Source organism: Paraburkholderia sp. SECH2, assembly GCF_030464795.1.
Lineage (GTDB): Bacteria > Pseudomonadota > Gammaproteobacteria > Burkholderiales > Burkholderiaceae > Paraburkholderia > Paraburkholderia aspalathi.
On the sequence record NZ_JALPRH010000008.1, the window covers coordinates 57,672 to 112,191 of the forward strand.

The following is a 54,520-nucleotide window of genomic DNA, read 5'->3' on the forward strand; positions in this document are numbered from 1 at the left end:
GGAACCGCCGTTTCTGGTGGTGGCGGGCGGCGTCGCCGCGCCGCCGGAACTGGTGCTGCGCTGCACGCGCTCGTCCACGCCGCTTTTCACCACGCCGATGTCCGCCGCCGCGGTGATCGACAGCCTGCGCCTCTACATGTCGCGCATTCTGGCGCCGCGCGCCACGTTGCATGGCGTGTTTCTCGACATTCTCGGTATGGGTGTGCTGCTCACCGGCGATTCCGGCCTCGGCAAAAGCGAACTCGGGCTGGAGCTGATCAGCCGCGGCCACGGCCTCGTTGCCGACGACGCAGTGGATTTCGTGCGCCTCGGGCCGGATTTCGTCGAAGGGCGCTGCCCGCCGCTGCTGCAAAACCTGCTTGAAGTGCGCGGTCTGGGCCTGCTCGACATCAAGACGATCTTCGGTGAAACCGCGGTGCGCCGCAAAATGAAGCTGAAACTGATCGTGCAACTGGTGCGCCGTCCGGACGGTGAATTCCAGCGGCTGCCGCTGGAAAGCCAAACCGTCGACGTGCTCGGTCTGCCGATCAGCAAAGTCACGATTCAGGTGGCGGCCGGCCGCAACCTCGCGGTTCTGGTCGAAGCGGCCGTGCGCAACACGATCCTGCAACTGCGCGGCATCGATACGCTGCGCGACTTCATGGATCGCCAGCGTCTGGCCATGCAGGACCCGGACAGCCAGTTTCCCGGCAAATTGATCTGAATCCGCGCGCCGCGGCACCGTGTGACGTCCGCAGCCAACGGCAGGCTGCGACGGCGCGCGCACTGGGACCAGATGCTATGATGAACTGTACGGATTTCACGACTCCATGCGCATAATCCTGATCACCGGTATTTCCGGCTCCGGCAAATCAGTTGCCCTGAACGCGCTTGAAGACGCAGGCTATTACTGCGTCGACAACCTGCCGCCGCGTTTTTTGCCGCAACTGGCCAACTATCTCGCCGACGACGGCCAGGAACGCCTCGCGGTCGCCATCGACGCGCGCTCGAGCGCTTCGCTCGACGAAATGCCCGCGATGATCCGCGACCTGTCGCGCGCCCACGATGTGCGTGTACTCTTCCTGAACGCAAGCACGCAGTCGCTGATTCAACGCTTTTCCGAAACACGCCGCCGCCACCCGCTGTCCGGTTCCACGGCGCATGATGCAGACGTCGGCTTGCTGACGTCGCTCGCCGAAGCGATCGAACGCGAACGCGAACTCGTGGCGGGCCTCGCCGAATTCGGCCATCAGATCGACACCAGCAATCTGCGCGCAAACGTGCTGCGCGCATGGGTCAAACGCTTCATCGAACAGGAAGATGCGGGGCTCGTGCTGATGTTCGAGTCCTTCGGTTTCAAACGCGGCGTGCCGCTCGACGCCGATTATGTTTTCGACGTACGCACGCTGCCGAACCCGTACTACGATCATGAATTGCGGCCGCTCACGGGCCTCGACCAGCCGGTGCGGGATTTTCTCGATGCGCTGCCGGTCGTGCATGAAATGATCGACGACATCGAAAAATTTCTCGCCAAATGGTTGCCGCATTTCCGTGACGACAACCGCAGTTATCTGACGGTCGCGATCGGTTGCACGGGCGGCCAGCACCGCTCGGTATTCATTGCTGAGACGCTCGCCGCGCGTCTCGCAACGTCAGCGAATGTCATTGTGCGGCACCGCGATGCGCCGGTTCATGCCGGCGAATCATCGAAGTTAGTGGCTTAACCGGCCGCATCGCGCGGCCTTAACTCGAAGCGTTGCGCCATGTCTTCTTCTACTGTGCTTGCCGATGTGCCGCTGTTTCCGCTGCATACGGTGCTGTTTCCCGATGGACTGCTGCCGCTGAAAATCTTCGAAGCGCGCTACCTCGATATGGCGCGCGAGTGTCTGCGTGAAAAAACGCCGTTCGGTGTGTGTCTGCTGAAAAGCGGCGCGGAAGTGGCGCGCGAAGAAGAGCCTTCGGTGCCCGAAGCAATTGGCTGTCTCGCCGAGATCGAAGAGTGCGATGTTGAAGCCTTCGGCATGTTGCTGATTCGGGCACGTGGCACACGGCGCTTTCGCCTGCTCTCGCATCGCGTGGAAAGCAGTGGCTTGCTGGTCGGCATGGCGGAGCCGCTCGGAGAAGACATCCCGCTCGAGGGCAATGAGCAACTGGCCAAATTCGGTGCATGCGCGGAAGTGCTCGAACGGATCATCGCCACGATCCGCGAACGCGACCCGGACAGCTTGCCGTTCGCGGAACCGTTCAGGCTGGAAGATCCGTCATGGGTGTCGAACCGGCTTGCGGAAGTGTTGCCCATCGCCCTTCGTGCAAGGCAAAAGTTGATGGAACTGCAGGACGCCGGCGCGCGAATCGACGTGGTTCATCACTATATGCAGCAGCATCAGCTGCTTTGATTTGATGTGCTTTCGGCTTTTTCGGCTCGCGGCTGGCTAGATCAGCGAGCCGTGCAAACTATCCAGTAGTTTGCGCACCGGCGCGGGTACACCGAACGAATCGAGATCGCTTAACGCGACCCATGCGGTGTCCGCGTCGTTAAGCGCAGCCAATGCGCCCACACCACGATCCAGTTCAGCGAGCCGCGGCTCGATATCCAGCTTGAAATGCGTGAAGACGTGCGTGAGCGGCGCGAGCGGTGAGACCGCTCCGTCGCCACCAAAGGCACGTGCACGCTCGGCAAGCGTGGCTTCGTCGGCGGCTTCGGGCAGGCTCCACAAGCCACCCCAGATGCCCGAGGGCGGGCGCTTTTCCAGCATCACGGCGTTACCGTCGCGCAGCACCAGCATCCATGTGCGGCGCGTCGGCACGGCTTTCTTCGGTCGTGCCGTGGGCAGTTCACGCTGACGTCCGGTCACGTTGGCCACGCAGTCGGCAGCGAACGGGCAGCGCAGGCAGTCCGGCTTGCCGCGTACGCACAAGGTTGCCCCGAGGTCCATCAGGCCTTGCGTATAGGCACTGACATCGTCGTCCGATGCGTTGGACGGCAGAAGCGATTCCGCCAGCGTCCACATCGCGTTCTCGACTTTCTTTTCGCCGGGAAAACCTTCGACGCCAAATACCCGCGCCAGCACGCGCTTCACGTTGCCGTCGAGAATCGTGGCACGCGCGCCAAACGCGAAAGAGGCGATCGCCGCTGCCGTCGAGCGGCCAATGCCCGGCAATTCCGCGAGCTCGTCGGCCGACTCGGGAAACGCACCGCCATGCTGCTCGACGACCACCTGAGCGCAGCGATGCAGATTGCGTGCACGCGAGTAATAACCAAGGCCGGCCCACAGCGCCATCACATCATCTGCCGGCGCGGCGGCGAGCGAGGCGACATCCGGACAACGCGCAAGAAACTTGGCGTAGTACGGAATTACCGTCGATACCTGCGTCTGCTGCAGCATGATTTCCGACAGCCAGATGCGATACGGATCGCGCGTGTTCTGCCAGGGCAGATCATGACGGCCATGCTGGCGCTGCCACGCAATCAGCCGCGCGGAAAAATCAGACATGACAGGAAAAGCGGGCGTAGCGGACGCGGCGGACGGGCTTATACGAGAAGGCATCGAAAATTTAGCGCTGGCAGGTGGGACAGAAATACGTAGAACGCTGCCCCTGCACGATCTGTTTGATCGGCGTTCCACACACGCGGCATGGCAGCCCCGCGCGATCATAGACGAAATAGTCGAGCTGAAAGTAACCGCTTTCGCCATCGCTGCCGACGAAATCACGCAGCGTGCTGCCACCCTTCTCGATCGCTGCGGCGAGCGTGACGCGCACCGCGTCGGCCAGCAGATCGTAGCGCACGAGCGAGACGCGGCCCGCCGCGGTGGTAGGCCGGATACCGGCGCGAAAGAGACTTTCGGACGCGTAGATATTACCCACGCCGACCACGATTTCCCCTGCCAGCAAGGCCTGCTTCACCGACACCTTGCGCCCGCGCGTGAGCCGGTGCATCAACGCGCCGGAGAACGCCGGCGAAAACGGCTCGACACCGAGGCTCGCGAGCAGCGGATGCTCGAGCACGCCACCGGCTTCGCGCGGGTGCCACAACACCGCGCCGAAGCGCCGCGGATCGCGATAGCGCAAAATGAATTCGTCGAAAATCCAGTCGATGTGATCGTGTTTCGCCGCAGCGGGTGGACGCGGCACATGGCGCAGCACGCGCAGCGTGCCTGTCATGCCGAGATGCACAATGAACCAGCCGGCGTCGATCTCGAATAGCAGATACTTGCCGCGCCGTTCGACCTTGCGCACCACGCTGCCACGCAAGGTTTTCGCAAGGTCCGCCGGAATCGGCCAACGCAGCGCGGGCGTACGCACATCGACGCGTTCAACCTTGCGCCCGGACACATACGGTTCGATTCCCCTTCGGGTAACCTCAACTTCTGGCAACTCTGGCATGTCTAACTGGTCTGCAACTTGCGTGAGTGGTTGTGCGCTTATTGTAGCGAGCGCGTTACAATCGTCCGAAACATTGAACGGATTTCCATGAACTTGTCCTTCGTGAAGCTGTTTTCGAAGCGCCCGGCTAGCGCATCCCGCGTGCCGCACGCCGTGTCCGCTCGCCGCATGCTCGGTGCCGCCGCGCTCGCCGTCTGGGCGCTGGCTGCCGTGCCCGCGCACGCGCAGGACCCGTCGCCAGACTCGGATGACACGTCCGTCACGCTGCCAGACCCGCTCGGCCCGGCAACGGCAGAAGACCAGAAGTCTCTGCCGGGTGTGCCGCTGTCCAGCCAGATCGTATTCCAGGTGCTCGCCGCTGAAGTCGCACTGCAACGCGATCAGCCCGCGCCCGCCTACCAGACCTACCTCGCGCTCGCGCGCGACACGCACGATCCACGCATGGCGCAACGCGCCACGGAAATCGCGCTGGCCGCGCAAAGCCCGTCAGACGCATTGGCCGCCGCGCAATTGTGGCAGCAGTATGCGCCGGATTCGGAACGCGCCGCGCAACTCGATGCATCGCTACTCGTGCTGTCCGGCAAGCCTGACGACGCCGCACCGATCCTCGCCCGTGAACTCGCGAGAGTGCCGGCCGACAATCGCGGCAGCGCGATTCTGGCGCTGCAGTTGCTGCTCTCGCGCGGCCCGAACCGGATCGGCGGCTTGCATGTGCTGCAGGATCTGCTGAAGAACGACCTGAACCGGCCCGAGGCGCAGTTGGCCATCGCGCGCCAGCAGCTCGTTTCCGACGACGCACCGGGCGCGCGCAAGTCGCTCGAGCAGGCGCTCACGCTCAAGCCGGACTATTTGCCGGCCGCGCTGATGCTGTCGCAGATGGGCCCGGAGGAGCGCAAGGAAGGCATCGCGTCGCTCGAAAAGTACGTGCAGCAGAATCCGAAATCGCATGACGCGCGTCTCGCGCTCGCGCAGATGTATCTCGCGAGCGACCGTCTGGACGACGCGCAGAAGCAGTTCGAGATCATGCACAAGAACAACGCGACCGACCTCACGCCGCTGATGGCGCTCGCGCTGATCAAGATCCAGCAGAAGAATTTCCCCGAGGCGCAGACCTATCTGACCCAGTACGCGCAGCAAGCCGAGAAAACGCCAGGCGCCGATCCGGGCCAGGCGTATATCTATCTTGCGCAACTGTCGCTGGAACAGAAGAACGAAGCGGCCGCGAGCGACTGGCTGAACAAGGTTTCGCCAGCGAGCCAGCAGTTCGTGCCGGCGCAGATCACTCGGGCGCAATTGCTCGCCAAGCAGGGCAAGACTGAAGACGCGCGCAAGCTGCTGGCCAACCTGCAGGCACCCGATCCGCGCGACCAGGCGTTGATTGCGCGCACCGACGCGGCCATTCTGTTCGACGCGAAGCGCTACCCGGAAGCGGAAACACGCCTGCAGCAGGCCACCGCGAATTTCCCGGACGACCCCGATCTGACCTACGACTACGCGATGGCCGCCGAAAAAACCGGCCATTACGACGTCATGGAAGCGCAGTTGCGCAAGCTGATCCAGACGCAGCCGGACAATCCGCAGGCTTATAACGCGCTCGGCTATTCGCTGGCCGATCGCAATCAGCGGCTGCCGGAAGCGGACAAGCTGGTCGAGAGGGCCTCGGCGCTGGCGCCGAACGACGCGTTCATCATGGACAGCGTCGGCTGGGTCAAGTACCGGATGGGCGATACGTCGGATGCCATCAAGCTGCTGCGCAAAGCGTACGACCTCCAGCCGAACGCCGAAATCGGCGCGCATCTCGGCGAAGTGCTGTGGAAAACCGGCGCGCAGGATCAGGCTCGTGCCGCTTTCCGCGACGCACGCAAGCTCGAACCGGACAACGACACCCTGGTCAAAACGCTTCAACGTCTTCAGGTGAACGATCTTTGATGCGTCTTTCCCGCTTGATCTCCTATCCCCGGGCGCCGCGTGGCGCGGCGCTCGGATTCGTAGCGGCAGCGGTTGTCGCGTTGGCTGGTTGTGCATCGGTTAAGCCGCAGGGGCCGTCCACGTCGAATGCGGCAACGTCCGTCACTGCCCAGACCTCGCGTGCCTATCAAGGCCGTTTCGCGGTCCAGTACAACGATCAGAACGGCCAGCAGCGCAATGCCTATGGCAATTTCACCTGGCAGGAAACGGGTGACACGGTCACCCTGCAATTGCGCAATCCGCTCGGGCAGACGCTTGCCATCGTGACTTCGTCGCCTGCTTCGGCCACGCTCGAACTGCCGAATCGCCAACCGCTCACCGCCGACAACGTCTCCACGCTGATGCAGAACGCGCTCGGCTTCGCGCTGCCGGTCGAAGGGCTGCGCTACTGGCTGCAACCGTCGCCTGCGCCGACGTCGCGCGCGAAAACCGAGAAGGATCCTGAGCAGCCTTCGCGTCTGAAGCAGATCACGCAGGACGGCTGGACGATCGATTACCTGGCGTATGCGGACGCACCGGCCACCGGCGTGAAGCGCGTGAATCTGAGCCGCTCGGAACCGCCGCTCGACATCAAGCTCGTGCTGGATCAGTAGTTCAGTAGCCGCGCCCGTTCGCGCAACCTTTGCCGCTTCTTCGGCGCCGCTATGGCGCATGTAGCCCTGACTCATGATTGAAACGACCGACTCGCTGCGCGATTGCCTCGCGCCAGCGAAACTGAACCTCTTCCTGCACATCACCGGCCGCCGGCCGGACGGATATCACACGCTGCAAACCGTCTTCCAGTTGCTCGACTGGGGCGACATCCTGCACTTCAAGCGGCGTGACGACGGCCTCATCACGCGCAGCACTGAGATCGCCGACGTGCCGCCGGAACACGATCTCACCGTGCGCGCAGCAACGCTCCTGAAAGCGCATACCGGCTCGCCCGCAGGTGTCGATATCGAAATCGACAAGCGCCTGCCAATGGGCGCGGGTCTGGGCGGCGGCAGCTCCGATGCGGCCACCACGTTACTCGCGCTGAACCGCCTCTGGAAACTCGATTTGCCGCGACTGGAGTTGCAAGCGCTGGCGTTGAAGCTCGGTGCGGACGTGCCATTTTTTGTTTTTGGGAAAAATGCGTTCGCACAGGGTGTCGGAGAGGCTTTAGACGTTGTACAATTGCCGCCGCGCCATTTCCTGGTGGTGACACCGAGGGTTCACGTTCCAACTGCAGCGATTTTTTCCGAAAAAGCGTTGACAAGAGATTCGAAACCCCTCATAATTACGGACTTTCCTGCAGAACTTAGCTGCAACACTGACTGGCCAGAAAGTTTTGGCCGCAATGACATGCAGCAGGTTGTCGTGGGAAAATACGCGGAAGTAGCGCAAGTGCTGCGATGGTTTGAAGACATCGCACCAGCGCGGATGTCTGGATCAGGTGCAAGTGTATTTGCAGCGTTCCGTAGCAAAGCTGAAGCAGAAGCGGCGCAAGCCAAACTGCCTCGCGAATGGAACAGCGCAGTAACTGCAAGTCTCGATCAGCATCCACTCTTTACTTTCGCGTCATAAGTTTTGCATCGTCGAACGTTCCCTCGTTCGGTGAAGCTCAAAGTTAGTGTAGGGGAGTCGCCAAGTTGGTTAAGGCACCGGATTTTGATTCCGGCATTCGAAGGTTCGACTCCTTCCTCCCCTGCCAAAAATTCTCGCATTTCCCTCGCCCCCAGCCTGAAGTAGGTGCACGATGAGCAGCCATGACGGCCTGATGGTTTTTACTGGCAACGCAAATCCCGCGCTTGCACAGGAAGTCGTCAAAATCCTCGGTATTCCCCTCGGCAAAGCAATGGTCAGCCGTTTCTCGGACGGCGAAATCCAGGTCGAGATTCAGGAAAACGTGCGTGGCAAGGATGTCTTCGTCCTGCAATCCACGTGCGCGCCGGCGAATGACAATCTGATGGAACTGATGATCATGGTCGATGCGCTCAAGCGCGCATCCGCAGGCCGGATCACCGCAGCTATCCCCTACTTCGGTTATGCCCGTCAAGATCGACGCCCGCGTTCGGCGCGCGTCGCCATCTCGGCGAAGATCGTGGCGAATATGCTGGAAATCGCCGGCGTCGAGCGGATCATTACGATGGATCTGCACGCCGACCAGATTCAAGGCTTCTTCGACATCCCGGTCGACAATATCTACGCTACGCCCGTGCTGCTCGGCGATCTGCGCAAGCAGAACTACGAGAACCTGCTGGTCGTTTCGCCAGACGTCGGCGGAGTGGTGCGTGCCCGTGCATTGGCCAAGCAACTGAATTGCGATCTCGCGATCATCGACAAACGCCGCCCGAAGGCGAACGTTGCCGAAGTGATGAACATCATCGGTGAAGTCGAAGGCCGCACCTGCGTGATCATGGACGACATGGTCGACACCGCAGGCACGCTCTGCAAGGCAGCTCAGGTTTTGAAGGAACGCGGTGCGAAGCAGGTGTTCGCTTACGCTACCCACCCGGTTCTGTCGGGCGGTGCAGGCGAGCGAATTGCAGCTTCGGCACTCGACGAACTCGTTGTTACCGATACGATCCCGCTCGGCGAAGAAGCCCGCTCGTGCGCCAAGATCCGTTCGCTGACCAGCGCCGGCCTGCTCGCCGAAACGTTCTCGCGGATTCGCCGCGGCGATTCGGTGATGTCGCTGTTCGCTGAAAGTTAAGTATTTGCGAAGGCGCGGCGCGCATAGCAGTACCGCACGCCGCACTTTTGCACAATTGGCATGAACGAACGAAGGTTCGTGCCATCGCTCTGGGGCCTCAGCCGTAATGGCTTGGAGGCCCCGTTTTTACTGCCTGGTCGCGGGCAGTGCATTGGAGATTCAACATGAAAGTAGTCGCTTTCGAGCGTTCCTTGCAAGGTACGGGTGCGAGCCGCCGCCTGCGTATCTCGGGTAAGACCCCGGGCATCGTATATGGCGCTGGTGCTGAAACGCAATTGGTCGAACTGGACCACAACGCACTCTGGCACGCGCTGAAGAAAGAAGTTTTCCACTCGTCGATCCTCGAACTGGAAGTGGCAGGCAAGTCGCAACAGGTTCTGCTGCGCGACGTGCAATACCACCCGTTCCGTCAGCTCGTGCTGCACGTGGACTTCCAACGTGTCGACGCGAAGAAGAAGCTGCACACCAAGGTGCCGCTGCACTTCATGAACCAGGAAACCAACCCGGCAGTGAAGCTGTCGAGCGCGGTGATCTCGCACGTCCTCAACGAAATCGAAATCGAGTGCCTGCCGTCGGCACTGCCGGAATTCCTCGAAGTTGACCTGGCGACGATCGAAGCTGGTCACTCGCTGCACGCCAAGGACATCGTCCTGCCGGCAGGTGTGGCACTGGTTGCTCACGTTGACGCAGAAAACCCGGTCGTCGCATCGGCAACGATCCCGGCTGGCGCAATCGCCGAAGGCGACGCCGCTGCTGCTGAAGGCGAAGGCGAAACGCCGGCTGCCTAAGTGCCTTTTTGGCGCTGAGCAAGCAATCCTCTCGATCCGTTTCAATGAAACGGTCGATGTGACCCGCCGAGGTTCGCCCCGGCGGGTTTTTTTTCGGTTTTTTTCGGCTCGGTCGCGTTCGGCGCCGAGGCCAGATGGACCTATGCAATCATGATCAAGCTGATCGTCGGGCTCGGCAATCCGGGCGCTGAATACACCGCGACGCGCCACAATGCCGGCTTCTGGCTGGTCGATCAACTGGCGCGCGAAGCAGGCACAACACTACGCGACGAGCGGCGCTTTCACGGTTTCTATGCGAAGGCCCGGCTTCACGGCGAAGAAGTGCATCTGCTGCAACCGCAAACATATATGAACCGCTCGGGGCAGTCGGTCGTGGCGGTTGCGCAGTTCTTCAAGATTCTTCCGGACGAAATTCTGGTCGCGCATGACGAGCTCGACATGCCGCCGGGCAGCGTCAAGCTGAAGCTCGGTGGTGGCAGCGGCGGTCATAACGGGCTGAAGGACATCACCGCGCATCTGTCATCGCAACAGTACTGGCGGCTGCGGATCGGCATCGGCCATCCGCGTGACCTGATTCCCGAAAGCGCGCGAGCCGGCGCCAAACCGGACGTCGCCAATTACGTGCTGAAGCCGCCGCGGCGGGAAGAGCAGGACGTGATCGATGCGTCGATCGAACGTGCGTTGGCCGTGATGCCGCAGATCATCAAAGGCGAACTCGAGCGGGCGATGATGCAGCTCCACCGCAATCCCTGAGCGGACCCTGCCCGCATCCGCTTCGCCCGTATCGCCATCGACAGGAGAAATCGCTTGAGCCGCTACTGGAGTGACATCGTCCACCGTCTGACGCCGTATGTGCCGGGCGAGCAGCCCGTGGTTGCGCATCCGGTGAAGCTGAACACCAACGAGAATCCCTATCCGCCGTCGCCGCGCGTACTTGAGGCGATCCGGCAAGAACTGGGCGACGCGTGCGAGTCGCTGCGGCGCTATCCCGACCCGACCGCGCGCAAGTTGCGCGAAACGGTAGCCGCATATCACGGCATTCGCCCGGAACAGGTGTTCGCAGGCAACGGCTCGGATGAAGTGCTCGCACTCACCTTTCAGGCCTTGCTGAAGCACGACAAACCGCTGCTGTTTCCGGATATCACATACAGCTTCTACCCGACCTACGCGCGGCTCTTCGAAGTCGACTATCGGACAGTCGCACTCGACGACAGCTTCGCCATCGATGTCGACGACTACACGACGCCCAACGGCGGCATCCTGTTCCCGAACCCGAACGCGCCGACCGGACGACCACTGCCGCTCGCCGATATCGAGCGTCTGGTGGCGAGAAATACCGAATCGGTCGTGGTGATCGACGAGGCCTATGTTGATTTCGGCGCTGAATCGGCCATCGCGCTGATCGACCGCTATCCCAACCTGCTGGTGATACAGACGGTATCGAAGTCGCGTTCGCTGGCCGGCATGCGAGTCGGCTTCGCGTTCGGCAATCCGGAACTGATCGACGCACTGAACCGCGTGAAGGATAGCTTCAACTCGTATCCGCTCGACCGCCTGGCGCAAGTCGCGGCCATCGCTGCATACGAGGACGATGCATGGTTCCGAGACACCTGCGCCAAAGTGATTGCGAGCCGTGAGCGGTTGGCGGCAGGCTTGACGGCACTGGGCTTCGAGGTGGTGCCGTCGGCGGCGAATCTGCTGTTCGCGCGTCACGAAGGCTACGACGCAGCGACGCTCGTGGCACGGCTAAGGGAAAAGGAAATTTTCGTGCGCCATTTCAAGGCGGCGCGAATCGACCAACATCTGCGAATCTCGGTCGGCACTGACGCCGAATGCGACATTCTGCTGGACGCACTGCGCGACATTTTCAGCGCTTACGTCGGGTGACGGTGGGATAGCGAGCGATCGGGACAAGCTCACGCGCGACAGACACAAAGCGTTGCCACAAAAGAAAACGGCGAGGCGGCCGCCTCGCCGTTTTCCATCATCCAATGCTCACGCGCCCTTGGCTGCCTGCAGCGCGTGGTACTTCGCCATCAGACCTTCCGCCGATTCCAGATGCTCGGGGTCGCGCGGAATGCACTCGACTGGGCACACCTGAATACACTGGGGTTCGTCGAAATGGCCGACACACTCGGTGCATTTCTTCGGGTCGATCACGTAGATTTCCGGGCCCATCGAAATTGCGTCGTTCGGGCACTCAGGCTCGCACACGTCGCAATTGATGCACTCGTCGGTAATCATCAAGGCCATACTTCTCTCACTTCGCGCCGGCCGAAGCCAGCTTTGATCCGTCAATCCGACAGTTTACGCCGGTTACGGTTGTCCCGCCGAGAGACCCTCATTCGGATCCAGCGCGGCAACCTTCTCCTTCAGCCATTTTTCGACCGACGGGAACACGAACTTGCTGACGTCGCCGCCCAGTTGCGCGATTTCACGCACGATGGTGCCGGAGATGAACTGGTATTGATCGGACGGCGTCATGAACATGGTTTCGACGTCCGGCAGCAGATAGCGGTTCATGCCGGCCATCTGGAACTCATATTCGAAGTCCGAGACGGCGCGCAGGCCACGCACGATGACCCGGGCGTTATTGCTGCGGACAAAGTCCTTCAATAGCCCTTTGAAGCTCATCACCTGAACGTTCGGGTAATGCCCGAGCACTTCATGAGCAATGTCGAGACGCTCTTTCAGCGTGAAGAATGGTTTCTTGTTGCGGCTGTCGGCAACGCCCACCACCAGCGTGTCGAAAATGCTCGACGCGCGCCGAACGAGGTCTTCGTGACCGCGCGTCAGCGGGTCAAATGTGCCCGGGTACACGGCGACTACCATGAGACTTCTCCTCTCTTCAGACAAATGGGCACGTCAAAGCGTCCGCGTGACGCATTTGGCACCGACCGCACGCGTGACGGTAACCGTCCGCGGCTTGTTTTGGAACGCGCATTATTCCTTATTTTCGCGCTGCAGCAAATGAAAGTGGACAGCGCCCGCTTTGCCTTGCCGCACGATTTCCCAACCGGCGAGCGTCTCGTTCCCATCCAGTTCGAGCGCGTCGCCGGCTTCTACGTACAGAAAACCTGTCGGGCTCAGCAGCGGCACGGCCAGCGCGAGCGCCTTATCGAGAAGATCGCCGTCGAACGGCGGATCGAGGAAAACGACGTCGAACGATCCGGGGGCGAGACTCGCCGCGAGGCGCAAGCCGTCGGCTTCCGCGATTTCGATCGTACGCGCCGCGAGGCGCTCCTGGTTCGCGCGCAGCTGGCTTGCGGCCCGCGCATTGCGCTCGACCATCAACACCCGCGCGGCGCCGCGCGAGGCAGCTTCGAAGCCAAGCGCACCGCTGCCGGCAAACAGATCGAGGCAACGCTGGCCGTCCAGCCGTTGGCCGAGCCAGTTGAAGAGCGTCTCGCGTACGCGGTCGGGCGTGGGGCGCAGGCCGTCGAGGTCGAGCACGGGCAGCGGTGTGCGCTTCCAGTCGCCGCCGATGATACGGATGGCGTGCGGCTTGCCGCCTTTGGACGAAGCGCCGTGGGCGCGTGAAGGAGCAGAACGGGGCATGCAGTTTCGATTACGTTATTAGGGCGCCCGCGACGCCGATGCGTGCGGACTGGAGCGCCAACGTTACCACAGGGGCGCCGGGCGTCCAGCCTGGCCGTTCGGCCAATACGACGGGCGGCGGCGCGCCTGATAAAATGTGCGGCTTCCAGCGCCTTGCATCCCGCATCGCAACGCTGCCTGCCGCTCCCACGGGCCCGTCCCGGCTGCGCGCATCGGCGCGCGCTCTCACCACGCCAGATCATGTTCAGCTTTTTCAAACGATTCAAGGGTTCGAAAGAGTCCGATAACGCGCCAGAAGAATCGCAGACGGCGCCGGAAGCCCTGGCGCCCGAACCCGCCGTAGAGGCGCCGCAAGCACCCGTCGCGCCGTCAGCGCCGCAGCCGGTGACTCCGGTTCGCGTCGATACGCAGCCGGCTGCCGCGGCGTCCGCCAATGAGCCCGAAGCCGAAGCACCGGCGCTCGAAACGGTCGAAATCGTCCCGCCGCCTATGCAGGACGCGAACGCAAAGCGCTCGTGGCTCACGCGTCTGAAGACCGGTCTGTCGAAAACGAGTTCGAGCCTGACCGGTATTTTCGTCGGCACGAAGATCGACGAGGATCTGTACGAAGAACTCGAAACCGCGCTGCTGATGTCGGACGCGGGCGTCGAAGCCACCGAATTTCTGCTCGAATCGTTGCGCGAAAAAGTGCGCACCGAACGCCTCACCGATCCTCAACAGGTGAAAACAGCGCTGCGCACGCTGCTGATCGACCTGCTCAAGCCGCTGGAAAAATCGCTGATGCTCGGCCGCGCGCAACCGCTGGTCATGATGATCGCGGGCGTCAACGGTGCGGGCAAAACCACCAGCATCGGCAAGCTCGCCAAGCATCTGCAAAGCTTCGAGCAATCGGTGCTGCTGGCTGCGGGCGATACGTTCCGCGCCGCCGCGCGCGAGCAGCTCGCGATCTGGGGCCAGCGCAACAACGTGACGGTGGTGTCGCAGGAAAGCGGCGACCCGGCGGCTGTGATTTTCGACGCGGTTGGCGCCGCGCGTGCGCGCAAGATCGACGTCATGATGGCGGACACGGCCGGCCGTCTGCCGACCCAACTGCATCTGATGGAAGAACTGCGCAAGGTGAAGCGCGTGATCGGCAAGGCGCAAGATGGCGCGCCGCATGAGGTGTTGCTGGTGATCGACGCAAACACCGGCCAGAACGCCCTCGCACAAGTGAAAGCCTTCGACGACGCGCTCGGCCTCACCGGCCTGATCGTCACCAAGCTCGACGGCACCGCGAAGGGCGGCATTCTCGCCGCGATTGCGCGTCAGCGTCCGATTCCGGTGTACTTTATCGGCGTCGGTGAAAAGGTAGAGGACTTGCAGCCGTTCAGCGCGGAAGAGTTTTCGGACGCGTTGCTGGGCGGTTGAACACAGCGACGTTCGTCGCAAAACGAGCAAAAAGGGCGCTCTTCCGAGCGCCCTTTTTTTCATTCAAGCCACAGCATCATTCCGCGTCGGGCTGAACACCAGGCGCTGCGCGAGCGAACGCGTCGATCTGCATCGCGTGTTCGTAGATGCGCTGAATCGTCGGAAACTTCGCCGTATCCACCTTGAAGCGCTGGGCGTTGAACACCTGGGGAATCAGACACGCATCAGCCAGTGTCGGCGTGTCGCCGAAGCACAGCTTGCCGGTGCGCGAATCGCCCGCCAGATGTGCTTCGAGCGTCGCAAAGCCTGCTTCGACCCAATGCTTGTACCACGCGTCTTTCGCGTCATCGTCGACACACAGCGTGTGTTTCAGGTATTTCAAAACGCGCAGATTGTTCAGCGGATGGATCTCACACGCCACCTGCAGCGCCACCGAACGCACATAGGCGCGCTCGGCCGGCGTGCCGGGCAACAGCGGCGGCTCCGGATGCGTCTCCTCCAGATACTCGATGATCGCGAGCGACTGCGGCATCACTTCGTTGCCATCGACGAACGTGGGTACGATGCCATCCGCATTCACCTTGCGATACTCGGGCTTCAGCTGCTCGCCGCCGTCGCGCACGAGGTGCACTGGCACATAGTCGTACGGCAGACCCTTCAGGTTCAGCGCGATGCGCACGCGATAGGACGCCGAGCTTCGGAAATAGCTGTAGAGCTTCATGTTATGTGTCTCCTCCCGCCGCGCTTCAGACGACGCGTACGCTGAGCTCGCCGAGCCCGTCCACACCGCCCTTCATGAGATCGCCCTGCACCACCGCGCCGACGCCTTCCGGCGTGCCGGTGAAAATCAGATCGCCCGGTTGCAGTTCGAACAGCGTCGACAGATAGGCAATCGTCTCGGCTACCGACCAGATCAGTTGCGACACATCCGAATTCTGTTTTTCCTCGCCGTTCACCGATAACCAGATCGCACCCTTGCCGACATGGCCGACCGTCGTGACCGGATGGATCGGACCGAGCGGCGCCGAGTGATCGAAGCCCTTCGCGGTATCCCAGGGACGGCCCAGCTTCTTCGCTTCGGCCTGCAGGTCGCGGCGTGTCATGTCGAGGCCGAGCGCGTAACCGTACACGTGGTCGAGTGCGCTTTCGGCCGGAATGTTCTTGCCGCCTTTACCGATCGCCGCCACCAGTTCCATCTCGAAGTGGACGTTCTTCGATTGTGAGGGATAGGGGAATTCGCCGGTCGCACCCGGTGCGACATACAGCACGGCATCGGCCGGCTTGGCGAAGAAGAACGGCGGTTCGCGGTCAGGATCGTGCCCCATCTCGCGCGCGTGCGCCTCGTAGTTGCGGCCCACACAGTAGATGCGACGCACCGCGAACTGCTCGCTGGACCCCACGACCGGCACCGCAACGACCGGTGCGGGTGCAAATACGTAACTCATCCCGTTCTCCGTTTCTGGATTGTGCCGCGCCCACGCGGCGATAAAACATCGAGTGTAACGCGCGGCAAAGCGCCGCGCAGCGGATCGGCACCGGCACGCGCGGACCGGCGCTCCGGCCGCATCGTCTCGTGGGATCGCCGGTCCGCCGGACCGCCTCGTCGCTATAGATGCGATACTCACACTGGATAGCGTCCTTTGAATTCCCTGGCCGACCGCCCAAGGCGGCACGCCCTCGTCCCACTGCGCCCGATGACCGACTCCGCCGACACCGCCAATTTTTTCCCCTGCGCCCGCTATATCAAGGAAATCGGCCGCGGCCCGAACGGCGCCCGCGCGCTGACTGCCGAAGATACGCGCACGCTTTACACCGCGATGCTCGACGGCCGCGTGGCCGATCTCGAACTCGGCGCCGTGCTGCTAGCGTATCGCGTGAAAGGCGAAACGGCCGACGAACTCGCCGCCATGCTGGCCGGCGCGCAGGCGTCGTTCGAACCGCTTCATCTGCCGCACGCGGCATTCCGGCCCGTGTCGATACCCACGTACAACGGCGCGCGCAAGCAGCCCAACCTGGTGCCGCTGCTCGCGCTGCTGCTGGCGCGCGAAGGTGTGCCGGTGCTGGTGCATGGCGTCACGGAAGATCCGGGCCGCGTGACGAGCGCTGAAATCTTCACACATCTGCAGATTCCGCACGCGCGATCGCACGCCGACATCGAAGACGGTCTCGCCGAGCGCCGTCTCGCATTCGCACCGATCGAGGTACTCGCGCCGAAGCTCGCGCACCTTCTCTCGCTGCGCCGGCGGATGGGCGTGCGCAATTCAACGCACACGCTCGTGAAAATTCTGCAGCCGTTCGCGCCCGCCGGGCTGCGGCTCGTGAACTATACGCATCCGCCATATCGCGACAGTCTCACGCAACTGTTCAACACGCACCCGGCCGCCGCGGAGGGCGGCGCCCTGCTCGCGCGCGGCACCGAAGGCGAAGCGGTGGCCGACACGCGCCGCCAGGTGCAAGTGGATTGGCTGCATGACGGCATCTGCGAAACGCGTGTGCCGCACGAGCGCTCGTCGCCCGACGCGCCTGAAGTCGACTTGCCCGAAGCGCGCGACGCCGCGACCACAGCCGCCTGGATCGACGCCGTGTTGCGCGGCGAAGCGCCTGTCCCGAGCGCGATCGAACGGCAAGTGGAGCTGATCGTCGACGTCGCGAAAATACCCGTGTGACGTGCGCGGCGTGAGTGCAACGCGACGCTTGCGGCATTGCCAGCACGCGCCAGGATGACGTCCGCGGGTTGACACGCCGCAGCGAGCCGTCATACATTAGACCCATGCGTTCCCTTCCGAACACCCTCCGAATTACCTCCGGCCGCCTAGCGCGGCCTCTATCGCTACGTCTAGCGTAAGTCAGACGTAGCGCCGCGCGTTGGCAACCTGAATCATCCAGATTAGTTGCCCAAAGCGCGGTCTTCAAAGCAGCTCCCCGCAGTTACTGTCTCACCCCCGACCGTAGTTCTTCACAACCTGTAGTCGTTTGCGTTCGTCCGTTTACCCTTCGGACGAAGCGCGAGGGTCAATTTCATGTTGCGCAATCCCGCTGAAAAATACCGCCCCTTTCCCGCAGTGCGCCTCACCGGGCGCAAATGGCCGAGCCGCACGATCAACCAGGCGCCGATCTGGATGAGCACCGATCTGCGTGACGGCAATCAGGCGCTCATCGAGCCGATGAATGCCGCGCAAAAGCTCGAATTCTTCGAGATGCTGGTGGCGATCGGCTTCAAGGAGATCGAAGTCGGTTTCCCGTCGGCCTCGCAAACCGACTTCGATTTCGTGCGCAAGCTGATCGAAGAAAAACGCATTCCCGACGACGTGACGATTGAAGTGTTCGTGCCCTCACGCGCCGAACTGATTGCGCGCACGTTCGAATCGCTGGAGGGCGCGCCGCGCGCCATCGTGCACCTGTACAACGCAATCTGCCCGTCGTTTCGCAAGATCGTCTTCAACCAGTCGAAGGAGCAGATCAAGGCACTGGCGGTGGAAGGCACGCGCCTCATCAAGGAACATGCGCAGGCGCGGCCCGACACGCACTGGACGTTCCAGTATTCGCCCGAAACCTTCAACACGACCGAACTCCCCTACGCGCGCGAAGTATGCGACGCAGTCGCGCAGACCTGGCGGCCCACGCGCGACCACAAGATGATCGTCAACCTGCCCGCGAGCGTCGAGGCCGCGACACCGAACGTGTTCGCCGATCAGATCGAATGGATGGACCGCAATCTCAGCTATCGCGACAGCATCGTGCTGTCGGTGCATCCGCATAACGATCGCGGCACCGCCGTGGCCGCTACGGAACTGGCGCTGCTCGCGGGCGCGGATCGCGTCGAAGGGTGTCTGTTCGGTAATGGCGAGCGCACCGGCAACATGGACCTCGTTACGCTCGCGATGAACCTTCACGCGCAGGGCGTCGACCCGGGCCTCGATTTTTCAGACATCGATGCGGTGCGGCGCGTGGTCGAGCGCTGCAATCAGATTCCGGTGCATCCGCGGCATCCGTATGCGGGTGATGCCGCAAAGCGGCCGGTGTGGAGCGATGAGGATCTGCAGCGCGTAGCTGCCTGAGTGACTTGAGACGGGGCGGAGCCGCCCTCCCCGTTTGGACCGCATTAGCGGCGGCGGCGCAACTGCATCAAAACCCGCCTGACCGACCCACCAGGCGGCCAATTCAGCATGAGCGGTGCAACCCGCCTGCTCTTGCCGTTCGAGCGCTCACAAGGCGCTCACCCACTGCGACTGGCGAAACGGAGTGAGCTCAAAAAGCTCACTCGATCGCGCAACGCGTCGCCTGCCAGGCAATCAGACGCCATTGCCCGTCTTCCTGTGTGTGAATCGCCGTGTACGCAATCGGAAACAGCAGCGCGCCATTGTTCGCTTCCATTTCGATCAGCGCGCGCCCCGTGACGACGCAGGTCTCGCGCCCCACCGGCAGCACATCTTGCGACTGCACCTCGATCTGCCGATAGCGGCGGCGCCCAGCGGTAATACCGTCGATGAACTGTCGCTTCGTTTCGCGCTTGCCGTTCGTATGGACATAGCTCACGTTGTCCGCGAGCAGCGCATCGAGCGACTGCCCGTCGCCGTCGACCATCGCACGGAAGCGCTCGCGCTCGAGCCCGCGAATCGCTTCGATTATCTTTGCCGCCATTGCTCAGCCCCTTGCACCGGTGAGCCGAACGTGGCCACGGTCGTCAGAAGTTATATTGCAAATATAGCTGGTGGAAATTTATACCAGGATTCGGCTCTTTGATACCGCCATTGGAAATATGCTGGAAGCGGTAGCCCGCCTCGTACTGCTGGTGACTGCCGAATTGCAGGCCAACTCCCGCCATGGGGGCGAACTGGAACGCAGTCGCGAGTGTGAGGTCAGTAGAAATTCTCGGGCTCGACAGGAGGCGGATACCGGCACCTGCTTCGATGTAAGGGCGAATCGCACCCGCTCCGTCGATGAAGCGAATGATAGGCGTCACACCGATCTCGCCGATGTTCTCGTGCACATTGCCTTCGTCGGTGTGCCACCAGGCCACATGCGCTTCGCCGATCAGCGAAAAGTGCCAATCGCCGATCTGCCACCACGTCAGATTCGGATCCCAGACCAGGCCGAGATCGAGTTTTTTAATGTGGTGATCTCCGAGACCGCCGGCGATCTGCACGCCGAACTGGTCGGCTGCCGCCACTCCGGAGCAGGCAAGTAGCAAAGCCGCCGACACACCTTTTAGAGCCAGACCACGCCAAACATTTTTTTTGTTGTTCATCGAACACCCGACCTAGTCGAACGCTGATTACCTTCGAATTGTTCCGCCTATTCTAAAGACAATCCTGATTTCGTGGATTGTCTGAAGAATGTTGAATTTCCGCAATTAGTCACTTCGGTTTTAGAAAAAGTCGGTCACTTATAAGACCGAAAGGAATGTGTTAGGTAAATTCTACGGCGCACACGCACTTGCCGACAGAGCCCTCCATGGCTATCAAAACCTAAATTTCAATAGGAATTTACGGAACTTGGATGCCCCTACGGCCTCTAAGTATTAGCACTCGGCAAATCAGAGTGCTAACATCCAACGCTGGAGTCGTTTTAACTGAACACGCTTTTGTCTGATTCCAAAGGAGTTTCCTACGTGAGCCATGCAATGACCCTTCCGAGTACTTTGAGCCCGTCGTCGGCTAAGGCCGCTTCGGCAGGTGCGCTGGCGCTCTCGCATTCCTCGCTGCTGCCCGGTCAACTGGGCAATATCGACGCCTACATCCAGGCCGTAAATCGGATTCCGATGCTGACGCCGGCGGAAGAACGCCAGTTCGCCACCGAATTTCGCGAGCAGGACAACCTTGGGTCCGCACGCCGTCTCGTCCTGTCGCACCTGCGGCTGGTCGTATCGATCGCGCGCAATTACCTTGGTTATGGACTGCCGCATGCCGACCTGATCCAGGAAGGCAATATTGGCCTGATGAAGGCCGTGAAGCGCTTTGACCCCGAGCAAAACGTGCGCCTCGTGTCGTACGCCATGCACTGGATCAAGGCTGAGATCCACGAATACATTCTGCGTAACTGGCGGATGGTGAAGGTCGCCACCACCAAGGCGCAGCGCAAGCTGTTCTTCAACCTGCGCAGCCACAAGCAGGGTCTCGGCGCATTCACGCCGGACGAGATCGAAGGTCTCGCCAAAGAGCTGAACGTGAAGCGTGAAGAAGTGGCCGAGATGGAAACGCGCTTGTCCGGCGGCGATATCGCGCTGGAAGGTCAGGTCGAAGACGGCGAAGAGTCGTACGCGCCGATCGCCTACCTCGCCGACTCGCATAGCGAGCCGACAGCCGTGCTGGCTTCGCGTCAGCGCGACAAGCTGCAAAGCGACGGTATCGCGAGCGCGCTGGACGCACTAGACGCCCGCAGCCGCCGCATCATCGAGGCTCGCTGGCTGAAGGTGGAAGACGACGGTTCGGGCGGCTCGACGCTGCACGAACTGGCCGACGAGTTCGGCGTGTCGGCCGAACGCATCCGCCAGATCGAGGCAAGCGCAATGAAGAAAATGCGCGGCGCGTTGACTGAATATGCGTAACACTTAAAGCTTGAGTCGTGCCGGCTCGTCTGGCGCGCGCTGTTTAGCTGCAAAGCCCTGCCCTCGCAAGAAGGCAGGGCTTTTTTGTGCCCACTCGACAATGCCAGCGCTCGATCGAAGACGCACGCGCACTCACTCAAGAACATGCCCACCAAACACGTGTTTCTTGACGTATCACAAGCCCCATAGCAATACTGTCCAGACGGCGTGACGTTCGCGACCCAATGCCGCAGTGCCGAACTTACGCGCACTAGGTCATTGCTCCTAGAATCGGGATGAACTCGCCAGGCCTCCGAACCGGCCTGGATCCAGCCGGTTAAACCGGTGTGAAGTTGCCTTCTACCGATCATGACCATAGCCCTGAATCGCCATAGCACCCCTCGCTCGAGCCTGCGAAAACGGCTCGCCGCCTGGGCGCGCGGTCCGACGCTGGCGCGGGATATCGCCATCGTCCTCACCATCAAATTCGCATTACTGATGGTGCTCAAGTACGCGTTCTTCAATCATCCGCAGGCGGAGCATATGTCGCTGCCGCCTGAACAAGTCGCGCAGGCGCTGCTGTCCGTGCCTGCCTCGCATCCGTCCCAAGGTGGTCAACATGCCCGTTAGCGAAGTCGTAGAACTGTCGCGCCTCCAGTTCGCCATCACGGCGCTTTATCACTTTCTGTTCGTGCCGCTCACGCTCGGTCTGTCCTGGTTGCTGGTCATCATGGAGTCCGTCTATGTGATGACCGGCAAGCAGATCTACAAAGACATGACCCAGTTCTGGGGCAAGCTGTTCGGCATCAACTTTGCGATGGGGGTCACCACCGGCCTCACGCTGGAATTCCAGTTCGGCACCAACTGGTCGTACTACTCGCACTATGTCGGCGACATCTTCGGCGTGCCGCTGGCCGTTGAAGGGTTGATGGCGTTCTTCCTCGAGTCGACCTTCGTCGGCCTCTTCTTCTTCGGATGGAAGCGGCTCTCGAAAGTGCAGCACGTAAGCGTCACGTTCCTCGTCGCGCTCGGCTCGAATCTGTCGGCGCTGTGGATTCTGGTGGCCAACGGCTGGATGAATAATCCGGTCGGCGCTACCTTCAACTACCAGACCATGCGCATGGAACTCGACAGCATCTTCTCGGTGCTATTCAATCCGGTCGCGCAGGTGAAGTTCGTGCACACCGTATCGGCCGGTTATGTGACCGCTTCGATGTTCGTGCTCGGTGTGTCGTCGTGGTATCTGTTGAAGCGCCGCGACACCGAATTCGCTTTGCGCTCGTTCGCCATTGCCGCCGGCTTCGGCCTGGCCTCGACACTGTGCGTGATCGTGCTCGGCGACGAATCCGGCTACCGCACCGGTGAAGTTCAGCAGGTCAAGCTGGCCGCCATCGAATCCGAATGGGAGACGGCACCCGCACCCGCGCCCTTCACGATCATCGGCATTCCGAACCAGAAGGAAGAACGCACTGACTATGCGATCCGCATTCCGTATGCGCTCGGCCTCATCGCCACGCGCTCGATCGACGAACCGGTGGTCGGCCTGAAAGAACTGATGGCGCAAAACGAAGTGCGCATCAAGAACGGCATGCTCGCCTATGCCGCGCTGCAACGGCTTAAACAGGGCGACGCCACGGACGAAGTCAAAGCCGCCTTCGACGCGCACAAAGAAGACCTCGGCTACGGCCTGATGCTCAAGCAGTTCACCCCGAACGTCACCGACGCCACGCCGGATCAGATCGTGCAGGCCGCCAAGAAGACGATTCCGCCAGTGGCGCCCGTGTTCTTCTCGTTCCGACTGATGGTCGGCCTCGGCATCCTGTTCCTTGCGACGTTCGTGCTGGCGTTCTGGTTTTGCGCGCAGCGCTCCCTGCTGCTGGAGAAACGCCGCTGGTTCCTGCGCTGGGCTGTGTGGGCGATTCCGTTGCCGTGGCTCGCCGCTGAATTCGGCTGGATCGTTGCTGAAGTGGGCCGTCAACCGTGGACCATTGCCGGCATTCTGCCGACCGCATTGTCCGCCTCGAGCCTGACACCGGGCGATCTGTACCTGAGCATTGCCGGCTTCGTCGTGTTCTACACGGTGCTGTTCATCATCGAAATCATGCTGATGTTCAAGTACGCGCGGCTCGGGCCTTCGTCACTGCACACGGGGCGCTATCACCACGAACAACAACAGCCGCTGAATCAGTCGCTGCCGACCAACACGGCCGCATGATTCGCCGCCACTCTGTTCCAAGGGAAAGATCATCATGGATTACGCAACCCTCAAACTGATCTGGTGGGTGTTGATCGGCGTACTGCTGATCGGCTTCGCGCTCACCGACGGCTTCGACATGGGCGCGGCGATTCTGCTGCCGTTCATCGCGAAGACCGACGCGGAGCGACGCATCGTCGTCAACACGGTCGGCGCGACGTGGGAAGGCAATCAGGTGTGGCTCATCACTGCGGGCGGCGCGATGTTCGCCGCGTGGCCGCTGGTGTACGCCGCGTCGTTCTCCGGCTTCTACTTCGCGATGCTGCTGGTGCTGTTCTCGCTGTTTTTCCGGCCGGTCGGTTTCGACTACCGCAGCAAGCGTGAAGACCCGCGCTGGCGCAGTGCGTGGGATTGGGCGCTGTTTGTCGGCGGCTTCGTGCCGGCGCTGGTGTTCGGCGTGGCATTCGGCAACCTGCTGCAAGGTGTGCCGTTCTCGTTCGACACCGATCTGCGCGTTACGTATCACGGCAGTTTCTTCGCGCTGCTCAACCCGTTCGCCGTGCTGTGCGGACTCGTTAGCGTGTCGATGCTGGCCGCGCACGGTGCGGCCTTCGTGAAGATGAAGGCGGACGACGTCGTCGCCGAGCGTGCATCGCTCGCGCTGCGGATCGCTTCGCTCGCCGCCGTGGTGCTATTCCTGCTTGCCGGCGCACTGATCGCCACGATGATCGGCGGCTATCAGATCGTCGACGCCGCGCCGCTCGATACGGTGGCCAACCCGCTGCTGAAGAACGTGATCGGCGCGCCCGGCTTGTGGCTCACCAACTACGCAAACTATCCGTGGATGGTGATCGCGCCGGTGGCGGGCCTCGTGGGTGGCGTGCTTGCCTTGTTGCTGGCGCGCTCGCGTTTTGAAAAGAGCGCCTTCCTGTCGACCTCGCTGATGATCATCGGTGTGATTCTGACGGCAGGCTTCTCGATGTTCCCGTTCATCATGCCCTCCTCGCTCGACGGCCGCAGCAGCCTGACCGTCTGGGATTCGACCTCGAGCCGCATGACGCTGCAGATCATGCTGATCGCCGTAATCATTTTCCTGCCGATCGTCCTGATCTACACGAGCTGGGTGTATCGCGTGATGCGAGGCAAGGTGACCGCCGCGGCGCTCGAAGAAAATCACCATTCTATGTATTGATCAGGAATACGGATAACAGGAGTTTGTGATGTGGTATTTCAGTTGGCTTCTCGGCATTGGCGTGGCGTTGGCCTTCGGCATTATCAATGTGATGTGGCTGGAAACGCGCCGGCCTTTGGAAGCGGGTAAGCAGAAGGCACGTTGATGGATCTGTTACTGGTCGCGCGCCGTTAGGCTCAAGCCGGCAAACGCAAAAGCGGCACCTTGAATCAAGGTGCCGCTTTTTTATTGCTGCTTCATCGGAACAGAAGCTTAACAACGGAGCGGCGCAGGTCGCTCCTCAACGTTGCATTACGCAGGCTGCGGCGCCGTACCGGCACCCGTATCGGGCGACAGACGCGTCGCCAGTTGTGCGGCGTAGCGCTGTGCTGCGTCGCCAACGACGATGTGGAACGTATCGGCCGAAACCCACGCCGTATCGAGCGTAGCAAGACGTTGACGATCAACCGCCGACGGATCGCGAACCACGATCCGCAGACGCGTGGCCGCCACGGCATCCAGCGACACGATGTTGCCCGAGCCGCCGAACACGGCGAGCCAACGCAACGGATCCGGATCGAGCGGACCGCCCTGAGCACCGCTTGCGATCGCCACGGGAGCCACAGAAGCCGCAGCGACAGCAGGCGCAGCAACAGCCACCGGCTTCACGGCATCGCCACCGCCTTGTGCGATCACAGTGCGAATTTCATCGGCGATGATGTCCGCTTCCGGTCCAATAATCACCTGCACGTTGGTCGAACCGCGTTTGAGGACACCACGCGCGCCGATCGTCTTCAGTTCGCTTTCCGAAACCTTGTTGGCATCCACCACCGACAGACGCAATCGCGTCGTACAAGCATCCACCACCGAAAGGTTCGAGGCGCCACCCAGCGCGGCGATATAACGCTGTGCGCGCGGCACGGCGGCACCCGCCACCGGCGACACGAAACCGCCAGCCGCAAACGACTCGATCTGTTCTTCTTCGGCAGCAGGTTCACGACCCGGCGTTGCCATGTTGAACTTGCGGATGAAGAAGCGGAACAGACCGTAGTACACGACCATGTACACGAGGCCGATCGGAATCGCCCACCAGCCCTTGGTCGACAGGCCGTAGTTCAGCACGTAGTCGATAAAGCCAGCCGAGAAGGTGAAGCCGAGATGAATCCCGAGCGCCGAGCAGATCGCCAGCGACAAGCCCGTCAGCACCGCATGGATGGCATACAGCACCGGCGCGAGGAACATGAAGCTGAATTCGATCGGTTCGGTCACGCCCGTCAGGAACGAGGTAAGCGCCATCGAAGCCAGCAGGCCGAACACCATCGCGCGACGTTCTTTCGGTGCCTCGTGATACATCGCGAGACACGCGGCCGGCAGACCGAACATCATGACCGGGAAGAAGCCCGTCATGAACGTGCCCGCAGTCGGATCGCCCGCGAAGAAGCGATGCAGGTCGCCCGTCACCGGCGCGCCGCCGGGCGGCGTGAAGGTGCCGAACACGAACCACGTCAGCGAATTGAGAATGTGATGCAGACCCGTGACAAGCAGCAAACGGTTCAGCACGCCGAACACGAACGCGCCAAGCGCACCCGCGGTGGTCAGCCAATGGCCGGCCGTATCGATGACGCCTTGCACCGGCTGCCATACATAGCCGAACACAATGCCTATCACCAGACAGACCACGCCGGTGACAATCGGCACGAAGCGTTTCCCTCCGAAGAATGCGAGGTAGTCTGGCAGCTTGATGTCCTTGTACTTGTTGTACAGCAAGCCCGCGACGATACCCGCCACGATCCCGGACAACACGCCCATGTTGAGCTTGTCGTTGATGTCCTTCATCACCGCGATTTCGACCAGATAACCGATCGCACCCGCGAGACCCGCCACGCCGTTATTGTCTTTCGCGAAGCCAACCGCCACGCCGATTGCGAACAGCAACGGCAGGTTGTCGAAGATCGCGCCGCCGGCGTCGGCGATCATCTTGATGTTGAACACATCGGGTTGGCCCAATCGCAGCAGCAGGCCGGCAACCGGCAGCACTGCTATCGGCAGCATCAGCGCGCGTCCCAGGCGCTGAATCTTCAGAAACGGATTCCCATCCATTGACACCTCCAATCCTTGTCTCGTTGTCGACAGTCGTCGTTGAGTTCTAGCTTTACGTGGTTACTGAGCGAAGCTGGTTGCGGACCGTGTGGGGTTCAGTCCAAAGGCCAGGTTTCGCGGCTTACTGCTCTTACCGCCTGTGCCGATTCGAGCGCCAGGACATCCTGGGCACGTTGCCGGCACAGCTGATAATCGAGGTTGCGCACCCGCGCCTTGATGCCCGGCACCGACACCGGATCCACCGAAAGTTCGGTCACGCCGAGGCCGACGAGCAGCGGCATGGCCAGCGGATCGCCCGCCAGTGCACCGCATACCCCGACCCATTTGCCGTGCTTGTTCGCGCCCTGCACGGTCGCTGCGATCAGGCGCAACACCGCCGGATGCAAGCCGTCTGCTTGCGCTGCGAGGTCGGCCTGGCAACGGTCCATGGCGAGCGTGTATTGCGTCAGATCGTTGGTGCCGATCGAGAGGAAATCCGCGTGTTGCGACAGTTGATCGGCGAGCAAGGCAGCCGATGGCACTTCGATCATCACGCCGACTTCGATCGGTTCGGTACGGCCCGATTCACGGGCGAATTCGTCGATGCGTTTGCGGATGCGGATCAGTTCGCCGACATCCGTCACCATTGGCAACAGGATGCGTACGGCCCCGAGCGGTTGCACCGCGAGCAGGCCGCGCAACTGATCGTCGAGCAGATCCGGGCGCACTTGTGCGAGGCGGATGCCGCGCAGGCCGAGCGCCGGATTCGGTTCGGGCGGCAGCGTCAGGTAATCGACTTCCTTGTCCGCGCCCACGTCCAGCGTGCGGATGATCGCGGTGCGGCCGCTCAACGCTTCGACGATGGCCTGATAGCTCTGGCGATGTTCGTCGACGGTCGGCGCCGAGGCGCGGTGAATGAACAGCAATTCGGTGCGCAGCAGGCCGACGGAATCGGCGCCGTTGTCGACGGCGGTTTTCGCGTCGTCGAGCGTGGCGATGTTTGCGGCGACTTCGATCGCACGGCCATCGGACGTCACGGCCGCCTGTTGCGACGTACGGCGATTCGCTTCGCGCACACCGGCGAGGCGGCTGCGCTCAAGACGCGCGCGTTCGACGTCGAGCTCAGTCGGCGCGAATTCGAGGCGGCCGGTGGTGGCGTTCACCACAACCTGCGTACCTTCAGGGATCGCGTGCAACGCATCGCCGACTGCCACCAGCGCCGGAATGCCGGCCTGACGCGCGAGGATTGCTGCATGCGAAGTGGCGCCGCCACGCGACATCACCAGCGCAGTGACGCGCGTGCGATCCAGCGAGGACAGATCCGACGGTGTGAACTCTTCGGCCGCAAGCACAGCCTCTTCCGGCAGCGTGCGTGCCGCGGCGTTCGTATAACCGAGCGCACGCAACACGCGTTTTTCGATGTCGCGCAGATCGGCGGCACGTTCCGCGAGCAACGCGTCTTCGATATTGGTCAGGATGGCGATCTGTGCGCGGATCGCTTCGCGCCATGCAAAGCCCGCGCTCTTGCCGAGGCTGATCAGATCGCGCGCGGCATCGACCAGCGTGGGATCTTCGAGCAATACACGGTGCACCGCGAAAATACCCGCCTCGCCCACCGCACCGCGTTGCGACGCATCGCGCACTGTAGTACCGAGATCTGCATCGACGGTGGCAATCGCCTTGTCGAGCAGCCGGCTCTCTGCCGCCGACGTGCCGTTCGCCTTTTCCGGCGGATCAATATCCGCATCGTCCCAACGCACCAGCTTTCCGACCGCGACGCCCGGCGACGCGCACACACCCGCGAGCGTATTCGGCGCGAGCGTTTCGCCCGCAGCGCGCGCGACCGTTTGCGGCGCTGGCGAACTTTGTCGCGCCGGCTTCTCTTCGACTTCACCGTGCGCTTCACGCGTCAATTCGTGTGCAATCGCTTCGATCGCAGCTTGAGCTTGCGGACCAACGCCGAGCAACTCGACAGTCGCACCTTCGCCAGCGCCAAGGCCGAGCAAACCGACCACGCTCTCGATCGCCGCCTTGCGCCCTTCGTAACGTACTTCGACACGCGCATCGAAACCGCGCGCCGCTTCACGAGCGCGCGCTGCCGGCCGCGCATGCAGACCGCCCGCGTGGATCAGCGTAACTTGCTGACGCGCTTCTTCGGTCACGTTGGTGGCGCTCGCCTGGCGCGATGCGTCTGCCGCTTCGCCGCTGCGAGCGCGCAGCACCAGCAACGGCGTTTCGCCTGCCTTCAGCATGCCGTTCTGCACACGCTCGACAATCTCAAACGCATCCGAATTGGCAATCGCGATCACCGAGACGAGACTCGGCGCATTCAGCGCGACCTGGTCCTGATCGAATTCGATCAGGATGTCGCCGGTGCGCACATGGGCGCCTTGCGCGACCATCGGCGCAAAGCCCTTGCCATTCAGTTCGACCGTATCGATGCCGATGTGCAACAGAATCTCGACGCCTTCGGCCGTCGCAAGCGTGACTGCGTGACCGGTGCGGGCGAGATGGGTGATGGTGCCGTCGCACGGCGCGACGAGTCGCCCCTCGAGCGGATCGATGCCGATGCCGTCGCCGAACATGCCGCCCGAAAACACAGGGTCGGGCACGTTCGCCAGCGGCACGACCGGACCGGTCATCGGCGCGAGCAAAACAATATGGCCTTCAGAATGGCTCATCAAGCGGGACTCCTCGACACGTCGCATCTGATTTCTCGTCAGTGAGTTTCGGTGACTTTGTTGAGATGGCGTGGCGCGTCAGGATTGCGCCCGCGAGCGGCGGCAAGGCCGGCAGCCATCACGTAAAAGGACAGGATTGCGGCGATCGGATCGAGCGCCGCATGAGCGGTGGTGGCGAGCGGCAGGGTCGCTTCCGGCACGTCGGCCGGCGCGGCGAGCAGTACGCGGGCGCCGCGCGCCTGCATGTCGCGCGCGAGTTGCAGCAAGCCGGCTTGTTCGGGACCACGCGGTGCGAAGACCAGCAGCGGGTAGTCGCGATCGATCAACTCCATCGGACCGTGCCGCACTTCCGCGCTCGAAAACGCTTCGGCCTGAATGCCGGAGGTCTCTTTCAATTTGAGTGCAGCTTCCTGCGCGATCGCAAGGCCCAGACCGCGGCCAATCACGATCATGCGTTCGACGCCACGCAGTTCATCCACAGCCTTCGACCAATCAAGCTTGCCGGCGGCTTGCAACGCGTCAGGCAGCGTGTTCAACGCACCGAGCAGCGCTTCGTCTTTCTGCCAATGAGCGACCAGTTGCGCGGAGATCGACAGCATGGCGATGTAGCTCTTGGTCGCCGCGACGCTCAGTTCCGGACCGGCCACGAGCGGCAGGTGAAATTCGCAAGCGTCCGCCAGCGGCGAGTTCGGTGCATTCACCGCGGCCACCGTCAACGCGCCGGCCTTGCGCAACGCTTCCATCGTGCCGACCAGGTCCGGGCTCTTGCCCGACTGCGAGAACGCCAGCGCAAGTTGATCGCGCACTTGCAGCGGCGCTTGCTGGAGCGTCGCGACCGACATCGGCAGCGAGGCAACCGGTACACCGAGGCGGCTCATCGTCAGGCTCGCGAAGTAGCTCGCCGCATGGTCCGAGCTGCCGCGCGCGACTGTCAGCGCAACGTGGCGCGGTTGCTGGGCGAGCTTCGCCGCCAATGCTTCCACGCGCGAGGTATCCCTGAGCTGCGCGGCGACCGTTTCAGCGGACGCCTGCGCCTCTTTAAGCATATTCGACAATTGATTCTCCTTCGACGTAAGTCGCGGTCAACGCCAGTTCACGATCGAACACGACCACATCGGCCCACGCACCGCGCGCGATGCGGCCGCGGTCTTCGATACCGAGGTAGTCGGCGGCGTAGCGCGACAAACGGTTTGAAACATCGGCGATCGGCAAGCCGATCGATACGAGATTGCGCAGCGCCTGATCCATCGTCAGCGTGCTGCCGGCGAGCGTGCCGTCGGCGAGACGCACGCCGCCGAGGCACTTCGTCACATGCTGGCTGCCGAGGCGGTATTCGCCGTCGGGCATGCCGGTCGCCGAAGTGCTGTCCGTCACAACGTAAAGACGCGGAATCGCGCGCAAGGCGGCGCGGATCGCGCCCGGATGGACGTGCAGCAAGTCGGGAATGATTTCGGCGAATTCGGCGTGCGCGAGCGCGGCGCCGACGAGGCCGGGATTGCGGTGATGCAGCGGCGACATCGCGTTGAACAGATGCGTGAAGCCGCAGGCGCCGTGCTTGAGTGCGGCGACGGCGTCGTCGTAGGTGCCGAGCGAATGGCCGAGCTGCACGCGCACGCCGCGCGCCGCCATCTCGGAGATGATCTCCATGTGGCCGGCGATTTCCGGCGCCAGCGTGACCACGCGAATCGGCGCGATCGACAGATACTTCAGCACTTCGTCCATCACGGCCGACACAGCCGCGTCTGGTTGCGCGCCGAGCTTGCCGGGGTTGATGTACGGACCTTCCAGATGCACGCCGAGCACACGCGAGCCGCCTGGCGTGCGAATGCGCGCGTTGTTGCCCAGACCCGCGACGACATTCATCAGCTCGTCGCGCGGCGCGGTCATCGTGGTGGCGAGCAGGCTGGTCGTACCGTGACGCGCATGGGTGCGGCTGATCGTCTCGATCGCGTCGCCGCCTTCCATCACGTCGGAGCCGCCGCCGCCATGCACGTGCAGATCGATGAAGCCGGGCAGGATATACGGCGCGTCATTCTTCGCCGGATCGACGCGTTCGCCGGTCAGCGCCGTGATGCGGCCGTTTTCGTATTCGAGCGTGCCGTGAATCCACCCATCGGTGGTGAGTATGTTTCCGGTCAGCATGAGTCTCTCTGGTGAGGCGTAATGCGGGGTGTGACTGAATTGCGTTCGGCTGTGCCGCACTTGACGGCGGCCCGCTCAGGCGCGCCAATCAGGTGCGCAATTCAGCGACAAAGTCGTAGTAATCGTCGCGGCAATACGTGTCGGTCAGTTCGATCGCACGCTGGTCCGCGCTATACCCGATACGGGTAATGACCAGCAGCGCTGAGCGCGGTTCGATATCCATCAACGAGGCGATTTCGCTCGAAGCATTGACCGCGCGAAAGTGCTGCAAGGCGCGCACGACGGCAGCGCCACGTTGTTCGAGATAGCTGTAAAGCGACACGCCGATGGCCAGCGGATCAGGCACGATCGCCGCGGGCAGTGCCGAATGCTCGACCGCCATCACGATGCCATCCGCGCGCCGCAGACGCCGCAGGCTCGTCACCGCCGCGCCGGGCGACAGGCCGAGGTGCACCAGCTCATCACGGTTGGCGGCGCGGATATCGCGCTCGAGCCACACCGAATCCGGCCGGAACCCGCGTTGCTGCATCTTCTTCGTGAAACCGGTGAGCCGCGACAGCGGGTCTTCGACGCGCGGCGTGATGAAGCTCCCTGCGCCCCGCGCCCGCCGGATCAAGCCTTGTTCGACCAGAAGCTCGATCGCCTTACGCGCGGTGATGCGCGACACGCCGATCGCATCCGAAAGCGTGCGCTCCGAAGGCAGCGCTTCACCCGCCGACCACACGCCGCAGTGGATCGCCGTCGCCAGATTGCGCGCGAGCTGCAGATAGAGCGGCGTGACGTTGCGAGCGTCAGGCATCAGTGCGGACCAGCGAGTTTCCATGGGGCTCCGGCGGTCGTCTAGAAGAACGCGGCCTACGAAAATGAGAGCCCATTATATAACCAACATAATACCAGTCAATCAACTGGTCCCATGCTGGTATAGATTGGCGAAAAGCCTTGCTGGATAAGCGTCGGAGGGTGATTTGAGCGCTTCGGAGAGCGGTTTACAGGGATCGGGATTTACCCGTATTCGAGATGCCGGACGGCATCCAGGTGGTCCATAGTGGTTCTCTTCCCGGCCGGATAGACGCCCTAAAATCCATACCTTTCTGATACCACTTAGGGACGCTCCGTGGCAGCGCGGCTTTTTTAATGGGTTCCGTTCCAATATAGTGATGCGTAGCTAGCCAAAAAAATTCCCCCGGGGAGCAGCATTTGACAGATTCCGAGGCGCTGCGGCGCGCTCAGGCCGTCCGCCATTTCAACCGCTTCTATACCCAGCTCATCGGCGCTCTGCACGAGCATCTGGCAAAGAGTGCCTTCTCGCTGACGGAAGTACGCGTTCTACACGAACTGTCCCGCGGACGCGCGCAGACAGCCTCGGTGCTCGGGCGCAATCTCGGCCTCGATAGCGGCTACCTCAGCCGCCTTCTGACCAGTTTCGAGCGACGCAACCTGATTACGCGGCGCCCCTCCGACACGGATGCGCGCCAGTCGTTAATCGCCCTCACAGACAACGGCCACGCGGCCTATGCACCGCTCGATACGGCGGCGATCGACGAAGTAACGGCGCTGCTGAATGGCCTCACCGCGCTTTCCCAGGAACATCTGATCGCCGCGATGAAGGTGATCGAGCGCCTGCTCGACAGCAAGCCGCAGCATGAACTCGTGACCCTTCGGCAGCCACGCACCGGCGAGTGCGGCTGGCTCGTGCATCGACAGGCGCAGTGGTTCGCCGCGCAATACGGCTGGGATCAATCGTTCGAAGGGCTGCTCGCGCGCGTCGTCGCCGATTACTCGCAGCGCAACGATCCCGTGCGCGAGATGTGCTGGGTTGCCGATCAGGACGGCATGGTGGTCGGCTCGGTGTGCATCGTCGGAATCTCGACGACCGTGGCGGGCGTACGGCTCTTATGGGTCGAGCCGGATGTGCAGCGCCTTGGCATCGGCACGCAATTGATGAGCGAATGCGTGCGCTTCGCGCGGCGCGCGGGGTACACCAAACTCACGCTGACCACGGCCAGCACGCTCAATGAGCCGCGTCGGCTATGCGAGCGCGCCGGCTTCCAGCTCGTCTGTACGACAGCGGAACGGCGCTTCGGCAAGGATCTGATGATCGAGCGATGGGAGTTGGAGTTGTAGTCCTGCCAACGAATGCGCGACGCACGGACAAAAAAAACGCCACGGTTTGTCACCGTGGCGTTTTTGCTTTGCGAAGCAGGTTGACGGGTGTCGCTTAGAACGACGGCACCACCGAACCCTTGAACTGCGTCTTGATGAACTGGCGCACGTCTTCCGACTGGTAAGCCGCAACCAGCTTCTTGACCCACGGCTTGTCCTTGTCCTGCGTGCGCACGGCGATCAGGTTCGCGTACGGGCTGTGGATATCTTCGAGCGCGATCGCGTCTTTGGTCGGCTGCAGACCGGCGGCCAGCGCGAAGTTCGTGTTGATCGCGGCAGCGTCGACGTCCGACAGCGAGCGCGGCAGTTGTGCTGCGTCGAGTTCGAGCAGCTTGATCTTCTTCGGATTCTCGGCGACGTCGAGCGCCGTGGCGTTGTTGCCGTTCGTGCCCGCGCCGGCCTTCAGCTTGATCACGCCTTGCGCCTGCAACAGCAGCAGCGCGCGGTTCTCGTTCGACGGATCGTTCGGCACCGCGATCTTCGCGCCCTGCGCCAGATCCTTCAGCGACTTCAGCTTCTTCGAATAGATACCGAGCGGCGAAATGTACGTCAGGCCCGCATTGACGATCTTGTAGCCACGTTGCTTGACCTGGCTGTCGAGGTACGGCTGGTGCTGGAAGCTGTTGGCATCCAGATCGCCGGCATCGAGCGCGGCGTTCGGCTGCACGTAGTCGTTGAATTCGACGACCTTCACATTCAGGCCTTCGCGCTTCGCCACTTTCGTGACGACTTCCCAGATTTGCGCATCCGGACCGCCGATGGTGCCGACCTTGATGACCTTGTCGTCGGCGTGTGCGCCGAAGCTGGTGACGATCGCCGCGCTGGCGACTACTGCCGAGAGGGCTTTGAGGATATTTCTGCGCTGCATCTAATTCTCGCTTTTTCTGATCGATGTCAGATTCGGGTGGAAGCCGGCGGCAGGCATCTTGTGAACGCGCCGCCAACTGGACCGTAAATGGTCTCATACGCCCGGCGAGATGGGAAATATCACGATCGCATATGGTTATGCACCTGCAATGGCGCTGTAGATGTGAAACACACTCACCGTAGCCGGAGCGAGGCACTAAGCTCCGTAGGTCGCGCGCAACGAACTAGCTGCTGACAGATAATCGAAGGTCATTGCCCGCAAACCCACGCGGCCCACTTGTTCGCTTACGAGAACGCTCATGTACGTCATCAATCTCATCTACACCGCCCCCCTCGACCGCGTCGACGACGCACTCGAAGCACATCGCGCGTTTCTGACACAACAGTTCGAAGCAGGCGTATTTGTGGCCGCCGGACCGAAGGTGCCGCGCGACGGCGGCATCATTCTGGCGGTGCGCATCGAGCGCGATAAGCTGGATGAGATTCTCGCCAGCGACCCGTTCGCCGAACAGAAGCTCGCGCGTTACGAGGTGACGGAGTTCAAGGCGACGCGCCTCGCGCCGGGAATGAATTTGCCGATGCCGGCTTGAGGATAACTGCGAAGGAAATTGAATACGGGCGCGCGGCAGATGCACGCGCCCGTCTGCATCAACGCATTAATCGAGCAGCAGCTTGATATCGTGCACCCACGGCGTGGCGCCCTGGCCGTCACGCGCGAATAAACGCAGCTTGCCGTCCGGGTCGAACACATAGCTCGCTGCCGTGTGGTCCATCGTGTAGCTATCAGCTGTCTTGCCCGGCACTTTCGCGTAGTACACGCGGAAGTCTTTCGTGATCTTGGTGAGCTGCGCCTGGTCCGCCGGACGCAAGCCGACGAACGTCGGATTGAACGCCGGCACGTATTGCCCGAGCAGAGCCGGCGTGTCGCGGTCCGGATCGACGGTGACGAACAGCACCTGCACGCGCTTCGCGTCTTCCGGGCCGAGTTGCTGCAACGCTTGCGAAAGCTCAGCCATCGTGGTCGGGCAGACGTCCGGGCAATGCGTATAGCCGAAGAACAGCACCACGACCTTGCCCTTGTAATCCGCCATTGTGCGGACTTGGCCGGTCGTGTCGGGCAGCGAGAAATCGCTCCCGAATTGCGTGTTGCCGGTGATGTCGAGGTTCTGGAACGCCGGCGGCTGCTTGCCGCAACCGGCCACCAGCAACGCGCCGCCGAGTGCGCAAGCGATCACGGTGACACGCGCGGCGGCACGCGCCGTGCGCACAAAGCGTTGTGTGAGCATGGGTGTTACGCGCCGATCACGACGCGCGCATAGTGGTCGATCAACAGCGCGGCGAAGAGCAGCGACAGATAAACGATCGAGTAACGGAAGGTCTTGCGCGCCAGATCGTCGGAATAGTCCCGATAGATCTTCCACGCATACGCGAGGAACACGGCGCCGAGCAAAACGGCCGCCGCGAGGTACACCACGCCGCTCATGCCGGAGATGAACGGCATCATCGTGACCGCGAACAGAATCACCGTGTACAGCAGAATATGCAGGCGCGTGTACTTTTCGCCGTGCGTGTTCGGCAGCATCGGCAGACCGGCGTTTTCGTAGTCTTTGCGGCGATACAGTGCGAGCGCCCAGAAATGCGGCGGCGTCCACACGAAAATGATCAGCACGAGAATCCATGCGTCGCCCGGCACGTGACCAGTGACGGCGGCCCAACCGAGCGCCGGCGGCATCGCGCCGGACGCACCGCCGATCACGATGTTCTGCGGCGTAGCCGGTTTGAGCAGCAGCGTATAGATAACCGCATAGCCGACGAAGGTGGCGAGCGTGAGCCACATGGTCAGCGGATTAGCGAACGTGTAGAGCGTCCACATGCCGAGCCCGCCGAGCACGGCCGAAAACAGCAGGATCTGCGGGGTGGTGATTTCGCCGCGCGCGGACGGCCGCCACGACGTACGACGCATCTTCGCGTCGATCTTCTGTTCCATCAGGCAATTGATGGCGAACGCCGCACCGGCCAGCAGCCAGATGCCGACCGTGCCGCCGATCAGGACGGTCCACGGCACCATGCCGGGCGTCGACAGAAACATGCCGATGACTGCGCAAAACACAGCGAGCTGCGTGACACGCGGCTTCGTCAGGGCGATGTACTGGGAGACCCGGCTACCGGGCGTTTGGGAGAGAGTTGTGCTGTCCATGTGGGGTCACGCTGGCGCGGCATCGCGCGCAGGCAACCCGGCGCGGCCGGGACGGCTATAAGCGATCCGAAAGTTTAACATAACGAGTAGAAGCAGCAGGATCGCGGCGCCCCCGTTATGCGCGACCGCAATGGGCAACGGCCATTGCAGGACGATGTTCGACAGACCGGTGATGAACTGGATCAGCACCACCAGCAACACGCCGTTTGCCGGCCGCCTCAGCGACTCGAATCGGCGCAGTTTCAGCGCAAACCACACCAGATAGGCGACCACGACGATCGCGAACGTGCGGTGGGTCCAGTGAATCGCGACCAGCGCATCTTGCGTGATCATGTCGCCGTCACCGGTCATACCGAGCGCGCGCCACAGGTGAAAGCCGTGCGCGAAATCCATCGTCGGGACCCATTGGCCGTTGCAGGTCGGGAAGTCCGTGCACGCGAGCACCGCGTAGTTCGTGCTGACCCAGCCGCCCAACGCAATCTGCACCACCAGCAGTACGAGACCGGCGATCGCCGCCGCTCGCCAGCGCGCGGCTTCGGGCTCGTAGGCCGGCAATGGCGTTTGGCGCGCGGCCAGCCAGCCGAGCGTGCCGAGCAATGCGAGGCCGAGCAGCAAATGGGTCGTCACGATGATCGGTTGCAACTTCATGGTCACGGTCCATGCGCCGAACGCGCCCTGCACGAGAATCAGCAGCAGCAGCGAAGTCGGCCACCACGGCGACACATGCAGCGGACGGCGCTTGATGCGAGCCGTCCACGCAATCAACGTCTGCGCGATGATCAGCACGCCGATCGCCATCGCGAAGTAACGGTGAATCATCTCGATCCAGGCCTTCGTCATGCTGACCGGTCCGGTTGGCATCAATTGATGCGCGGCGGTAATCGCGGCGTGCGCGATGAACGGCGACGACGTGCCATAGCAACCAGGCCAGTCCGGGCAGCCGAGACCAGAATCGGTGAGACGCGTGAAGCCGCCGAACATCACCAGGTCCAGCGTCAGAAAAGTGGTGAGCCACACCAGCTTGCGGAATTTGTTGTCGTCGGCCTTGACCCATACATAGGACAACGGCAGCAACGCGATACACAAGCCGATCAGGGCCAGTTGCAGTACGAACATCTTTCTTACCCTGGTTGCGGCGTCAGCCGATCCTCGACCACTTGAGCAGCTTGGTCAGGTCACCCTTGATCTTGCTGGGGTTCGGATCTTTCGGAAAACGCATCATCAGATTGCCATTCGGATCGACCAGGTAGATGTGGTCGGTGAGCTGGGTGCCGGTATCGGTCGGCAGCCATGCGGACACCTGCGCCGGGTTGGCGATCAGCATGTCGGTGTCGGGATAGGCCTTTTGTATCACGTCGGAGACGTTGCCTGCATCGGTGCGCAGCCACACTTCGACGACGCGCTCGCGTTCCGGGCCCTGAGCTGCGCGGATTTGTCGCATGAAGTACAGCTTGGTGGCGCACGCTTTGTCGCACGCGCTGTTGTCGACGGAGATCATCAGCCAGTGGCCGCGCAGCGACGCGAGCTTGAGCGGCTTGCCGTCTTCCCCCGTCACGACGATCGATTCGGGAATCGGCCGCTGCGGTTCGATCAGCGCGCCGTAGTTCGTGCTGCCGCCGGCCGGCTTGACCACGTAATAGACGAAATACGACACGGCTATCGGTGCTGCACAGATGATCGCCAGCAATAGCAGCATCCAGCGGCCGCGCTTCCACGATCCCGCGCCATTGGGTTGATCTGCCATCACTTTCGGAGCTGCGGGTTTGCCGGCTTGCGGCGAACGGGGAGATTGCGTCGACACTACGGGACCTCTTTCAATGATTGCGCGGCTTCGAGCCCTTCTCTCAGGGCACGAAACCGCAGGCGATGCGTTACACGCTCGGGGCGTGCTCTTTCTTCGCGGCGCGGCGCGCGGCGTACAAGCCGAACACCAGAGCCGCAGCCGCCATGCCCCACCACTGGAACATGTAGCCGTAGTTGGTTTCGACGCCGGTGGTTGGCGCCGGCCAGTCGCGCACCAGCTTGTCGCCGTCGTCGCTCAATTGCTGGATCACGAACGATTGCAACGGCAACCCGGTTTCCGCAGCGTAGGCCGCCGTATCCAGATTCTGGCGGATTTTCTGATGCGCGGCCGATCCGCCCTGCCCCAACTCGAATGCGCGCGAAGCATCTGCACGCGCAATGCCTTCAATTTCGATCTCGCCTTGCGGCGTGACGTACGGCGCGATGGTCTCGCGATTGTTCATGTTGCGCGGCAGCCAGCCGCGATTGACCAACACGTAACCGCCGTCGGCCAGTTTAAAAGGCATCACGACGTAAAAGCCCGGCTGATCGTTATACGGGCGATTATCCAGATAGACGACTTTGTCCGCGACGAAACTGCCGCGCGCCTTCACGCGATGGAATTCGATGTCCTTGAGTGCAACCGGCGTAGCACTCACGGGCCGCGCAGGTGCGTCTTCGAACTGCGTGATCTGGGCTTCGAGCGCTTCCTTCTGATGCGCACGGTCGCGCTGCCAGAAGCCAAGCCGCACCGTCACTGCAATCACCAGCAGAATCAGCAGCGCGGGAATGAGGCGAAACTTCATCGAACACGCTCCGGCGCCACCGCCCGTGACGGCGTCTGGAACGTACGGCAGACGCTAGCGCGCGGTGCGATAATAAACGTCTTGCCTCTGCGCTTCCTGGTTTCAGTTGGTTCCATGCACATTCTCGTTCCCATCGCCTTCGTCCTGATCATCGCCAGCATGGTGTCCGCGCTTTACTTCATGATGCATGACAAGGGCAAAACCAAGCGGATGGTCTGGTCGCTCGCCACGCGGGTGGGTCTGTCGATCTCGCTGTTCCTGTTCATCCTGTTCGCTCATTGGATGGGCTGGATTCAGTCGACCGGCATTCCCTACGGGCGTTGAGCTCGGCAGAAAAAGCTTCGCGCCAATAAACCCACCAAACAAAACGCCGCCCTGACAGGGTCGAGGGCGGCGCTCCATGAATTGCGTACTGCTCGTGCGCTGCGCCCTTGATGGGCGATGCGCGAACGACCTGCACACGTTCCGGAAACCACTCGGTTTTCAGTACGTATGCAGACCAGACTGCGTTACAGCCAGTACACGACGACGTACAGCCCAAGCCACACGACGTCCACAAAGTGCCAGTACCAGGCGGCGCCCTCGAACGCGAAATGATGCTCCGCGGTGAAGTGGCCGCGGATCATCCGCGCCAGCACCACGGCCAGCATCGTACCGCCGAGGAACACGTGGAAACCGTGGAAGCCCGTCAGCAGGAAGAACGTCGAACCATACACGCCCGAAGCCAGCGTCAGGTTCAGTTCGTTGTACGCGTGGAAATACTCGAAGCCTTGCAGGAACAGGAAGCAGACGCCGAGCACCAGCGTAGCCGCCAGCCAGATGATCGCCTTCTTGCGATGATCTTCACGCAGCGCGTGGTGCGAAACCGTCAACGTAGCGCCCGACGACAGCAGCAGCGCCGTGTTGATGGTCGGCACCGGCCACGGCTGCATCGACTTGAAGGTCGAGACCAGCGCTGCCGGACCGTTGTTCGGCCACACCGCCGAGAAATCCGGCCAGATCAGCTTGTAGTCGAGGCTGCCGAGCTGATGCAGCGCGATTTCACGTGCATAGAACAACGCGCCAAAGAAAGCGCCGAAGAACATCACTTCGGAGAAGATGAACCAGCTCATGCTCCAGCGGTACGACTTGTCGACATTCTTGCCGTACATGCCGCCTTCCGACTCGGCGATCGCGTCGCCGAACCAGTGCCACAAGGTATAGAGCAGCCACAGCAAGCCGACGACGACGCCGATCGGCGCCAGTTCATGTTCGTTGATCCAGGCCGCAAGCGATCCGAGCATGACCAGCAATCCGACCGCGGCGCTGATCGGATGCCGCGACGGATGCGGTACGAAATAGTACGGGCTCTCGTTTTGACCGCTCATTCTTGATTCTCCACTTCAGTCCAGTTGTTCCGGAATCTCCGGCTGTATCTTCGGCGGCGCGTCGATACCGCACCGCTTCTCTCTAATTCGTGGGCTCTGCTTCGCCCGGTACGACTTGTGTGCCTGCCGGCTCAACCTACAACGGCGTGCACGATCAGGATCAGCACTCCGATCAGGATAGCTACGCTGATCAGCGCTGCCGCAAGCACATGCAACGGGTTCAACTGCGTTGCGTCCGCCTCCAGGTCACGACGCTTGCGCACCCCGAAAAACGACCAGAACACGGCTTTCATCGACTGGCCGAAACTGCTCTTGCGTGGGCTGCCGTGGTTATCGCTCATTAACGTCTTCTTCCTTCGCCTGCGGCCAGCGCCGTCAGGCGGGGTTGGCGGTGGTCGCCGCCGTGTTGGCCGTGGGTGCTGCGCTCCCGGCCTTCGCCGCTGCCGGCGTATTCAACTCAAAGAACGTGTACGACAACGTGATCGTTTTCACATCCTTCGGCAACTTCGGGTCGACGACAAACACCACCGGCAACCGCTTCGTCTGATTCGCTGTCAACGTCTGCTGCGTAAAGCAAAAACACTCGATCTTCTTGAAGTACTCGGTTGCCTGCTTCGGCGCGTAGCTCGGAATGGCCTGCGCCTGAATCGTGCGCGCCTGTTCGTTGCTGACCTCGTACATCACTGTCGTCACTTCGCCCGGATGCACGTCGAGACTACGTTGCTCTGGCTTGAAACCGAGCGGACCGCGCGCGTTCGCATCGAGTTCGATCGAAATCGTGCGACTCATGTCGACCTGCGTATTCTTCGCCTCACGCACCGTAGCATCACGCTGCACGAGGTTGTTGATGCCGGTGATCTGACAGATCGCGCGGTACATCGGCACCAGCGCAAAACCAAAACCGAACATCATCAACGCGACGATGAACAGCTTGATCAGCATCGAACGGTTAAAAGAGCGATCGGCCTGGGCCGGCGGTTGCGTCGACATCTCAATCCTCAACAATCCTGCACACAGACTCGAACACCCGCGTACCGCGTCAGGGGAACCACTTCTGATGAATGATGACGCTCGCAAAAAAAGCCGCGGCGATGACAAACATCACGATACCGATCCGCCGGTTGCCCGCGCGAACCTGCTCGGGCGTACGTCTTTCTTGAGGATTGCGCGTCATGCTCGACTTTCTGAATACTTTCGTCACTACAGGGTGCCACCACTGCTCGCATGGCTGCCCGGTTCAGGCGGCGACTGACACCACGCCGCCAGAACCGGCAAGCTCGCTGAACTCCGATTACTCGACGGTCGGCGGGTTTTCGAACGTGTGGAACGGAGCGGGGCTCGGCACGGTCCATTCGAGGCCCGTTGCGCCGTCCCACGGCTTATCGCCCGCTTTCTCGTGCTCGCCACCGCCACGGTAGGCCGGCAGTGCAACTGCGAACAGGAAGTACACCTGCGCCAGACCGAAGCCGAACGCGCCGATCGAGATGACCTGGTTCCAGTCGGTGAACTGTGCCGGGTAGTCAGCGTAGCGACGCGGCATACCCGCAAGACCGACAAAGTGCATCGGCAGGAACGCGAGGTTGAAGAAGAACATCGACGCCCAGAAGTGGATCTTGCCGCGCGTTTCGTTGTACATCCAGCCGGTCCACTTCGGCGACCAGTAGTACCACCCGGAGAATAACGCGAAGAGAGAACCCGCCACTAGCACGTAGTGGAAGTGCGCCACCACGAAATAGGTCCCGTGATACTGGATGTCGAGCGGCGCCATTGCCAGCATCAGGCCCGACAGACCGCCGAACGTGAACACGATCAGGAAGCCGACCGCGAACAGCATAGGCGTTTCGAAGGACAGCGAACCGCGCCACATCGTCGCGACCCAGTTGAACACCTTCACACCCGTCGGCACGGCGATCAGCATCGTCGCGTACATGAAGAACAGCTGGCCCGTCACCGGCATGCCGGTTGCGAACATGTGGTGCGCCCAGACCATGAACGACAGAATCGCGATCGACGAGGTTGCGTACACCATCGAGCTATAGCCGAACAGCGGCTTGCGCGAGAACGCCGGGATCACCTGCGACACGATCCCGAACGCCGGCAAGATCATGATGTACACCTCGGGGTGCCCGAAGAACCAGAAGATGTGCTGGTACATGACCGGGTCGCCGCCACCTGCCGCGTTGAAGAACGACGTGCCGAAGTGGCGATCGAACAGCACCATGGTGATCGCGCCTGCCAGAACCGGCATCACGGCGATCAGCAGGTACGCGGTGATCAGCCACGTCCAGACGAACATCGGCATCTTCATCAGCGTGAGGCCGGGTGCGCGCATGTTCAGGATCGTCACAACGATGTTGATCCCGCCCATGATCGACGAAGCACCCATCAAGTGGACTGCGAAAATCGCGAAGTCCATGCCCGGGCCCATCTGCGTCGACAACGGTGCGTACAGCGTCCAGCCCGCGGCGGTCGCGCCGCCCGGTGCGAAGAACGAACCGACCAGCAACACCGCAGCCACCGGCAGCAGCCAGAAGCTGAAGTTGTTCATCCGCGCAAAAGCCATGTCCGATGCGCCGATCTGCAGCGGCACCATCCAGTTCGCGAAGCCGACGAAGGCCGGCATGATCGCGCCGAACACCATGATCAGGCCGTGCATGGTGGTCAACTGGTTGAAGAACTCGGGGCGCATGATCTGCAGACCCGGCTCGAACAGTTCGGCACGGATCATCAGCGCCATCACGCCCCCGGAGAGGAACATGGTGAACGAGAAGATCAGGTACAGCGTACCGATGTCCTTGTGATTGGTTGCGAACAGCCAACGACGCCAGCCATGCGGCGTTTCGTGGGCATGGTCGCCGTGCACGTGCTCGTGGCCCGCGGTTACATCGTGTCCGATGCTAGACATGACAATCTCCTAATGCGAATACTGCGGTGCTGACCATGAACACGTCAGGCAGCCGGGCTGATCTGGACACGCCGGGCTTCTTTTGCGTCGCTGCCGCCCGTGATCGTTTCCGGCTTCTTCAAAATAATGTGGTCTTCGGCAATGCCGGCTGCTTTCAGCGCGTCGCGCACGGCTTCGGCACGGGTCTTCGCGAGCTTCGCGTTGACTTCGGCAGAGCCGGTGGCGTCGGTGAAGCCCGACAGCGTGAACTTGGCGTCCGGGTGTGCTTTCGCGTAGGCCGCGGCCGCGTCGACCGCCGCTTTCGCGTCGGCCGGCAGCGTGCTCTTGCCGGTGTCGAAGTAGATGCTTGCCGGGAGTGCAGCCGTGGTGTCCGAGGCGGCCGAAGCGGCTTCTGCACCAGAGGCAGACGCTGCACCCGAAGCTGCTTCTGCGCCGCTAGCTGCTGCGCCTGCGCTGGCCAGATGATCGCCGCCTTCCGGCAGCTTGCCGTTACGGGCGTCCAGAATCTGCTTCGGCTGGAGAATGTCGCCGGTGTGGTTGCCCCACGAATTACGTTCGTACGTGATGACCGAAGCGATTTCGACGTCGTTCAGCGTCGGCGCCCACGAAGGCATCGCGTTCTTGCCCTTCAGCACCAGGCTCACGTGCTCGGCGATCGGGCCGTTGGCGATCTTGCTGCCGTCCAGCGCCGGGAATGCACCTGCACCCTTACCGGTCGGCTGGTGGCAGACCGCGCAGTTCGCTGCGTACACCTTGCCGCCGCGCTCCATCAGCTCAGCCATGGTGTAGGTCTTGTTCGGATCGTCTTGGCCGGCGGCCATTTTCTTCTTCTGCGTATCGACCCACTTCGCGTAGTCGTCTGCCGACAGCACTTCGACCACCACCGGCATGAACGCGTGTTCTTTGCCGCACAGTTCCGTACAGAAGCCGCGGAAGGTGCCGGTCTTGTCAGCCTTGAACCACGTGTCGCGCACAAAGCCCGGGATCGCATCCTGCTTCACGCCGAAAGCCGGCACGTACCAGGAGTGGACCACGTCGTTCGCGGTGGTGATGATGCGGATTTTCTTGTCGACCGGGACGACGAGCGGATTGTCGACTTCCTGCAGGTACGTGGTGGAAATCGGTTCGCGGCCATCGGTTTGCGCACGCGGCGTGGCCAGCGTGGACAGGAAGCTGATGCCCTCACCCGGACCCTTCACATAGTCGTAGCCCCACTTCCACTGGTAGCCCGTGACCTTGATGGTGACGTCGGCGTTCGTGGTGTCCTTCATCGCGACGACGGTCTTGGTGGCGGGGAGCGCCATCAGCACGACGATGACGAACGGCACGATCGTCCAGATGATTTCGACGGTAGTGCTTTCGTGGAAATGGGAAGCTTTATGGCCTTTCGATTTGCGGTGCGCAAACATCGAATAGAACATCACTGCGAACACGCCGACGAAGATCACCGTGCACAGGATCAGCATGAACGTGTGGAGGCTGTAGAGCTCCTCAGCGATTTTCGTCGCCGGCGGCTGGAGATTGATCTCGTTGACGGCAGGGCCGCCCGGAACATCGCCCACTGCCAGGGCCGCCCCGGCGAAAAGCAGTCCGCTCATCGCCAGCACGCCCATGAGGGCTCGCTTGATTGTTTTCATAGCTTCCTTACCCAAAATTTCCATTCAAACCCTCGACCCCGCTGGCAGGCTGTCTCGCGCTCCCCGTGAACGCCGCGCGTCTCAACACGTCTAACAACGCGTGAGCCACATGCGCAATTCGCCTGCGAACTGCGCGCGCCGATACTGCGCGAGATGTTGCCCGATCATGATCGTCTGTCCGCGCGAGACCAGTTTGATCTGGTCACGCGGCGTTGCGCCCGGTTCGATCCGCACCCAGCGCGGATTGAATTCGAACTGCGTGAGCCGCTCGGCGCTGACCTGCTCGATCACGAGCCGGTTCTGAAACAGCCGGACGCGCTCGTAATCGACAGCATGACGCGCATATATGGCAAACGCGATGCCCACCGCCAGCAATTCAATACCGGTGAACGGCAACACCAGCCAGGCGCCGACCAGAACCAGCATGAAAGCAATTGCCAACGAGAACAACGCAAGCGACACGTAGAAACATACAAACTGCCGCGGTGATATCGAACAGTTGCGCTTCATCGTCCAGTCTTTGAGAACTGGTTCTGAATCCGCCAGCAGATCTGATGCTTCCATCGCTGCCTCCCGCCGACCGTCTCCGATCACCGCCTGCGGCCATTGCTTGCGACCACAGAATCCAGCTACTTGATTACTGCCGCGTCACTTCATGTTGCAGCCCTATGCCTCGGGCCTGCCGCCCCAAATGTGGGAACTCCGGGCGACAAACTGACGCATTATAGGCGCGATCCATGGCATCCACAAGCAAGCCTCAATCGGCCCACAAGCCCGGTGCGACAAGCCTCCGCGCCGTTTTGACGCAGCTTTCACGCGTCTTTTGAAGCGGTAATTTCAGACATAACAGATGTCCTCTTTACCGCTTCGTTGATTCCTCACCGATTCCTCGACGAGCCTCGTCCGATATCCTCGAGCCGCACGATCCCATGCCCTTCGGCCGTGGTGCGTGGCACGGCTTTCCAGGCGTGGCCGTAGATCACTTCGAAGGTCAGCGCGATCGTGCCGTCGGCGCGCCGGCGGGCTTCGAGCGCCGCCAGCAAAGCCTTGTGCAGCCTACGCGCGACAGCATTCGAGGTGCTCTCGCGCTCGAACGGATAGGCGCCCCAACGGCGCACATCCGCGAGCAGCGACTCGGGTGACTTATATGTAATGGTGAGTGTTTCCTGATCCATCACCGGAATCTCGAAACCGCTCTCGACCAGCATGTCTCCGAGGTCATGCATGTCGACAAAGTCGATCACGTGCTTGCGCGAGGCAACGCCATGTGCGGCCTCGACCTCGGCGTAGGTGCCGCGCAATTCCTTCAGCGAATCGGGGCCGAGCGTGCTGAACATCAGCAGGCCGTTCACTTTCAGCACGCGTTGCCACTCGGGAAACACGAGATCGGGCCGCGAGTGCCAGTGGAGAGCGAGATTGGACCAGATGAATTCGAAGGCGCCGGCCGCGAACGGCAGCGCCGAGAAGTCGGCCTGCGCGAAACGCGGACCACGGGCGCCGAGTGCCTTGCCGAGCGTGGCCGGCAAAAAGCGCCGCCAGCTCGTGTCGCCGGAATCGTGATGCAGCGCGCGGCTGAGCATTCCGTGCGACAGGTCGGTGCCGAACACCGGCGCCTCGGGGAAGCGTTCGCGCAATCCGGGGATGTCTTCGCCCGCACCGCAACCGGCGTCGAGCACGCTCGACGGCGCAACCTTGATGTAGTCGAGGCGTTCGCGCATGCGCTGCGCGATTTCGCGCGGCAGGAACGCGACCTGGTCGAAGGTCGCCGCACGGCGGTCGAAAATTTGCCTGAGGCGCCGGGAATCATAGGCCGGACGGCCAGATTGAGACGTAGTTGGGGGCATGGGTGTCGTACTGGCGTAGAGCACGAAGTATACTCGTTCGCTTCCGTCCATTCAGCGTGAAAGGCCTTTACGGGCGGTCCAATCATGCCATTCCGAAAAAATTCCTCGTCTCCCGGCGGCTCGAACGCACTTTTTGCACGCTTCACGCGCGGCTTATATTCGGCGTGGCCGCATGTGATGCACGCTGCGTTGCCGAACCTGTGCGCACTGTGCGGCAATTTGTCGCATAAAACGCTGTGTGCTGGTTGTGACGAGGCGTACTGGAACGAAGCCAGATTGCGCTGCACGATGTGCGCGGTCCCTTTGTCCGGAACGCGCTGGGCGGGCCACGCGCAATATCGCTGTGCGGATTGCATCGGCGAGCCGCCGCCGTTCGAGGCGACCTTTGCTCTTGCCGATTACCGCCAGCCGCTCGATGCCTTGGCGCTCGGGCTGAAATTCCGTGCCCGGCTGATGCTGGCGCGCGAGTTTGCGCAACGCCTTGCGCGGCTCGCAGGGGATTCATGGGTGGACGCGACGGACAAGCCCGATGTGCTCGCGCCTGTGCCGCTGGCCAACAAACGTCTTACTGAGCGCGGCTACAACCAGGCCTGGCAGATTGCGAGGCCCCTGGCCCGCGCGCTGAATGTGCGCAGCGACGCCACCTTGCTGCATCGTGTGATTCACACCGCGCCGCAATCGCGGCTCGACCTGGACGCGCGCCGCTTGAACGTGGGCCGCGCATTCAAGGTCGCCAGACCGGTGCAAGGTCTGCATGTCGGCATCGTCGACGATGTGATGACGACCGGCGCGACCCTCGAAGCGCTGGCGCGTACGCTCAAAGCTGCCGGTGCGCGGCGCGTCACCAACTTCGTCGCGCTGCGTACGCCGAAAAACTAGTCTCTATCAGAAGCCATCATGTTCAATGTCGTTCTCGTCGAACCCGAAATCCCGCCGAACACCGGCAACGTTATCCGCCTGTGCGCCAACACCGGCGCACGGCTGCATCTGATCGAGCCGCTCGGCTTTCCGCTCGACGACGCCAAGTTACGCCGCGCCGGTCTCGACTATCACGAGTATGCGCAGATGAACGTGCATGCCGATTGGGCAGCGTTCGTCGCTAAGGAGACGCCCGACCCGGCGCGGATGTTCGCCTTCACCACCCGTGGCTCGGGCCGGTTTCACGAGCATGCGTTTCAATCCGGCGACTGGTTCGTATTCGGCGCAGAAACGCGCGGCCTGCCTGACACCGTGCTCGATCAATTCGCCAATGAACAACGCGTGCGTCTGCCGATGCGGCCGGGCAACCGCAGCCTGAATCTTTCGAATACGGTCGCCGTGGTCGTGTTCGAAGCGTGGCGTCAGACCGGCTTTGACGGCGGCGCCTGACGGCGCTTCAATTCGGTTTCGTAGCGCGCGAGCATGGCTTCGTCGAAACAGGCGAACACCACGTGCTCGATTTTCGGGGTGCGTGGCAAAGTTTCAAGCACAGCGCCCACGGCGATCTGCACGGCTTCGTTGGCAGGAAAATGGTAGATGCCGCAACTAATCGCGGGGAATGCAATGCTCGTGCAATGCGCCTGATGCGCGACTTCGAGTGAGCGTTGATAACAGGAGGCAAGCAGGTCCGCCTCGCCGCGCACACCACCCTGCCAGACCGGGCCGACCGCATGGATCACGTGTTTTGCCCGTAACTGGTAGCCACGGGTGATTTTCGCGTCGCCGGTTGCGCAGCCGCCGAGCGTTTCGCACTCACGCAGCAATTCCTTGCCGGCCGCGCGGTGAATCGCGCCATCCACGCCGCCCCCGCCTAGCAACGAAGTATTCGCGGCATTGACGATCGCATCCACGGCGAGTGTCGTGATGTCGACCACGCGCGCTTCTAGCGTGCAATTGTTAAAACTGGGCATGAGAACCTCGCTGGTCCGAAGCGTCGATAAAACGTGGACAGCGATGGCGGGCAGCCGTTCAGCGCTTTTCGCGCTAAACGGCTGAAAGACAAGACTTATTCTGCTTTCGAATCGCGCCGCAGCAAGGCGCTGACGGCGTCGCGGGGCGCTACGCCGTCGAACAGCACGGCACAGACCGCCTGCGTAATCGGCATCTCGATCGCATGAGCGCGAGCGATTGCCAACACAGCTTGCGCACAACGCACACCTTCGGCCACGTGACCGAGGCCGCCGAGGATGTCGTCGAGCGTACGGCCCGCAGCGAGCTGCACGCCGACTGTGCGATTGCGCGAGAGATCACCCGTGGCGGTCAGGATCAGATCGCCCAGCCCGGTCAAACCGGTGAACGTCTCCGCCCGTCCGCCTAGCGTCACGCCGAGGCGCGACATTTCAGCGAGACCACGCGTAATCAAAGCCGCGCGTGCATTGAGACCGAGGCCGAGGCCATCGGCAATACCCGTGGCAATCGCCAGCACGTTCTTCACCGCGCCGCCCACTTCCACGCCGACGATGTCATCACCCGTATAGATGCGCATGGCGCCATGATGGAACGCGGCAACCGTGCGCTCCCGGCATGTCGATGACGTACTCGCGATCGTCAACGCGACCGGCAAGCCCTGTCCGACTTCACGAGCGAAACTCGGACCCGACAGCACGCCGTTACTGCCATGCCCCGGCAATTCAGCCGCGACCACCTGATGCGGCAACAACTGCGAGTCGGCTTCGAATCCTTTGCACAACCACACCACATGCGCCGGCACTTTGCCCGCGTCGTGCATCGCCCGGAACAAACCCCGCAGACCGGCGACGGGCGTCGCCACGACGCATAACGCGTCGTCGGCGAGCGCGTGGTCGAGCGCTGCATTCAGATCGGCTTCATAGCGAAGGGACGCCGGCAACGCAACGCCCGCCAGATAGCGGGCGTTTTCGTGCGAAGCGGAGAGATCGGCGATGAGCGCGGGTTCACGCGCCCACAGCACCGTGTCGTGCCGTGCGGCCAGATGTCCGGCGAGGGCTGTGCCCCATGCGCCGGCGCCGAGGACAGCAACCTTCATAGCCGACACCGAACGGACGCGTTTAATGCGTGACGCCGTTTTGCGCCGCGCCTTCCTGGCCGCCCATTTGCGCGAGACGTTGCTCGTACAGCGCCTGGAAGTTGATCTCGGCGAGGTGGATCGGCGGGAAGCCTGCGCGGGTGATCGCGTCGGCGATGTTCGAGCGCAGGTACGGGAACAGGATCGTCGGGCAGGCAATGCCGACCAGCGGATCGATCTGATCAGCCGGAATGTTGCGGATGTCGAAAATGCCGGCTTGCTTGGCTTCGATCAGGAACGCAACCTTGTCCGACACCTTGGCCGTGACCGTGCCCGTCACGAGGATTTCGAACACGGTGTCGGCGAGGCGCTCGGCCTTCACGTCGACTTCGACTTCGACCGACGGCATTTCCTGCTCGAGGAAGATGCCCGGCGAATTCGGCTGCTCGAGCGACATGTCCTTCAGGTAGATGCGCTGGATGTTGAAGAACGGCTGGTTATTCTCGTCGGACATGATTGAGTGATTCCCTGATAGGTATGCATGGCGGCGGCCCATGACTCCACGGGCCGCCAGATCGTTGCGGCGCATCGCCGGCCCTCGAGGTTGTCCTTGAAGGGCCAGCACGCGCCGACTTGTATTTCACCCGACTGACTCACGCGCCGGCCGGCGCACCAGTCAGGCAGCTTCGTTCAGGCAGGTTCGAGCAGAGGCATCAAACCGCCCGCGCGATCGAGCGCGGACAGATCGTCGTACCCGCCGACATGCGTCTCGCCGATGAACACCTGCGGCACTGTGCGGCGACCGGTCCGGGTCATCATTTCTTCACGACGGGCCGGGTCCTTGTCGATCAGTACCTTTTCAACGTGCTCGACGCCGCGCGACTTTAAAAGACGTTCGGCCATCTGGCAATACGGGCACACCTGGGTGCTGTACATGATGACTTTGTTCACTTGGCTGCTCCTTGTTTCACAACCGGCATACCGGCTTTCTGCCAGGCGTCGACACCGCCTTCGAGAACATGGACTTCGGCGTATCCCGCATCCTGCACGATACGCGCTGCCTTGTTCGACTGCTGGCCGGTCTGGCATACCAGCAGCACCGGGTTGCTCTTGTTCTTCACGAGTTGCGCGACTTTCGCCTGCAGCTCTGCAAATTCAAGGTGCCGCGCCGCGGGCAGATGGCCCTTGGCAAAGTCGGCGGACGGACGCAGATCGATGACCGCCGCATTGCGCCGGTTGATCAGTTGGGTGGCTTCAGCGGCCGACAGGCCACCGCGGCCACGCCGGCTGATCGTCGGCCACAGCAGCAACCCACCGGAGATGAGGACGATTGCGATCAGTACAAGGTTTGTGTAATCAGTGAAAAACTTCACGGAAAATCCGCCGAAAAAGAGAGAAATCGAAAAGGGCAATCCACCCATTATAAAATAACCGTCTGACGCGATGGCGGCGCTCCTCTAGAGGACCCTCGCAGCGCTTTACCGCTTCCTTACTACCGACCGGCAATCTCATGTACAAACTCGTTCTCATCCGCCACGGCGAATCGACGTGGAACAAGGAAAACCGCTTCACGGGCTGGGTCGACGTCGACCTCACCGAGCAGGGCAATCGTGAAGCGCAGCAGGCGGGCGTGCTGCTGAAGGAATCGGGCTATTCGTTCGATATCGCCTACACGTCGGTGCTCAAGCGCGCGATCCGCACCCTGTGGCACGTACAGGACCAGATGGATCTGATGTACCTGCCGGTGGTGCACTCGTGGCGCCTGAACGAGCGCCACTACGGCGCGCTGTCGGGTCTGAACAAGGCGGAAACCGCCGCCAAGTTCGGCGACGAACAGGTGCTGGTCTGGCGCCGCAGCTACGACACGCCGCCGCCGGCGCTCGATCCGTCGGACGAACGCGCACCCTACAACGATCCGCGCTACGCCAAGGTGCCGCGTGAGGAATTGCCGCTCACCGAGTGCCTGAAAGATACTGTCGCACGCGTTTTGCCGTTGTGGAACGAGTCGATTGCGCCGGCCATCAAGTCGGGCCGCAAGGTCGTGATCGCCGCGCACGGCAACTCGATCCGCGCCATGGTGAAGTACCTCGACAACATTTCGGACGACGACATCGTCGGCCTGAATATCCCGAACGGCGTGCCGCTCGTCTATGAACTCGACGAAAACCTGAAGCCGATCAAGCACTACTATCTGGGCGACCAGGACGCGATTGCGAAGGCACAGGCCGCTGTGGCCAAGCAGGGCAAGGCGGGCTAAACCGGGGCCACCGGCCGCCGCGGCCCCCGTCTGCAGTGAAAACTTGCAGCGGGGGCCCGGCGAACGGGCCGTTCCATCGGCAAGACCTACCGGCATACGCTGCCCGCCGGCTGTCAATTGCGCCATCGCACTGTCATCTTGCCGTTACTGCACATTACTTCAGCGGCGCGAGCGCCGGCTCACGAACCAGGGCCCGCCGGCGCTGTCGAATCACGATTGCCTGCGCTGCGCACTGACTGGGCGGGTGTGCAGTTATACTTGTCCGTCCCCATCTCTATCGACGCTGCCACGCGCTCCCGACCGCAACAGACTCTATGCGAAAGAACCTGAAAAATATCGGCCTGATTGCCGCGGGCCTTGCTACCGGCGCATTTGCCACCCTGCAACTCTCCGCCTCGGCCCAGCAACCCGCCAGCGCGGCCTCGAGCGCCGTCGCACCGTTGCCGCTGGACCAACTCCGGCTCTTTGCCGAAGTCTTCGGGCAAATCAAGCATGAGTACGTCGAACCGGTAGACGATAAAAAGCTCCTCACCGCCGCGATCAAGGGCATGGTGTCGAGCTTGGACCCGCACTCGTCGTATCTCGACAAGACCGATTACGAAGAACTGCAGGAGCAGACCAAGGGTCGCTTCGCGGGTCTTGGCATCGAAATTTCGTCAGAAGACGGCCTGATCAAGGTGATCTCGCCGATTGAAGACACCCCCGCGTTCCGCGCCGGCATCCGTCCGGGCGACCTGATCACCCGTATCAATGACAAGCCGGTGCGCGGCATGACGCTCGACCAGGCCGTCAAGCAGATGCGCGGCGATCCGGGCACCAAGGTCACGCTGACCATCTTCCGCAAGACCGACGACCGTACGTTCCCACTCACCGTGACGCGAGCGATCATCAAGGTCCAGTCGGTCAAGATGAAGATCCTGGCGCCGGGCTACGCGTATGTCCGCATCACCAGCTTCCAGGAACGCACCACGCCTGATCTGGCTGCGAAGCTGCAAGACATCGCCCGTCAACAGCCGAACCTGAAGGGTCTCGTGCTCGACCTGCGCAATAACGGTGGCGGTCTGCTGCAAAGCGCGGTTGGTGTTGCCGGCGCGTTCCTGCCGCCGAATTCGGTTGTGGTGTCCACCAACGGCCAGATTCCGGATTCGAAGCAGGTCTATCGCGACACGTACGATAACTACCGCCTGCAATCGTTCGACAGCGATCCGCTGAAAGACGAAGCACCGATCTTCAAGACTGTGCCGATGATCGTGCTGACCAACGCCTACTCGGCGTCGGCTTCGGAAATCGTCGCGGGCGCGCTGCAGGATCAGCATCGTGCGCTGATCGTCGGCAAGACCACCTTCGGCAAGGGCTCGGTGCAAACCGTCCGTCCAATGACGGCTGAAACGGCACTGCGTCTGACCACGGCGTACTACTACACGCCGAGCGGCCGTTCGATCCAGAACAAGGGCATCCGTCCTGACATCGCGGTCGATCAATACGCGGAAGGCGATCCGGACGACGCACTGGTGACCCGCGAAGTCGACTACTCGAACCACCTTGCGAACACGCAGGATCCGAACGAGAAGAAGGAAGCGGAACAGCGCGAACAGGAGCGCATGGACCAACTGCGCCAGCTTGAAGAGCAGAACGACAAGAAGACGCCGGAACAGCGTCAGAAGGATCGTGAGCGCAAGCCGGTCGAGTTCGGTTCGACCGACGACTTCATGCTGACGCAGGCATTGAACAAGCTGGAAGGCAAGCCGGTGCAGGAATCGAAGTCGCTGACCGAGCGGCGTCTCGCGCAGAACAAGCCGGCAGCATCGGCCTCCGCGCCGGTCGCGGTGAAGCCGACGCAACCGGTACCGGGCGCATCGGCACCGGCCTCGGCGCCTGCTACGCAAAGCAACTAAGCAGCAAACCCAACGTGTCTTCGCAGCGGAACGTGCTGCGAAGACACGTAGCAGTACCGTTGTAATATCCGGCACCAGCAAGAACACCCGCTCCCCCGCGCGATTAAAATAACGAAACCGCGCACGGCAGGCCATCGGTCCTGCATCTCATTGCGCGACACTCCACGCGCCCCGCCATGAATGACGACCAACTCCTCCGCTATTCCCGCCACATCCTCGTCGACGAAATCGGCATCGAGGCGCAGCAGCGCTTTATCGACGCGCACGCGATCATTGTCGGTG

Annotated in this window: 58 protein-coding genes, 1 tRNA gene and 1 pseudogene (2 of these 60 only partly in view); 27 read left to right on the top strand and 33 right to left on the bottom strand. The window is 62.0% G+C overall.

Annotated features, from left to right (window positions below):
• The 3 genes from hprK to M0D66_RS15945 form a co-directional block, all read left to right on the top strand.
• Positions 1-703 carry the 3' portion of an HPr(Ser) kinase/phosphatase gene (hprK, locus tag M0D66_RS15935; protein ID WP_012431656.1) on the top strand. 266 nt of this gene lie to the left of the window's left edge, so the window shows 703 of its 969 coding nt (coding positions 267-969); the start codon falls outside the window, past its left edge; the stop codon is at positions 701-703.
• Between the two features lie 106 nt (positions 704-809).
• Positions 810-1,703: an RNase adapter RapZ gene (rapZ, locus tag M0D66_RS15940; protein ID WP_093643686.1), complete on the top strand. Its 894-nt coding sequence runs from the start codon at positions 810-812 to the stop codon at positions 1,701-1,703.
• 39 nt (positions 1,704-1,742) lie between these two features.
• A complete protein-coding gene (locus M0D66_RS15945) occupies positions 1,743-2,375 on the top strand; it encodes an LON peptidase substrate-binding domain-containing protein (protein ID WP_054035816.1) in 633 nt (210 codons plus the stop codon).
• Between the two features lie 36 nt (positions 2,376-2,411).
• Here M0D66_RS15945 and mutY read toward each other — a convergent pair whose 3' ends face one another.
• Both mutY and mutM read right to left on the bottom strand, forming a co-directional pair.
• Positions 2,412-3,527: an A/G-specific adenine glycosylase gene (mutY, locus tag M0D66_RS15950; protein WP_256455577.1), complete on the bottom strand. Its 1,116-nt coding sequence runs from the start codon at positions 3,525-3,527 to the stop codon at positions 2,412-2,414.
• A gap of 7 nt (positions 3,528-3,534) precedes the next feature.
• Positions 3,535-4,365, bottom strand: a complete 831-nt coding sequence (mutM, locus tag M0D66_RS15955; RefSeq protein ID WP_054035812.1) for a bifunctional DNA-formamidopyrimidine glycosylase/DNA-(apurinic or apyrimidinic site) lyase — start codon at positions 4,363-4,365, stop codon at positions 3,535-3,537.
• Between the two features lie 87 nt (positions 4,366-4,452).
• Between mutM and M0D66_RS15960 the strand changes: the two genes are divergently transcribed.
• The 8 genes from M0D66_RS15960 (at position 4,453) to hisC (ending at position 11,685) form a co-directional block, all read left to right on the top strand.
• A complete protein-coding gene (locus M0D66_RS15960) occupies positions 4,453-6,294 on the top strand; it encodes a tetratricopeptide repeat protein (protein ID WP_256455579.1) in 1,842 nt (613 codons plus the stop codon).
• Positions 6,294-6,926 carry a lipoprotein insertase outer membrane protein LolB gene (gene lolB, locus M0D66_RS15965; RefSeq protein WP_093643692.1) on the top strand — a complete coding sequence of 211 codons (633 nt, stop codon included), beginning with the start codon at positions 6,294-6,296 and terminating at the stop codon, positions 6,924-6,926. The genes M0D66_RS15960 and lolB overlap by 1 nt, the downstream gene beginning before the upstream one ends.
• Positions 6,927-6,999: 73 nt before the next feature.
• Positions 7,000-7,881, top strand: a complete 882-nt coding sequence (ispE, locus tag M0D66_RS15970; RefSeq protein ID WP_266210999.1) for a 4-(cytidine 5'-diphospho)-2-C-methyl-D-erythritol kinase — start codon at positions 7,000-7,002, stop codon at positions 7,879-7,881.
• 50 nt (positions 7,882-7,931) lie between these two features.
• Positions 7,932-8,008, top strand: a tRNA-Gln gene (locus M0D66_RS15975).
• Between the two features lie 45 nt (positions 8,009-8,053).
• Positions 8,054-9,010, top strand: a complete 957-nt coding sequence (locus M0D66_RS15980; RefSeq protein WP_006048037.1) for a ribose-phosphate pyrophosphokinase — start codon at positions 8,054-8,056, stop codon at positions 9,008-9,010.
• 164 nt (positions 9,011-9,174) lie between these two features.
• Positions 9,175-9,798, top strand: a complete 624-nt coding sequence (locus M0D66_RS15985; protein ID WP_093643696.1) for a 50S ribosomal protein L25/general stress protein Ctc — start codon at positions 9,175-9,177, stop codon at positions 9,796-9,798.
• A 150-nt stretch (positions 9,799-9,948) separates the two neighbouring features.
• Entirely contained in the window at positions 9,949-10,551 is a 603-nt protein-coding gene (gene pth, locus M0D66_RS15990; protein WP_211702890.1) for an aminoacyl-tRNA hydrolase, read from the top strand.
• Between the two features lie 54 nt (positions 10,552-10,605).
• Complete coding sequence (gene hisC / locus M0D66_RS15995; RefSeq protein ID WP_266211000.1) at positions 10,606-11,685, top strand: histidinol-phosphate transaminase; 1,080 nt, start codon at positions 10,606-10,608, stop codon at positions 11,683-11,685.
• Between the two features lie 108 nt (positions 11,686-11,793).
• Here hisC and M0D66_RS16000 read toward each other — a convergent pair whose 3' ends face one another.
• The 3 genes from M0D66_RS16000 to rsmD all read right to left on the bottom strand — a co-directional run bounded on the left by M0D66_RS16000 (position 11,794) and on the right by rsmD (position 13,356).
• A complete protein-coding gene (locus M0D66_RS16000; RefSeq protein WP_093643699.1) occupies positions 11,794-12,051 on the bottom strand; it encodes a YfhL family 4Fe-4S dicluster ferredoxin in 258 nt (85 codons plus the stop codon).
• A gap of 63 nt (positions 12,052-12,114) precedes the next feature.
• On the bottom strand, positions 12,115-12,630 hold the full coding sequence (gene coaD / locus M0D66_RS16005; RefSeq protein WP_054035797.1) for a pantetheine-phosphate adenylyltransferase: 516 nt from the start codon (positions 12,628-12,630) through the stop codon (positions 12,115-12,117).
• A gap of 111 nt (positions 12,631-12,741) precedes the next feature.
• Positions 12,742-13,356: a 16S rRNA (guanine(966)-N(2))-methyltransferase RsmD gene (gene rsmD, locus M0D66_RS16010; RefSeq protein ID WP_256455583.1), complete on the bottom strand. Its 615-nt coding sequence runs from the start codon at positions 13,354-13,356 to the stop codon at positions 12,742-12,744.
• Positions 13,357-13,596: 240 nt separating this feature from the next.
• Here rsmD and ftsY point away from each other — a divergent pair, with 240 nt between their 5' ends.
• A complete protein-coding gene (gene ftsY / locus M0D66_RS16015) occupies positions 13,597-14,763 on the top strand; it encodes a signal recognition particle-docking protein FtsY (RefSeq protein ID WP_266211001.1) in 1,167 nt (388 codons plus the stop codon).
• 76 nt (positions 14,764-14,839) lie between these two features.
• Here ftsY and maiA read toward each other — a convergent pair whose 3' ends face one another.
• Together maiA and M0D66_RS16025 are read right to left on the bottom strand one after the other, a co-directional pair.
• Complete coding sequence (gene maiA / locus M0D66_RS16020) at positions 14,840-15,484, bottom strand: maleylacetoacetate isomerase (protein ID WP_266211002.1); 645 nt, start codon at positions 15,482-15,484, stop codon at positions 14,840-14,842.
• Positions 15,485-15,509: 25 nt separating this feature from the next.
• Complete coding sequence (locus tag M0D66_RS16025) at positions 15,510-16,208, bottom strand: fumarylacetoacetate hydrolase family protein (RefSeq protein ID WP_159004998.1); 699 nt, start codon at positions 16,206-16,208, stop codon at positions 15,510-15,512.
• Positions 16,209-16,457: 249 nt separating this feature from the next.
• Between M0D66_RS16025 and ybiB the strand changes: the two genes are divergently transcribed.
• Both ybiB and M0D66_RS16035 read left to right on the top strand, forming a co-directional pair.
• Positions 16,458-17,429: a DNA-binding protein YbiB gene (gene ybiB, locus M0D66_RS16030; RefSeq protein ID WP_093643708.1), complete on the top strand. Its 972-nt coding sequence runs from the start codon at positions 16,458-16,460 to the stop codon at positions 17,427-17,429.
• Between the two features lie 354 nt (positions 17,430-17,783).
• A pseudogene (locus tag M0D66_RS16035) lies at positions 17,784-18,767 on the top strand (2-isopropylmalate synthase); the annotation flags it as partial.
• A 253-nt stretch (positions 18,768-19,020) separates the two neighbouring features.
• Here the strand turns inward: M0D66_RS16035 and M0D66_RS16040 are convergent.
• Both M0D66_RS16040 and M0D66_RS16045 read right to left on the bottom strand, forming a co-directional pair.
• Positions 19,021-19,404: a nuclear transport factor 2 family protein gene (locus M0D66_RS16040; protein WP_093643712.1), complete on the bottom strand. Its 384-nt coding sequence runs from the start codon at positions 19,402-19,404 to the stop codon at positions 19,021-19,023.
• 43 nt (positions 19,405-19,447) lie between these two features.
• A complete protein-coding gene (locus tag M0D66_RS16045) occupies positions 19,448-20,011 on the bottom strand; it encodes an acyloxyacyl hydrolase (protein ID WP_093643714.1) in 564 nt (187 codons plus the stop codon).
• Positions 20,012-20,374: 363 nt separating this feature from the next.
• Between M0D66_RS16045 and rpoH the strand changes: the two genes are divergently transcribed.
• The 5 genes from rpoH to cydX all read left to right on the top strand — a co-directional run bounded on the left by rpoH (position 20,375) and on the right by cydX (position 24,820).
• Entirely contained in the window at positions 20,375-21,310 is a 936-nt protein-coding gene (gene rpoH / locus M0D66_RS16050; RefSeq protein ID WP_093643716.1) for an RNA polymerase sigma factor RpoH, read from the top strand.
• A gap of 348 nt (positions 21,311-21,658) precedes the next feature.
• Positions 21,659-21,919: a cytochrome oxidase putative small subunit CydP gene (cydP, locus tag M0D66_RS16055; RefSeq protein ID WP_200651382.1), complete on the top strand. Its 261-nt coding sequence runs from the start codon at positions 21,659-21,661 to the stop codon at positions 21,917-21,919.
• Positions 21,909-23,504, top strand: a complete 1,596-nt coding sequence (locus M0D66_RS16060) for a cytochrome ubiquinol oxidase subunit I (RefSeq protein ID WP_097393514.1) — start codon at positions 21,909-21,911, stop codon at positions 23,502-23,504. Before cydP ends, M0D66_RS16060 begins: the two co-directional genes overlap by 11 nt.
• Before the next feature lie 34 nt (positions 23,505-23,538).
• Positions 23,539-24,675, top strand: coding sequence for a cytochrome d ubiquinol oxidase subunit II (cydB, locus tag M0D66_RS16065; protein ID WP_054035782.1), 1,137 nt, complete (start codon positions 23,539-23,541; stop codon positions 24,673-24,675).
• A 28-nt stretch (positions 24,676-24,703) separates the two neighbouring features.
• The gene (gene cydX / locus M0D66_RS16070; RefSeq protein ID WP_093643722.1) at positions 24,704-24,820 is read left to right on the top strand and encodes a cytochrome bd-I oxidase subunit CydX; all 117 of its coding nucleotides are present in this window, start codon (positions 24,704-24,706) and stop codon (positions 24,818-24,820) included.
• Between the two features lie 146 nt (positions 24,821-24,966).
• Here the strand turns inward: cydX and nagE are convergent, their stop codons facing one another.
• From nagE to M0D66_RS16095, 5 genes are all read right to left on the bottom strand, one after another.
• Positions 24,967-26,754: an N-acetylglucosamine-specific PTS transporter subunit IIBC gene (gene nagE / locus M0D66_RS16075; protein WP_266211003.1), complete on the bottom strand. Its 1,788-nt coding sequence runs from the start codon at positions 26,752-26,754 to the stop codon at positions 24,967-24,969.
• Positions 26,755-26,849: 95 nt separating this feature from the next.
• Positions 26,850-29,414, bottom strand: a complete 2,565-nt coding sequence (gene ptsP, locus M0D66_RS16080) for a phosphoenolpyruvate--protein phosphotransferase (RefSeq protein ID WP_200651379.1) — start codon at positions 29,412-29,414, stop codon at positions 26,850-26,852.
• A gap of 38 nt (positions 29,415-29,452) precedes the next feature.
• Positions 29,453-30,460 carry an SIS domain-containing protein gene (locus tag M0D66_RS16085; protein ID WP_200651398.1) on the bottom strand — a complete coding sequence of 336 codons (1,008 nt, stop codon included), beginning with the start codon at positions 30,458-30,460 and terminating at the stop codon, positions 29,453-29,455.
• A complete protein-coding gene (gene nagA / locus M0D66_RS16090) occupies positions 30,453-31,556 on the bottom strand; it encodes an N-acetylglucosamine-6-phosphate deacetylase (protein ID WP_093643731.1) in 1,104 nt (367 codons plus the stop codon). Before nagA ends, M0D66_RS16085 begins: the two co-directional genes overlap by 8 nt.
• 88 nt (positions 31,557-31,644) lie before the next feature.
• On the bottom strand, positions 31,645-32,379 hold the full coding sequence (locus tag M0D66_RS16095) for a GntR family transcriptional regulator (RefSeq protein WP_054035773.1): 735 nt from the start codon (positions 32,377-32,379) through the stop codon (positions 31,645-31,647).
• 374 nt (positions 32,380-32,753) lie between these two features.
• Here M0D66_RS16095 and M0D66_RS16100 point away from each other — a divergent pair, with 374 nt between their 5' ends.
• Entirely contained in the window at positions 32,754-33,680 is a 927-nt protein-coding gene (locus M0D66_RS16100) for a bifunctional helix-turn-helix transcriptional regulator/GNAT family N-acetyltransferase (RefSeq protein ID WP_266211004.1), read from the top strand.
• A 94-nt stretch (positions 33,681-33,774) separates the two neighbouring features.
• On the opposite strand, the gene M0D66_RS16105 is transcribed toward M0D66_RS16100, so the two are convergent.
• On the bottom strand, positions 33,775-34,587 hold the full coding sequence (locus M0D66_RS16105; RefSeq protein WP_266211005.1) for a MetQ/NlpA family ABC transporter substrate-binding protein: 813 nt from the start codon (positions 34,585-34,587) through the stop codon (positions 33,775-33,777).
• Positions 34,588-34,885: 298 nt separating this feature from the next.
• Here M0D66_RS16105 and M0D66_RS16110 point away from each other — a divergent pair, with 298 nt between their 5' ends.
• Entirely contained in the window at positions 34,886-35,176 is a 291-nt protein-coding gene (locus M0D66_RS16110; protein WP_211702879.1) for a YciI family protein, read from the top strand.
• Between the two features lie 66 nt (positions 35,177-35,242).
• Here M0D66_RS16110 and M0D66_RS16115 read toward each other — a convergent pair whose 3' ends face one another.
• The 5 genes from M0D66_RS16115 to M0D66_RS16135 form a co-directional block, all read right to left on the bottom strand.
• Positions 35,243-35,872 (bottom strand): SCO family protein, encoded by a 630-nt coding sequence (locus M0D66_RS16115; RefSeq protein WP_266211006.1) that lies wholly within the window; start codon positions 35,870-35,872, stop codon positions 35,243-35,245.
• A gap of 5 nt (positions 35,873-35,877) precedes the next feature.
• On the bottom strand, positions 35,878-36,783 hold the full coding sequence (gene cyoE, locus M0D66_RS16120; protein ID WP_054035767.1) for a heme o synthase: 906 nt from the start codon (positions 36,781-36,783) through the stop codon (positions 35,878-35,880).
• Between the two features lie 6 nt (positions 36,784-36,789).
• Positions 36,790-37,899 carry a heme A synthase gene (locus tag M0D66_RS16125; protein WP_266211007.1) on the bottom strand — a complete coding sequence of 370 codons (1,110 nt, stop codon included), beginning with the start codon at positions 37,897-37,899 and terminating at the stop codon, positions 36,790-36,792.
• A gap of 22 nt (positions 37,900-37,921) precedes the next feature.
• On the bottom strand, positions 37,922-38,527 hold the full coding sequence (locus M0D66_RS16130) for a cytochrome C oxidase subunit I (protein ID WP_234487628.1): 606 nt from the start codon (positions 38,525-38,527) through the stop codon (positions 37,922-37,924).
• A 127-nt stretch (positions 38,528-38,654) separates the two neighbouring features.
• The gene (locus M0D66_RS16135) at positions 38,655-39,371 is read right to left on the bottom strand and encodes an SURF1 family protein (RefSeq protein ID WP_266211008.1); all 717 of its coding nucleotides are present in this window, start codon (positions 39,369-39,371) and stop codon (positions 38,655-38,657) included.
• A 114-nt stretch (positions 39,372-39,485) separates the two neighbouring features.
• Here M0D66_RS16135 and M0D66_RS16140 point away from each other — a divergent pair, with 114 nt between their 5' ends.
• Positions 39,486-39,695, top strand: a complete 210-nt coding sequence (locus M0D66_RS16140; protein ID WP_007179452.1) for a twin transmembrane helix small protein — start codon at positions 39,486-39,488, stop codon at positions 39,693-39,695.
• A 185-nt stretch (positions 39,696-39,880) separates the two neighbouring features.
• Here M0D66_RS16140 and M0D66_RS16145 read toward each other — a convergent pair whose 3' ends face one another.
• The 8 genes from M0D66_RS16145 to M0D66_RS16180 all read right to left on the bottom strand — a co-directional run bounded on the left by M0D66_RS16145 (position 39,881) and on the right by M0D66_RS16180 (position 47,124).
• Positions 39,881-40,738 (bottom strand): cytochrome c oxidase subunit 3, encoded by an 858-nt coding sequence (locus M0D66_RS16145; RefSeq protein ID WP_093643746.1) that lies wholly within the window; start codon positions 40,736-40,738, stop codon positions 39,881-39,883.
• A 131-nt stretch (positions 40,739-40,869) separates the two neighbouring features.
• Entirely contained in the window at positions 40,870-41,079 is a 210-nt protein-coding gene (locus M0D66_RS16150) for a DUF2970 domain-containing protein (RefSeq protein WP_093643748.1), read from the bottom strand.
• A gap of 34 nt (positions 41,080-41,113) precedes the next feature.
• Positions 41,114-41,728, bottom strand: a complete 615-nt coding sequence (locus tag M0D66_RS16155) for a cytochrome c oxidase assembly protein (RefSeq protein ID WP_266211009.1) — start codon at positions 41,726-41,728, stop codon at positions 41,114-41,116.
• Positions 41,729-41,777: 49 nt separating this feature from the next.
• On the bottom strand, positions 41,778-41,912 hold the full coding sequence (locus M0D66_RS16160) for a cytochrome oxidase small assembly protein (protein ID WP_093643753.1): 135 nt from the start codon (positions 41,910-41,912) through the stop codon (positions 41,778-41,780).
• Between the two features lie 117 nt (positions 41,913-42,029).
• A complete protein-coding gene (gene ctaD, locus M0D66_RS16165) occupies positions 42,030-43,643 on the bottom strand; it encodes a cytochrome c oxidase subunit I (protein WP_093643755.1) in 1,614 nt (537 codons plus the stop codon).
• A 44-nt stretch (positions 43,644-43,687) separates the two neighbouring features.
• Positions 43,688-45,304, bottom strand: coding sequence for a cytochrome c oxidase subunit II (coxB, locus tag M0D66_RS16170; protein WP_200651371.1), 1,617 nt, complete (start codon positions 45,302-45,304; stop codon positions 43,688-43,690).
• A gap of 66 nt (positions 45,305-45,370) precedes the next feature.
• Positions 45,371-45,844, bottom strand: coding sequence for a DUF2244 domain-containing protein (locus M0D66_RS16175; protein WP_063494650.1), 474 nt, complete (start codon positions 45,842-45,844; stop codon positions 45,371-45,373).
• A 314-nt stretch (positions 45,845-46,158) separates the two neighbouring features.
• Positions 46,159-47,124 carry a methyltransferase domain-containing protein gene (locus M0D66_RS16180; RefSeq protein ID WP_266211010.1) on the bottom strand — a complete coding sequence of 322 codons (966 nt, stop codon included), beginning with the start codon at positions 47,122-47,124 and terminating at the stop codon, positions 46,159-46,161.
• A gap of 84 nt (positions 47,125-47,208) precedes the next feature.
• Here M0D66_RS16180 and M0D66_RS16185 point away from each other — a divergent pair, with 84 nt between their 5' ends.
• A complete protein-coding gene (locus M0D66_RS16185; RefSeq protein ID WP_266211011.1) occupies positions 47,209-48,003 on the top strand; it encodes a ComF family protein in 795 nt (264 codons plus the stop codon).
• A gap of 18 nt (positions 48,004-48,021) precedes the next feature.
• Positions 48,022-48,492 (top strand): tRNA (uridine(34)/cytosine(34)/5-carboxymethylaminomethyluridine(34)-2'-O)-methyltransferase TrmL, encoded by a 471-nt coding sequence (trmL, locus tag M0D66_RS16190; protein ID WP_054035748.1) that lies wholly within the window; start codon positions 48,022-48,024, stop codon positions 48,490-48,492.
• Here the strand turns inward: trmL and M0D66_RS16195 are convergent.
• The 5 genes from M0D66_RS16195 to M0D66_RS16215 all read right to left on the bottom strand — a co-directional run bounded on the left by M0D66_RS16195 (position 48,465) and on the right by M0D66_RS16215 (position 51,459).
• Positions 48,465-49,013 (bottom strand): O-acetyl-ADP-ribose deacetylase, encoded by a 549-nt coding sequence (locus M0D66_RS16195; RefSeq protein WP_093643763.1) that lies wholly within the window; start codon positions 49,011-49,013, stop codon positions 48,465-48,467. The two genes, trmL and M0D66_RS16195, sit on opposite strands and share 28 nt — an antisense overlap.
• Before the next feature lie 95 nt (positions 49,014-49,108).
• Positions 49,109-50,107 carry an NAD(P)H-dependent glycerol-3-phosphate dehydrogenase gene (locus tag M0D66_RS16200; RefSeq protein WP_266211012.1) on the bottom strand — a complete coding sequence of 333 codons (999 nt, stop codon included), beginning with the start codon at positions 50,105-50,107 and terminating at the stop codon, positions 49,109-49,111.
• Positions 50,108-50,129: 22 nt separating this feature from the next.
• Entirely contained in the window at positions 50,130-50,600 is a 471-nt protein-coding gene (gene secB / locus M0D66_RS16205) for a protein-export chaperone SecB (RefSeq protein ID WP_035553688.1), read from the bottom strand.
• Between the two features lie 176 nt (positions 50,601-50,776).
• On the bottom strand, positions 50,777-51,037 hold the full coding sequence (gene grxC, locus M0D66_RS16210; RefSeq protein WP_054035740.1) for a glutaredoxin 3: 261 nt from the start codon (positions 51,035-51,037) through the stop codon (positions 50,777-50,779).
• Positions 51,034-51,459, bottom strand: coding sequence for a rhodanese-like domain-containing protein (locus tag M0D66_RS16215; RefSeq protein ID WP_054035864.1), 426 nt, complete (start codon positions 51,457-51,459; stop codon positions 51,034-51,036). The genes grxC and M0D66_RS16215 overlap by 4 nt, the downstream gene beginning before the upstream one ends.
• Before the next feature lie 137 nt (positions 51,460-51,596).
• Here M0D66_RS16215 and gpmA point away from each other — a divergent pair, with 137 nt between their 5' ends.
• From gpmA to M0D66_RS16230, 3 genes are all read left to right on the top strand, one after another.
• A complete protein-coding gene (gene gpmA, locus M0D66_RS16220) occupies positions 51,597-52,343 on the top strand; it encodes a 2,3-diphosphoglycerate-dependent phosphoglycerate mutase (RefSeq protein ID WP_266211013.1) in 747 nt (248 codons plus the stop codon).
• Positions 52,344-52,657: 314 nt separating this feature from the next.
• On the top strand, positions 52,658-54,238 hold the full coding sequence (locus M0D66_RS16225; protein WP_093643768.1) for a S41 family peptidase: 1,581 nt from the start codon (positions 52,658-52,660) through the stop codon (positions 54,236-54,238).
• A 176-nt stretch (positions 54,239-54,414) separates the two neighbouring features.
• Positions 54,415-54,520, top strand: the start of a protein-coding gene (locus tag M0D66_RS16230) for a molybdopterin-synthase adenylyltransferase MoeB (RefSeq protein ID WP_200651368.1). 653 nt of this gene lie beyond the right edge of the window; 106 of the gene's 759 nt are visible here — the first part of the coding sequence; its start codon is at positions 54,415-54,417; its stop codon lies off the right edge, out of view.

What these genes read in the sequence shown, in the direction of transcription:
- rapZ (WP_093643686.1), top strand. Translation starts at nt 810, where the DNA reads ATGCGCATAATCCTGATCACCGGTATTTCCGGCTCCGGCAAATCAGTT.
- M0D66_RS15945 (WP_054035816.1), top strand. Translation starts at nt 1,743, where the DNA reads ATGTCTTCTTCTACTGTGCTTGCCGATGTGCCGCTGTTTCCGCTGCAT.
- mutY (WP_256455577.1), bottom strand. Translation starts at nt 3,527, where the DNA reads ATGCCTTCTCGTATAAGCCCGTCCGCCGCGTCCGCTACGCCCGCTTTT.
- mutM (WP_054035812.1), bottom strand. Translation starts at nt 4,365, where the DNA reads ATGCCAGAGTTGCCAGAAGTTGAGGTTACCCGAAGGGGAATCGAACCG.
- M0D66_RS15960 (WP_256455579.1), top strand. Translation starts at nt 4,453, where the DNA reads ATGAACTTGTCCTTCGTGAAGCTGTTTTCGAAGCGCCCGGCTAGCGCA.
- lolB (WP_093643692.1), top strand. Translation starts at nt 6,294, where the DNA reads ATGCGTCTTTCCCGCTTGATCTCCTATCCCCGGGCGCCGCGTGGCGCG.
- ispE (WP_266210999.1), top strand. Translation starts at nt 7,000, where the DNA reads ATGATTGAAACGACCGACTCGCTGCGCGATTGCCTCGCGCCAGCGAAA.
- M0D66_RS15980 (WP_006048037.1), top strand. Translation starts at nt 8,054, where the DNA reads ATGAGCAGCCATGACGGCCTGATGGTTTTTACTGGCAACGCAAATCCC.
- M0D66_RS15985 (WP_093643696.1), top strand. Translation starts at nt 9,175, where the DNA reads ATGAAAGTAGTCGCTTTCGAGCGTTCCTTGCAAGGTACGGGTGCGAGC.
- pth (WP_211702890.1), top strand. Translation starts at nt 9,949, where the DNA reads ATGATCAAGCTGATCGTCGGGCTCGGCAATCCGGGCGCTGAATACACC.
- M0D66_RS16000 (WP_093643699.1), bottom strand. Translation starts at nt 12,051, where the DNA reads ATGGCCTTGATGATTACCGACGAGTGCATCAATTGCGACGTGTGCGAG.
- coaD (WP_054035797.1), bottom strand. Translation starts at nt 12,630, where the DNA reads ATGGTAGTCGCCGTGTACCCGGGCACATTTGACCCGCTGACGCGCGGT.
- rsmD (WP_256455583.1), bottom strand. Translation starts at nt 13,356, where the DNA reads ATGCCCCGTTCTGCTCCTTCACGCGCCCACGGCGCTTCGTCCAAAGGC.
- ftsY (WP_266211001.1), top strand. Translation starts at nt 13,597, where the DNA reads ATGTTCAGCTTTTTCAAACGATTCAAGGGTTCGAAAGAGTCCGATAAC.
- maiA (WP_266211002.1), bottom strand. Translation starts at nt 15,484, where the DNA reads ATGAAGCTCTACAGCTATTTCCGAAGCTCGGCGTCCTATCGCGTGCGC.
- M0D66_RS16025 (WP_159004998.1), bottom strand. Translation starts at nt 16,208, where the DNA reads ATGAGTTACGTATTTGCACCCGCACCGGTCGTTGCGGTGCCGGTCGTG.
- ybiB (WP_093643708.1), top strand. Translation starts at nt 16,458, where the DNA reads ATGACCGACTCCGCCGACACCGCCAATTTTTTCCCCTGCGCCCGCTAT.
- M0D66_RS16040 (WP_093643712.1), bottom strand. Translation starts at nt 19,404, where the DNA reads ATGGCGGCAAAGATAATCGAAGCGATTCGCGGGCTCGAGCGCGAGCGC.
- M0D66_RS16045 (WP_093643714.1), bottom strand. Translation starts at nt 20,011, where the DNA reads ATGAACAACAAAAAAAATGTTTGGCGTGGTCTGGCTCTAAAAGGTGTG.
- cydP (WP_200651382.1), top strand. Translation starts at nt 21,659, where the DNA reads ATGACCATAGCCCTGAATCGCCATAGCACCCCTCGCTCGAGCCTGCGA.
- M0D66_RS16060 (WP_097393514.1), top strand. Translation starts at nt 21,909, where the DNA reads ATGCCCGTTAGCGAAGTCGTAGAACTGTCGCGCCTCCAGTTCGCCATC.
- cydB (WP_054035782.1), top strand. Translation starts at nt 23,539, where the DNA reads ATGGATTACGCAACCCTCAAACTGATCTGGTGGGTGTTGATCGGCGTA.
- cydX (WP_093643722.1), top strand. Translation starts at nt 24,704, where the DNA reads ATGTGGTATTTCAGTTGGCTTCTCGGCATTGGCGTGGCGTTGGCCTTC.
- nagE (WP_266211003.1), bottom strand. Translation starts at nt 26,754, where the DNA reads ATGGATGGGAATCCGTTTCTGAAGATTCAGCGCCTGGGACGCGCGCTG.
- ptsP (WP_200651379.1), bottom strand. Translation starts at nt 29,414, where the DNA reads ATGAGCCATTCTGAAGGCCATATTGTTTTGCTCGCGCCGATGACCGGT.
- M0D66_RS16085 (WP_200651398.1), bottom strand. Translation starts at nt 30,460, where the DNA reads ATGCTTAAAGAGGCGCAGGCGTCCGCTGAAACGGTCGCCGCGCAGCTC.
- nagA (WP_093643731.1), bottom strand. Translation starts at nt 31,556, where the DNA reads ATGCTGACCGGAAACATACTCACCACCGATGGGTGGATTCACGGCACG.
- M0D66_RS16095 (WP_054035773.1), bottom strand. Translation starts at nt 32,379, where the DNA reads ATGGAAACTCGCTGGTCCGCACTGATGCCTGACGCTCGCAACGTCACG.
- M0D66_RS16105 (WP_266211005.1), bottom strand. Translation starts at nt 34,587, where the DNA reads ATGCAGCGCAGAAATATCCTCAAAGCCCTCTCGGCAGTAGTCGCCAGC.
- M0D66_RS16110 (WP_211702879.1), top strand. Translation starts at nt 34,886, where the DNA reads ATGTACGTCATCAATCTCATCTACACCGCCCCCCTCGACCGCGTCGAC.
- M0D66_RS16115 (WP_266211006.1), bottom strand. Translation starts at nt 35,872, where the DNA reads ATGCTCACACAACGCTTTGTGCGCACGGCGCGTGCCGCCGCGCGTGTC.
- cyoE (WP_054035767.1), bottom strand. Translation starts at nt 36,783, where the DNA reads ATGGACAGCACAACTCTCTCCCAAACGCCCGGTAGCCGGGTCTCCCAG.
- M0D66_RS16125 (WP_266211007.1), bottom strand. Translation starts at nt 37,899, where the DNA reads ATGTTCGTACTGCAACTGGCCCTGATCGGCTTGTGTATCGCGTTGCTG.
- M0D66_RS16130 (WP_234487628.1), bottom strand. Translation starts at nt 38,527, where the DNA reads ATGGCAGATCAACCCAATGGCGCGGGATCGTGGAAGCGCGGCCGCTGG.
- M0D66_RS16135 (WP_266211008.1), bottom strand. Translation starts at nt 39,371, where the DNA reads ATGAAGTTTCGCCTCATTCCCGCGCTGCTGATTCTGCTGGTGATTGCA.
- M0D66_RS16140 (WP_007179452.1), top strand. Translation starts at nt 39,486, where the DNA reads ATGCACATTCTCGTTCCCATCGCCTTCGTCCTGATCATCGCCAGCATG.
- M0D66_RS16145 (WP_093643746.1), bottom strand. Translation starts at nt 40,738, where the DNA reads ATGAGCGGTCAAAACGAGAGCCCGTACTATTTCGTACCGCATCCGTCG.
- M0D66_RS16150 (WP_093643748.1), bottom strand. Translation starts at nt 41,079, where the DNA reads ATGAGCGATAACCACGGCAGCCCACGCAAGAGCAGTTTCGGCCAGTCG.
- M0D66_RS16155 (WP_266211009.1), bottom strand. Translation starts at nt 41,728, where the DNA reads ATGTCGACGCAACCGCCGGCCCAGGCCGATCGCTCTTTTAACCGTTCG.
- M0D66_RS16160 (WP_093643753.1), bottom strand. Translation starts at nt 41,912, where the DNA reads ATGACGCGCAATCCTCAAGAAAGACGTACGCCCGAGCAGGTTCGCGCG.
- ctaD (WP_093643755.1), bottom strand. Translation starts at nt 43,643, where the DNA reads ATGTCTAGCATCGGACACGATGTAACCGCGGGCCACGAGCACGTGCAC.
- coxB (WP_200651371.1), bottom strand. Translation starts at nt 45,304, where the DNA reads ATGGAAATTTTGGGTAAGGAAGCTATGAAAACAATCAAGCGAGCCCTC.
- M0D66_RS16175 (WP_063494650.1), bottom strand. Translation starts at nt 45,844, where the DNA reads ATGGAAGCATCAGATCTGCTGGCGGATTCAGAACCAGTTCTCAAAGAC.
- M0D66_RS16180 (WP_266211010.1), bottom strand. Translation starts at nt 47,124, where the DNA reads ATGCCCCCAACTACGTCTCAATCTGGCCGTCCGGCCTATGATTCCCGG.
- M0D66_RS16185 (WP_266211011.1), top strand. Translation starts at nt 47,209, where the DNA reads ATGCCATTCCGAAAAAATTCCTCGTCTCCCGGCGGCTCGAACGCACTT.
- trmL (WP_054035748.1), top strand. Translation starts at nt 48,022, where the DNA reads ATGTTCAATGTCGTTCTCGTCGAACCCGAAATCCCGCCGAACACCGGC.
- M0D66_RS16195 (WP_093643763.1), bottom strand. Translation starts at nt 49,013, where the DNA reads ATGCCCAGTTTTAACAATTGCACGCTAGAAGCGCGCGTGGTCGACATC.
- M0D66_RS16200 (WP_266211012.1), bottom strand. Translation starts at nt 50,107, where the DNA reads ATGAAGGTTGCTGTCCTCGGCGCCGGCGCATGGGGCACAGCCCTCGCC.
- secB (WP_035553688.1), bottom strand. Translation starts at nt 50,600, where the DNA reads ATGTCCGACGAGAATAACCAGCCGTTCTTCAACATCCAGCGCATCTAC.
- gpmA (WP_266211013.1), top strand. Translation starts at nt 51,597, where the DNA reads ATGTACAAACTCGTTCTCATCCGCCACGGCGAATCGACGTGGAACAAG.
- M0D66_RS16225 (WP_093643768.1), top strand. Translation starts at nt 52,658, where the DNA reads ATGCGAAAGAACCTGAAAAATATCGGCCTGATTGCCGCGGGCCTTGCT.